This is a genomic window from Variovorax paradoxus (assembly GCF_030815975.1).
GTDB classification, from domain to species: Bacteria; Pseudomonadota; Gammaproteobacteria; order Burkholderiales; family Burkholderiaceae_C; genus Variovorax; species Variovorax paradoxus_N.
In genome coordinates this window covers 1,839,193-1,894,165 of record NZ_JAUSXL010000002.1, presented here as the reverse complement: position 1 = coordinate 1,894,165, position 54,973 = coordinate 1,839,193, and the positions used below count along the sequence as shown (strand labels likewise).

The window sequence follows — 54,973 nt, the reverse complement described above, 5'->3', positions numbered from 1 at the left end:
ACAGATTGGCGTGGCCCGAGCCTGGGGCCAGATCGAGGGTGCCGATGCCGTGCTGTTCCTGCACGACTTGACGCGCGCCGGCCTGCCCGAGTACGCCGCCGCCGACGCCGAGATCCTGCGCGGGCTGCGGCAGAAGCTGCCCGCGAGCGTGCCGGTGCTCGATGTCTGGAACAAGCAGGACGCCGCGCCGACCACGGGCGCGGCCGGTGCGGCCCGGGGGATCTCGCTGTCCGCCAAGACCGGCGCCGGCATCGAGGCGCTGCGCGAACAGCTGCTGGCCATGGCCGGCTGGCAGGCTGTGCCCGAGGGCGTCTACCTGGCGCGCACGCGCCATGTGCAGGCGCTGAGCCAGGTCGAGATCCATCTGGCGTTGGCCGCGGACCATCTGGCGGCGCAGGCCCAGTTGCTCGATCTGTTGGCCGAGGAGTTGCGCCTCGCGCAGAACGCACTGAATGCAATCACCGGCGAATTCGGCGCCGACGACTTGCTGGGGGTCATCTTTTCGCGCTTCTGTATCGGTAAATAGAGACAGCCCGCCCGAAAAACGTAAAGAGTTGTAGCCGAAAACAGCACCCTTCGCGGATACTCCGGCACAGATGCGGGGGTTGAGAAAAGCATGTCCATCCAGAACCTGAGCCGCGCAATCGCGGACAACAGCAGCAACGACGCCTTCGCGTTGACGCTCAACGTACAACAGTGGGAAACGCTGGCTGGCTACCTGCAGCCTATTGAAACCGGCGTTGGCGACGTACTCATCGAACAGGGCACGCACGATCGATCGGTGTACTTTCTCGAGAGCGGCGCAATCAGCGTGCACCGCGTGAGCAGCAAGGAGCAGATGAAGCTGGCCGTGCTCATGCCTGGCGCGGTGGTGGGCGAAGGCTCCTTCTTCTCGCGCCAGCCGCATTCCGCCAATGTGGTGGTTACCGGAGCCGGCCGCGTGTGGCGCCTCACGGCGATCCGCTTCGCGGAAATGTCGAATCGGCAGCCCAACCTGGCCCTCGAAATTGCCATGGGGCTCGGCGCGGTGATCGCCAAGCGCATGGCACACCGGTCCAAGCGCGTCGCGGTGACCTGAGCATCGGCCTGCCGGCTCGCTCCGCAGTTCGGCTCCGACGGCTCTTCGCCTCCTGTTTTCTCGAAATCGTTTCCCCCCTTAGAAGTCAGTCGTCATGGCCTTGATCTGTCCGGTGTGCAGCGCGGAGAACCGCGAGGGCGCCCATTTCTGCAGGAGCTGCGGCGGCAAGCTGGCGCCCGCGGCACCCGCGCCGATGGTGCCGGCTCCGGCCCCCGGCAGCAGATCGGAGCGCGAGTGGGCGGCCACGGCGCCCGCGCAACTGCGTGCGCCCACGATCCCGGGCGGGCTTTTCGAAGCCGGCGCCTACGCGGCCAGCGCAGCACCTTCCGCCAGCGCCAGGCTGCCGGACGACGACAAGACCGTCATCGTCCTGCCGGGGTCTTCCGACCGGCTCCCCTCCCGCCAGCGGGATGCCCGTGCGAAGAAGAAATCTTCTTCTTCCGGAGCCAGGCGGCGGTCCGCCGGTGCCGAGGCACAGAAGAAGGCATTGCGCTCGCGCGGCATGTGGCTGTGGGGCGCGCTGTTGGCCGTGGGATTGCTCATGATCGCGGCCGGCTGGTACGGCTACGGGACCAGCGGGCCATCCGAAGCGACTCCTCCGGCTGCGGTGCGTCCCGAGCCGGCCGCTGCACCCGCCTCGCTGCCCGGGCCGGCCGCAGCGCTGCCGGAACCTCCTGCCGCCGAGGCGCCAGCCGCGGAAACGGCGGCATCGGCCCCGGCGACCGACGCGCCGGCCGCGGCCAATCCCAAGCCGCCACCCGTCACGGCCAAGTCGCGCAAGCCGGCGCCAGCGGCACTCTCGCCATCCGGCGCGACCGAGCCCGCACCGGCCCCAGCCGTCGCGCCACCTTCGTCTCCGGCACCGGCGGCACCGGCCGATCCGCTGGCCCTCTGCGGCGATCGGAACTTCATCGCGAAGGCTCAGTGCATGGCTGCGCAGTGCGTCAAGCCTGAATACAGGGCGCACGCGCAGTGCGAAGCGGTGCGCCGGCAGCAGAGGATCGAGGAAGAAAAGCGCAATCCCACGCTGAGCAATTAACTCGCCCCCAAGCTGCGGCGCACTTCGTGTCGCCTTCGCCATCCCCCTACCGGGGGCGATACCAGCGGCCCGGCAAAGCCGGTTCCGCGGTATCCCTGGAAGGAGCCTTCTCCTCTCTGTCAGAGCGAAGGTCTAGCCTTTTTGCAGCCGCTCGATGGCCACGGCCAGGGCGGCGGGTTTGCCGCACAGGACGAGCGTGTCGCCGTCGGTCAGCACCGTGTCGCCGGTGAACACCTGGTTCTGGCCGTCGTGGCGGCGCAGGCTGGCGACGCGCACGCCCAGGGTTTCGAGCGCCATCCGTGCCAGGGTCTGGCCGACGGCGCGGGCGCCGGGGGTGAGCGTGAAGGTGTTGAGTCGCTCGTGGTCGAGCTCGTCGGCGTTGTCGTCATCCGCGCCGTGGAAGTAGCCGCGCAGCAGGTTGTAGCGCGCATCGCGCTGGTCCTGCACCACCCGGATCACGCGCCGCATCGGCACGCCGACCAGCGCCAGCGCATGGCTCGCGAGCATCAGCGAACCTTCGATGGCCTCGGGCACCACCTCGGTCGCGCCGGCCGCCTGCAGCTTCTCGAGATCGAGATCGTCCTGCGTGCGCACGATCACCGGCACCTGAGGCGCGTGGGCGCGGATGTTGGCCAGCACCTTCATGGCGCCCGGCACATCGAGGTAGGTCACGACCACGGCGCTGGCGCGGGCCAGGCCGGCCGCCATCAGCGCCTGCAGCCGCGCCGCGTCGCCGAACACCACCGAGTCACCCGCCGCGGCGGCCTGGCGCACGCGGTCGGGGTCGAGGTCCAGCGCCATGTAGGGAATGCCTTCGCGCTCCAGGATGCGCGCCAGGTTCTGGCCGCAGCGCCCGTAGCCGCAGATGATCACGTGTTTCGCGGTATTGATGGTCTTGCGCGCGATGCTGGTCATCTGCAGCGATTGCTGCAGCCAGTCGCTCGCCACCAGTTTGCGCACGATGGCGTTGGTGTACATCACGATGAATGGCGTGGCGAGCATCGACAGCACCATCGAGGCCAGCACCGGGTGGGCCAGCCACGGCGGCAGCAGGCTGCGTTCCTGCGCCAGCGCCAGCAGCACGAAGCCGAATTCGCCGGCCTGCGCCAGGTAGAGGCCGGTGCGCAGCGACACGCCCGAGGTGGCGCCCAGCACCCGCGCCAGCACCGTCACCAGACCCAGCTTGAACGCCAGCGGCAGCAGCAGCAGCACGGCCACCAGCGCCCATCGCTCCACCACGATGTGCCAGTCGAGCGACATGCCCACCGTGATGAAGAACAGGCCCAGCAGCACGTCGTGGAACGGCCGGATGTCGGTCTCGACCTGGTGCTTGTATTCGGTTTCCGACACCAGCATGCCGGCGATGAAGGCGCCCAGCGCCAGGCTCAGGCCGGCCAGTTCGGTGAGCCAGGCCAGGCCGAGCGTGACCAGCAGCACGTTCAGGATGAAGAGCTCCTCGCTGCGCCGCCGTGCGACGAGCGTGAGCCACCAGCGCATGATGCGCGGCCCACCGTAGAGCAGCAGCCCGACCAGCAGGATGGCTTTCACCAGCGCAAGGCCGATGGCCTTGGCCAGCGCTTCGGGCGGTGCGCCGAGCGCGGGAATCAGCACCAGCAGCGGCACCACCGCCAGATCCTGGAACAGCAGCACGCCCATCACGCGCTTGCCGTGTTCGCTCTCGAGCTCGAGCCGCTCGGCCATCAGCTTGACCACGATCGCGGTGCTGCTCATCGTGAGTGCGCCGGACAGCGCCAGCGCCGTCTGCCATCCGAGCCGCCAGACCGGCGGCAGCTGGGAGGCGATGAGCAACGCCCCCGCGGTGGCGATCGCCATGGTCAGCAGCACCTGCAGCAGGCCGAGCCCGAACACATGCTTGCGCATGGCGCGCAGCTTGGGCAGGCTGAATTCCAGCCCGATCACGAACATCAGGAACACCACGCCGAACTCGCCCAGGTGGCGGATGGCCTCGGAGTTCTGCGCCAATGCCAGCGCATGAGGCCCGATCAGCACGCCGGCCGACAGATAGCCCAGCATCGGCGGCAGTTTCAGCGAGCGGCAGACCACCACGCCGAGCACTGCGGCCAGCAAATACATCAGCGTGAGATCGAACGAGGACATGGACGGATGCTAGAGCAATGTCCATGCCCCGAGCGTGCTGCTTGTACCGGGCGGCGGGGCGCGCCGGCCGGCCCGTAAAATCCGCCGATGAGTTCAGCTCCCCTGCCCCCCGTGGTCGACGCCGACGCAATCCTGGCGCGGGCGCGCGCCACCTTCGACATCGAATCCGATGCCGTGCTCGGCCTCAAGTCGCGCGTGGGCCCGAGCTTCGTCGACGCCGTGCGCAAGATCCTCGACGTGCGCGGGCGCGTGGTCGTCATGGGCATGGGAAAAAGCGGCCATGTCGGCCGCAAGATCGCGGCGACCCTGGCCTCCACCGGCACGCCGGCCATGTTCGTCCATCCGGCCGAGGCCAGCCACGGCGATCTCGGCATGATCAAGCAGGTCGACCTGGTGCTGGCCATCTCCAACAGCGGCGAGGTCGACGAACTCACCGTGATCCTGCCGGTGGTCAAGCGCCAGGGCGTGCCCCTCATCGCCATGACCGGCCGCATCGATTCCACCCTCGCGCGCCACGCCGACATCGTGATCGACGCCGGCGTTGCCAAGGAGGCCTGCCCGCTCAACCTCGCCCCCACCGCGAGCACCACCGCCCAGATGGCGATGGGCGACGCGCTGGCGGTGGCGCTGCTCGACGCGCGCGGCTTCGGCTCCGAAGACTTTGCGCGTTCGCACCCCGGCGGCGCGCTGGGCCGCAAGCTGCTCACGCATGTGGCCGACGTGATGCGCTCGGGCGACGAAGTGCCGCGCGTGGCGCCGACCGCAACGCTCAGCGAGCTGATGCGCGAAATGAGTTCCAAGGGCCTGGGCGCCACCGCCGTGGTCGACGCCCGGGGCCGCGCCATCGGCATCTTCACCGACGGCGACTTGCGCCGGCAGGTCGAGACCGGCGGCGACCTGCGCGGCCTGACCGCGGCCGACGTCATGCACCCCGGCCCGCGCACCCTGCGCGCCGAGGCGCTGGCGGTCGAGGCGGCCGAGCTGATGGAAGAACACCGCATCACCAGCGTGCTCATCGTCGACCCCGAAGGTCTCCTGATCGGCGCGCTCAGCATCAACGACCTGATGCGCGCGAAGGTCATCTGATGCCGCTCGACTTCCAGGCCGAAACCTTGCTCGCCGCGCAGGACGTGCGCATCGCGTTCTTCGACATCGACGGCGTGCTGACCGACGGCGGCGTGTATTTCACCGAGCACGGCGAAACCCTCAAGCGCTTCAGCATCCTCGACGGCTACGGCCTCAAGCTGCTGCGCTTGGCGGGCATCACGCCCGCGGTGATCACCGGGCGCGATTCCAAGCCGCTGCGCGTGCGGCTCGAAGCGCTGGGCATCCAGCACGTGCGCTACGGCACGGAAGACAAGCTGCCCGCGGCCGAAGCCATGCTCCAGGAGCTCGGTTTTAGCTGGCTGCAGGCCGCGGCCATCGGCGACGACTGGCCCGACCTGCCCGTGCTGGCGCGCGTCGGCTTCGCGGCCGCGCCCGCCAATGCGCACGCCGAAGTGCGCGACGCGGTCAACTACGTCACCCGCGCACGCGGCGGAGAAGGCGCGGCGCGCGAGTTTTGCGACCTGCTGGTGACGGCCTGCGGCCAGTACCGGCGCCTGCTCGACGCCGCCCGAGGTCCCCGGCAATGAAGCACGCCTGGAGCCTGCTGCGCGACATTCTCGACCGCGCCACCATCTACCTGCCCATCATTCTCACGGCGGCCGTCGCGCTCGGCACCTACTGGCTGGTGCGCAACGCACCCAAGCTGCTCGAACCCACGGCCAAGGCCGCGCCCACGCACGAGGCCGACTATTTCATGCGCGGCTTCGTGATCAAGAATTTCCTGCCCAACGGCGACCTGCGCAGCGAACTCCACGGCAAGGAAGGCCGGCACTATCCGGACACCGACACCGTCGAGGTCGACGACGTGCGCATGCGCTCCATTTCGCCGCAGGGCTACACGACCCACGCCACGGCCAATCGCGGCGTCTCGAATTCCGACGGCAGCGAGATCCAGCTCTTCGGCAACGCCATCGTCATCCGCGACCCCGTCGTGGCAGCCAACGGCAAGGGCACGCCGCGCCTCGAGTTCCGCGGCGATTTCCTGCACGCCTTTCTCGACACCGAACGCGTGACCTCGAACAAGCCGGTCACGCTCATCCGCGGCAGCGATCAGTTCACCGCCGACAACCTCGACTACGACAACCTGAGCGGCGTCGCCAACCTGACCGGCCGGGTGCGCGGCGTGCTGATTCCCTCGGCGGCCGGCAAGCCGCGCTGAACCCGCGCATGAGCCCGTCCCCGCTCGTCTTCATCACCGGCGCGTCGAGCGGCATCGGCCAAGCCCTGGCCGCGAGCTTCTACGAGGCGGGCTACCGGCTGGCGCTGGTGGCGCGGCGCACCGCGGAAATCGAATCCTGGGCCGGCGAGCGGCAGCTGGACCCCGCCTGCTACCAGGTCTATGGCGCGGACGTGGCGCAAACGGACAGCATCGTGGCCGCCGGCGCCGCCTGCATCGAACGCCAGGGCCTGCCCGACGTGGTCATTGCCAACGCCGGCATCAGCGTGGGCGTCGACACGGCGGAGCGCGAGGACATCGAGGTCATGGCCCGCACCTTCGCCACCAACAACGTGGGCCTGATGGCCACCTTCCATCCTTTCGTGGCGGCGATGAGGCAGCGCGGCAGCGGCCGGCTGGTCGGCATCGCGAGCGTCGCGGCCATTCGCGGGCTGCCGGGGCATGGCGCCTATTGCGCCAGCAAGGCAGGCGTGGTCGCCTACTGCGAGAGCTTGCGCGGCGAGTTGCACGGCAGCGGCGTCAAGGTCGTCACGCTCTGCCCCGGCTACATCGACACGCCGCTGACCCAGGGCAACCGCTATGGCATGCCCTTTCTCATGAAGGCCGAAGATTTTGCGCACCAGGCGCTGCGCGCCATCGAGGCCGGCACCAGCTACCGCGTGATTCCCTGGCAGATGGGCGTGGTCGCCAAGCTGATGCGCATGCTGCCGAACGCGCTGCTCGACCGCGCCGTGCAGGGCCGCGCCCGCAAGAAGCGCAGCGGCGAAAGCTGAATTCCCCCGGGCGGAGGCTCCAATGAAAAAGGCTCCCTGAGGAGCCTTTTTTACCAGTGTGTGCCTGGATGCAGCGTTCAGTAGCCGCTGTTGCCGCCGCCACCGTAGCCGCCACCACCGCCGCCAGAGCGGCCACCGCCGCCACGGGGGCCGGCGCCGTAGGGGCTGCGGAAGCCGCCATCGCCACCACCACCGCCGCCGCCACTGCGACCACCACCACCGCCGCCGTAGCCGCCACCACCGCCGGAGCGGCCACCGCCGCCACCACCGTAGCCGCCACCACCACTACCACCGCCGCCGTAGCCACCGCCACCACTTCCGCCGCCATAACCACCACCGCCGCCGCCGTAGCCACCACCACCGCTGCGCGGGGGCCGTGCTTCCATGGGACGTGCTTCGTTGACGACGACGCTGCGGCCGCCGAGCGGCTGGCCGTTCATGCCGGTGATGGCCGCTTGCGCTTCCGCGTCACTGCCCATCTCGACGAAGCCGAAGCCCTTCGAGCGGCCCGTGTCACGTTCCATCATGACCTTGGCGCTGGTTACCGCGCCGAATTGTCCAAAAGCCTGTTCGAGATCACTGTCGCGCACCGAGTAAGGCAGGTTGCCGACATACAGTTTGTTGCCCATCGAGGGACTCCTATAAACACATAGCAAGAAAAGCGATGGAGTCCCGAAAGCATCACTCAAACGAGAGCCGTCGAGTCGCGCGAAACTGACCGATCACCGAACTCCCTCCCCCGGCAAAATGAAGAGGGAGGCTCGTGCATTATGGGTGAAATACGCGAAATGCAAGCGGTAATTTGCTGCTTGCTGTAGGGCCTCGAAAAAATGGAAGCTAGCGCACGCTCACAAAGAGGGCCCGCGGCTGCGGTGCAGCAGGCAGGTAGAATCCGCCCCGTCATTGGGGAGTAGCCGCCTTCCATCGCGAGAAGGGCCCGCGTCAACAGACTTGTCCTGCCCCACAGGACATGGCGCGTGCAGTGAGAACACCTGGCGAGACCTTTGACCGTGCAACTTCGGGAATATGGCCGAAGGTGTTGCACGGTCAATTGCGTCCTTCGGCCCAAGGAACCTCTCTCTTTCATGGAAGCTTTTCTCGTTGCAACCGGCGTGGTTGCGCTCGCCGAAATGGGCGACAAGACCCAGCTGCTGGCCCTTCTGCTCGCAGCGCGTTTCAGAAAACCCTGGCCGATCGTGCTCGGGATCTTCGCCGCCACCATCGTCAACCACGCACTGGCCGGCGCGGTCGGCAACTGGATCACTCATTGGCTTGGCCCCGACATGCTGCGTTGGATCCTCGGCGGCTCGTTCATCGCCATGGCGGCCTGGATGCTGATACCCGATAAGCTCGACGAAGACGACGCCCCCGCGGCCACCCACCACGGCGTCTTCGCCACCACGCTGATTGCGTTCTTCCTGGCCGAAATGGGCGACAAGACCCAGATCGCGACCGTCATGCTGGCGGCCCGCTTCACCCAGGACTACTTCTGGGTGGTCGTCGGCACGACGCTCGGGATGATGCTGGCCAACGCACCGGTGGTGTGGCTCGGCGAGAAGATCGTGCGGCGCGTGCCCATCAAGCTGGTGCACGGCGTCTCGGCCGCGATCTTCCTCGTGCTCGGCATAGTGATGATCGTCGGCTGGTAACGCGACAGGGCGATATACTGCCGCCTGCGCCGATTTGCTACAGCTTGCGGGCGCTTAATAAATTCAGCTAAAGACAGTCCGTTGGCGACAACCCGGCTCGTTTTTGGCGAGGCCGGGTTTTTTCATTGATGTCGTCACCTTCCTTGGTCGTCACTCCGCAGTCGATGCAGTTCGAGGGCCCGCTGGCCCTGCGCAGCGGCGCATCGCTGGGCAGCTACACGCTCGCCTACGAAACCTACGGCGCGCTGAACGCCGAGCGCAGCAACGCGGTGCTGGTGTGCCATGCGCTCAATGCCTCGCACCATGTCGCCGGCACCTACGAGGGCCAGGCGCGGTCCGAAGGCTGGTGGGACAACATGGTGGGCCCGGGCAAGCCGGTCGACACCGACCGCTTCTTCGTGATCGGCGTGAACAACCTCGGTTCCTGCTTCGGCTCCACCGGTCCGATGCACGTCAACCCCGAAACCGGCCGCGTCTACGGCGCGGACTTCCCGGTGGTCACGGTCGAAGATTGGGTCGATGCCCAGGCGGCACTGCTCGACGCGCTCGGCATCCGCACGCTCGCGGCCGTGATGGGCGGCAGCCTCGGCGGCATGCAGGCGCTGTCGTGGACGCTGCAGTACCCCGAGCGCGTGCGGCATGCCGTGGTGGTGGCCAGCGCGCCCAACCTCACGGCCGAGAACATCGCCTTCAACGAAGTGGCGCGCCGCGCCATCGTCACCGACCCCGACTTCCACGGCGGCCATTTCTACGAGCACGGCGTGATCCCCAAGCGGGGCCTGCGCATCGCGCGGATGATCGGCCACATCACCTACCTGAGCGACGATGTCATGAACGCGAAGTTCGGACGCATCCTGCGCAGCGCGGTCGAGGGCGAGGCGGCGGCGCTGGACTACCGCTATTCCACGCAGGACGTCGAGTTCCAGATCGAGAGCTACCTGCGCTACCAGGGCGACAAGTTCAGCGAGTACTTCGACGCCAACACCTACCTCTTGATCACGCGCGCGCTCGACTACTTCGACCCCGCGCGTTCCCATGGCGGCAACCTCAGCGTGGCTTTCGCCGGGGCCACGGCCAAGTTCCTGCTCGTGAGCTTCAAGACCGACTGGCGCTTCTCGCCCGCGCGCAGCCGCGAGCTGGTGAAGGCGCTGCTCGACAACCGCCGCAACGTGAGCTACGCCGAGATCGACGCGCCGCACGGGCACGACGCCTTCCTGCTCGACGATGTGCGCTACATGGGCGTGGTGCGGTCCTACTTCGAGCGCGTGGCGCACGAAGTGCTGGCCGAAGGGAGTGCATCGTGAGCCGCCGGGCCGCTCCCAAGGCGAACACCGCAGCGCGCAGCGCGGAGGTTACCCAATGAGCGATATCGAGACCCAGCGCCTTATCGCCAACCTCGTACCCGAGGGCGCGCGCGTGCTCGACCTCGGCTGCGGCGACGGCGCCCTGCTCGACCTGCTGCAGCGCGAGCGCGGCTGCAGCGGCTACGGCGTGGAAATTGCCGACGGCAACGTGCTGCAGTGCATCCGCCGCGGCGTCGACGTGATCCAGCTGAACCTCGACGAAGGCCTGGCAGTGTTCGACGACGCCTCGTTCGACGTGGTGCTGCAGATCGACACGCTGCAGCACCTGCGAAACGCCGAGGTCATGCTGCGCGAAACCGCGCGCGTGGGCCGCATCGGCATCGTGGCCTTTCCCAACTTCGCGCACTGGCCCAACCGCATCAGCATTGCGCGCGGCCGCATGCCGGTGACGCGCCGCCTGCCTTACCAGTGGTACGACACGCCCAACATCCGCGTCGGCACCTTCAAGGATTTCGAGGTGCTGGCGCAAAAGAACAGCCTGCGCGTGCTCGATGCCTTCGGCGTGCAGGACGGCCGCAGCGTGCGCTGGCTGCCCAACGCACGCGCGGGCACGGCGGTGTTCAAGTTCGAGCGCGGGCGCTGAGCGATTCCGTGCCCTGGCTGAAAGCAACGGCCGCTCCATGAGCTTCACGCTCTCGCAACCGGCGCACAGCGAGCTGCTGATCAAGAAAAGCCGCTTCATCGGCTGCGTGCAGCCGGTGGCCGACCGGGCCGCGGCGCTGGCGGTGGTGGCCTCGCTGCGCAGCGAGCATCCCGCTGCCGCGCATGTCTGCTGGGCGCTCATGGCGGGCGGCCAGTCGGCCGCCAACGACGACGGCGAACCGGGCGGCACGGCCGGGCGCCCCATGCTCGAGGTGTTGCGGCACCAGCAGCTCGAAGGCGTGCTCGCCACGGTGGTGCGGTACTTCGGCGGCATCAAGCTGGGCGCGGGTGGCCTCGTGCGGGCCTACACCGATGCGGTGGCGCAGGCCTGCCTCGGTGCGGTGCTGGTACCGCTGGTGCGCCAGCGGCTGCTTCAATGCACCGTGCCCTATGCGCTCGAAGGGCTGGTGCGGCGCGAAATCGCGGCCGTGGCCGGCGCCTCGCTGGTCGATGTACGGCACGGCGACGCGGTGGACTTCAGGTTCACGCTGCCCGAGCCCGATGCCGGCAGCTTCATCGCCCGCCTCGACGATGCTGCGCAAGGGCGCGCCGTCTGGCCGCAGGCGTGAGCCGCCGCGCGGGTGCGGCCACAGCCGAGGGCGGCGTCATCGCGAATACGCCCCGCCCTCCTGTCGCCACGGGTGCGGCCGTATCGTCGTCAGGGCCGCGCCGCGCCATCTCGGCGGTGACGATGCCTGTGGGCACGGCCAGCACGCCCCAACCCAGCAGCATCATCACCGAGGCGATGGCGCGGCCTAGATCCGTCTTGGGCACGAGATCGCCGAAGCCCACCGTGGCCATGGTCGAGATGGCCCAGTAGATCGCCACCGGAATGCTCGTGAAGCCGTGCGCCGGGCCTTCCACCACATACATCAGCGTGCCCATCACCAGCACCACCAGCATCACGAAGCCCACGAACACCGTGATTTTCCGGCGGCTCGCGGCCACCGCCGAGACCAGCGCGCGGTATTCCACCGAGTAGCGCGACAGCTTGAAGATGCGGAACACGCGCAAGAGCCGCAGCACGCGCACGTCGATCAGGTAGGCGAGCTCGGGCGCGAGCGCCACCAGGAAAGTCGGCAGCAGCGCGAGCAGGTCGATCACGCCGTAGAAGCTCAGCGCATAGCGCAGCGGCTTGTTCACGCAGGCGAGCCGTGCGATGTATTCGAGCGTGAACAGGATGGTGAACACCCATTCGAGCACGTTGAACACGGGCCGCCATTGCTCGCGGATCGGCTGCACGCTGTCGAGGATCACCACCAGCACGCTGGCCACGATCACCGCAATCAAGGCCAGGTCGAAGAGCAGGCCCGCGCGCGTGTCGGCCTCGAAGATCACCGTGAACAGCCGGCGCCGCCAGCCGCTCGCCGGCTTGTCGAAGCGCGAATCGATGGCTGAAGAAATGGCGAGGGTCCGGGCGGCAGCTGCGGTGGTCGATCGGGTCATCTTGCGGGGCTGGGTGGCACTGGAGAGCGCCATTGTCGGGCGCCCGCGGGATTTATTCGGTTACGTTTCTTGCGCAATGAAGTGCCGCAGGCTGCGAGCGGGTTCTTACGATAGTCGCTTTGTTGAGGAGCTCCCCATTGGCCACACAGTCCCCCTTTTTCGGCAAGCGTGATCGTGACACCGACTCGTTGACCTCTCGCCCCGCGCCGCTGGTGGGCTCGGGCACCAATCTCTCGGGTTCGCCCGTCAATCCTTCGTCGCTGACCGCGCAGCAAGGGGGCCTGTCCGCAGCGGCCGCACCCGCCGCCAAGGAAGGCGGCAGCAAGCTCACCGTCGGCCCCAACATCAAGCTCAAGGGCGTCGAGATCACCGACTGCGACACGCTCGTGGTCGAAGGCCTGGTCGAAGCCACCATGGACTCGCGCCTGATGCAGATCGCCGAACAGGGCGAGTTCAAGGGCTCGGCCGAGATCGACATCGCCGAGATCCGCGGCGTGTTCGACGGCAACCTCACGGTGCGCGAAAAGCTCGTGATCCATTCGACCGGCAAGGTCACCGGCAAGATCCGCTACGGCAAGATCGTGATCGAGGAAGGTGGCCAGCTGTCGGGCGAAATCAGCTTCGGCGCCAAGCCGTCGCTGCAAGCCGCAGCCTGATCGATCAGGCTTTTTCGGCTCAGGCCGCCTCTTCCGGCGGCTTCCAACCCAGGCGCTCCAGCAACGCACCGGCCGCGGCCGGTGCTTTTTCTTTGGCGCCATTGATGAAGTAGACGAACACGTCGCGCTTTTTCGGCGATTCGGCCCAGCCTTGCGCGCGTTCAGCCCAGGTGTCGAGCGCCTTCGGTGCGTAGCCCGTTTTCAGCTTGGCATCGGCCATCATGAGCCGCGCGTAGGCGAAGTCGCCTTCGGGCTCCTCGAACGACGGGAACTTGTCCGCATCGGTGAACACGGTCGATACCTTGTGCTTCTTCGCGAGCGCCTGGTAGGCGGTTGTGATGAAACTCGGATGCCGCACATCCATCACGTGGCGCAGCGCGCGGCTGCCTTCCTTCTTCGGCAGCAGTTGAAGAAACGCCTCGAAGTCTTCCGCATCGAAGGGCTTCGTGGGCATGAACTGCCACACGATCGGGCCGAGCTTGTCGCCGAGCTCGCTCACACCGCTGTCGATGAAGCGCTTGATCGAGTCTCCCGCGGTGGCAAGCACCTTGCGGTTGGTGGTGAAGCGCGAAGCCTTCATCGAGAACATGAAATCTTCCGGCACCTCGTCATGCCATTTGCGGAAGGTCTCGGGCTTGAAGGTGCTGTAGTAGGTGCCGTTGATCTCGATGGCGCTCACCTGGCGGCTCGCATAGCGCAGCTCCTTCGCCTGCGCGAGCCCCTTGGGATAGAAGTTGTCGCGCCAGGGCTCGTAGGTCCAGCCGCCGATGCCCACCTTGATCCGAGTCGATGTTGCCTTGCTCACATTGCGCTCCGGGTTGAGATCGCCCGCACTCTACGCGGGGTCGCTCCAAGGCGCAAAATGCGATTTTTTCCTTAGCCGCGGAGAACTCGATGAACGCCCCCCTGCACCGCGAAATGCCCGCCGGTACGCTCGATGCCGAGCGCGCCCTGTCCGATGTCACCGCCCAATGGGACGGCGACATTCTGAAGCAGCTCACCGACTACATCGCCATTCCCGCCAAGTCGCCGGGCTTCGACAAGGACTGGTCGGCCCACGGGTACCTGGAGACCGTGCTGCGCAATGCTGCGGCCTGGGTCGAGGCGCAGAAGGTCGAAGGCCTGAAGCTCGAGATCGTGCGCCTCGAAGGTCGCACGCCGGTGCTGTTCTTCGAAGTGGCCGCCAGCGGCACCGGCATGGACGAGACCGTGCTGATGTATGGCCACCTCGACAAGCAGCCCGAATTCACCGGCTGGCGCAACGACCTCGGCCCCTGGACCCCCAAGTACGAGAACGGCCTGCTCTACGGCCGCGGCGGCGCCGACGACGGCTATGCGGTGTACGCCAGCATCGCCGCGCTGCAGGCGCTCAAGAACCAGGGCGCGGCGCATCCGCGCATCGTCGGCCTGATCGAGACCTGCGAGGAAAGCGGCTCCTATGACCTGCTGCCGTATGTGGACGCGCTGCGCCCGCGGCTGGGCAACGTCGAGCTGGTGATCTGCCTCGACTCCGGCGCCGGCAACTACGACCAGCTGTGGCTCACCACCTCGCTGCGCGGCATGGCCAGCGGCACGCTCAAGGTCGAGGTGCTGACCGAAGGCATCCACTCGGGCGACGCCTCGGGCCCTGGTGCCCTCGAGCTTCCGCATCATGCGGCAGGTGCTCGACCGCCTCGAGGACAGCGCCACCGGCCGCCTGCTGCCCGCGAGCTTCCATTGCGAAGTGCCGGCCGACCGCCTGGCGCAGGCCAGGGCCACCGCGGCCATCCTCGGCGACGAGGTCTACAAGCGCTTTCCGTGGGCCCACTACGACTGCGGCGGCTCGACCATGTTCGCGCTGCCGACCACCACCGATCCGGTCGAAGCGCTGCTCAACCGCACCTGGAAGCCCACGCTGTCGGTCACGGGCGCCGAAGGCTTCCCGGCGTTGAAGGACGCGGGCAATGTGCTGCGCCCCTACACCGCCTTCAAGCTGTCGCTGCGCCTGCCGCCGCTGGTCGATGCGGCCGAGTCGGTGCAGCAGCTGAAGACGCTGCTCGAGGACAACGCGCCGTATCAAGCGCGCGTCACTTTCGAAAGCGGCGGCGGCGCCACCGGCTGGAATGCGCCGGCCATTACGCCGTGGTTCGAGGATGCGCTCAACAAGGCCTCGCAGGCGCACTTCGGCGCCTCCTGCGGCTACATCGGCCAGGGCGGCACGATCCCGCTGATGAACATGCTGAGCGCCGGTTTCCCGAAGGCGCAGATGATGGTCTGCGGTGTGCTGGGTCCGAAGAGCAATGCCCACGGCCCGAACGAATTCCTGCACGTGCCTTACGCCAAGAAGCTCACGGCCGCGGTGGCCGAGGTGATTGCGGCCCTGCCGGCCGCGCATCGCGTTGCTTCTGCGGAGCCGGCGGCCGCTTGAGCGCAGCGGGTTTCGCTGCCTATGCCGAGCCCGTGTTCGCCGCGCTGCAGCGCTGGCTCGACAAGCGCTTTCCGTCCAGCTGAAGAGGCGCTTCAGGCGCTCGCGGCAGCCTCGCGCCGGCGCGTCTGCGCGAGCCACAGCAGCGCCGCGCCCGTGAGCACCACCGGCACCAGCGAACCGTAGTTCAGCAGCTGCCAGCCCTGCGTCGTGACCAGCACGCCCGAGGCGAACGAGGTCAGCGCGAGCGTCGCGAACACGCAGAAATTGAGCGCGCCCTGCGCCCGGTCGCGCTCTTCCGCGGTGTAGGCCGTGAGCGAGAGCGTGGTGCTGCCCGTGAACAGGAAATTCCACCCCACGCCCAGCAGGCACAGCGCCACGAGGAAGTGCTGCAGCTCCACGCCCGACAGCGCGATGGCGATGCAGCCGAAGTTGAGCACCAGTCCCACGCCCATCACCGGCAGCGCGCCGAAGCGGCGAATGAGGTGGCCGGTGAAGAAGCCCGGCGCGAACATGCCGATCACATGCCATTCGAGCACCAGCGCGGCATCGGAAAAAGGCAGGCTGCAGATCTGCATCGCAATGGGCGTGGCGGCCATCAGCAGGTTCATCACGCCATAGCCCAGCGCGCCCGCCGCGGCTGCCACGATGAACACCGGCTGGCGCATGATCTCCGACAGCGGCCGTCCGCCCAGCGCCTGCTGGCGCGTGAGCGTGGCGGGAAACTCGATGAAGCGCATGATCGCCATCGACAGCAGCGCCACCGCCGCCAGTGCGATGTAGGCGCCCGCGAACGGCACGGCGAACACTTCGCGCGTGGCGGCCGCCAGGTTGGGCCCCGCCACCGCGCCGATCAAACCGCCGGCCATCACCAGCGACACCGCCTTTTCGCGCCAGGCCGGTGCCGCGAGCTCCGCGGCGGCAAAGCGATAGAGACCGGCGTTGGCGTTGTAGTAGCCCGCCACCACCGTGGCCAGGCACAAGAGCCAGAAATTCTTCGAGACGGCCGCGAACGCGCACAGCAAGGCCGCTCCCAGCGCCACCGCCAGTCCGATCTGGAACGACCCGCGCCGCCCGAAGCGCTGCTGCGTGCGCGCCACCAGCCCGGTGGTGAGCGCGCCGCCCACCACATAGCCCATGACCGGCAGCGTGGCCATCCAGCCGCGCGGCGCGATGCTCAGGCCCACCAGCCCGTTGATGGCAATGAAGGTGACGTTGTTGGTCAGGAACAGGCCCTGGCAGATGGCGAGCAGCCAGAGGTTGCGGTTCATGGTGAAAGAGGAGAAAGGGCGAAGGCGCGCTGCGGCATGGAAGGCTGCGGTTCTACCTGATAAAAAAAAAGCGCCCTCGCGGGCGCCGGAATCTTCGTCGAGCAAATGGTCAGGGCTGCCTGTTCTGGAGCAGGCCGCCGAGCATACCCAGCAGGTCGTTCGGGTTGTCCAGGCCTTGCTCCGGCACCTTGCCGTGCGGCGTGAGCTGGTCGATGAGCGCCGGCAGCATGGTGGCCAGCATCGGCAGCAGCGTTTGCGCATTGATGCCGAGCTTGGAGGCGATGCTGGCGATGGTGTCGCTGCCCAGCGCGTCCTGCAGCTGGCCGCCGGACACGGGCTGGTTTTCTCCCTTGCCGATCCAGGAGCCGATCACGTCGCCCAGGCCGGCCTGCTCGAATTTCGAGACCAGCCCTCCCAGGCCGCCCGCGCCGCCGTTGTTGGCCAGCAGACCGCCCAGCGCGCCAGCGAGGCCGCCCAGATCTCCCATCCCCCCGATGCCGCCGCCTTGCGGCTGCTGCTGCTGGGCAGCGCCCCCGAGAACCTGGCCGAGTACCGAATCGAGCATTCCCATGGACGTTTCCTTGGTGTGTGACAGAACCGCTGGCATTTTCCCAGCGCGAGGAGCCGCGAGCGAACAGGCTTGTTTACTTTTTCAACTCGCAGCGTGACAAATTACCTGGGACGCGGTGCGCGTTTGGGCAGCAATGCGGGGCTTACCCCTTGCACGCCGACCAAGCCCAGCACTGTCACCAGCGAATTCTGCGCGCCCTTCCATGCATCTGTCACGTCGATCGATTCGCTCAGGGCATGAAAGCCCGTCGACTTTCCGCCGCCGCCGATGATGATGGCCGGGATGCCGTACGACATCGGCACGTTGGCGTCGGTGCTGCCGCCGCGCAGCAGCGTCTTGTGGCCGAAGGCGGTGTTCGAGCGGACGGCCGCTTCCACGATCACCGAGTCGGACGGCGTGCGCCCGCCCGGCCGGTCGCCGATCAGCCTGGTGCTGGCGCTCAGTGTTGCCACGTTCCAGCGCTTGTTTTCCTCGGCCACCGCTTCGTCGATGGCGGCGAGGATTTTCTTCTCCGTCTCCAGCAGCGAGGCCATGTCGTCCGAGCGGATGTCGATGGCCATGCGGGCATCGGGCGCAATGGTGTTCACCGAGGTGCCGCCGCCCACGGTGCCGACGGTGAAAGTGGTCTTGGGGAAGCTGGGCGTGCGGACTTCCGCGATCTTGGCAATGGCGCGGCCCATGCCGTGGATGGCGCTGGGCACCTGGCCGAACGCGGCAAAGCTGTGGCCGCCCGGGCCCTTGAACGTGACCTCGTGGCGATGGCTCGCCGTGCCGAGAACCAGCACGTTGCCGTCGGGCGAAGGCTCCAGCCCCACCATGCCGTCGATGTCGAGGTGGTCGCGGAAGATGGCCTTCATGCCGCGCAGGTTGCCGAGTTCTTCCTCGCCCACATTGGCGACGAAGAGCAGGTCGCCCACGGTCTGGATCTTGTTGTCGTTGAGCACCTTGAGCCACGACAGCAGCACCGACAGGCCGCGCGTATCGTCCGCGATGCCGGGCGCATGAAGCTTGCCGTCGTGTTCCTTCACCTTCACGTCGGTGCCGGCGGGGAACACGGTGTCGAGGTGGGCGGAGACCAGCAGCTTCGGCCCGTTGCCCGTGCCCTTGCGCAGCCCGATCACGTTGCCCTCGGCATCGATCCTTGCGTCGGCGAGCCCGAGCGCCTTCATGCGCGCAAGAAAGGCTTCGGCGCGCTTGTGTTCCTTGAACGGGGGCGCTTCGATCTCGGTCAGCATCTTCAGGTCTTCGACCGAATGCTCATGGTCGGCCTTGACCGCGTCGAGCAGCTTCTGGACTGTGGGCGCCGCCATCAGCTGGGTGAAAGTCTTTTCCACCTCGGGAGCGACTTGCGCCGGCGTGGGGGCCACGGCGTTGTTCTGGGCCTGTGCGCCCTGTGCGGCGCAGAGCATGGCGAGCGCGAGAGGAGCGAGGGAGGCAAGCCGGAGGGCGTGTGGCGAACGAAGCATGTCGTGAGGATCCTTTTCTTGTGATGGGGATGGATGGATGGGGCCTTGCGGTAGGCACCGCTCAAGGGCCGGCGAGCAGTACCAGTGCGGCAAGCGCCGCCGTTTCGGCGCGCAGCACGCGCAGCCCGAGCGTGACCGGCGCAAAGCCGCACGCCAGCGCTTCCTGTTCTTCGGCGCTGCTCAAGCCGCCCTCGGGGCCGCTCAGCACCAGCACGCTGCGTTCGGACGGCGCCGGGGCGATGGCATCGGCAAGGCGCCGCGTGCCTTCGGCGAGGCTCAGCACAAGGCGCAGCGCGGCGGCGCCTGCACCCGCATCGATCCACGCCGAGGGGCTCGAGAACGATCGCACCGGATGGATCCGCGGCACGCGGTTGCGGCCGCATTGCTCGCAGGCGGCAATGGCAATCGCTTCCCAGTGCGCCCTCTTCTTCTCGGCGCGCTCGCCCGAAAGGCGCAGCACGCCGTGGGCCGTGGCCAGCGGCTGAATGCTCGCGACGCCCAATTCGGTGGCTTTTTCGACCAGCCAGTCCATGCGCTCGTTGGCCGGCATGCCGACGGCCAGATGCACCGCGCGCACCGCCTCGCGCTCTGCCGGCGCATGGGCGCCGATCGCGACCGACACATCGCTGCGCCCCATGCGCTCGACCGTGGCGGCATATTCGCCGCCCGAACCGTCGAACAGCGTGAGTGCGTCGCCGGGCTGCATGCGCAGCACCTGGACGTGGCGCGCTGCGCCCGGTGGCAGCGCCAGCGTGACGCCGGCGGCCAGCGGCACCGAACAATGGAAGCGCGGCATCTAGACCCTGCCGTAGGCGAAGCCGGTCAGTGCCGAAGTGCCTTCGATCTCGTCGATCACCCGCAGCAGCGGGGTCAGCTCCATGTAGCGGCTGGCCGTGGAGCGGATGTAGGCGATGAAGCGCGGCGTGTCCGCCAGGTAGCGGGGCTTGCCGTCGCGCAGCGTGAGGCGGGCAAAGATGCCGGCCACCTTGAGGTGGCGTTGCAGCCCCATCCATTCGACCGAACGGTAGAAGGCGCCGAAATCCGAATCGACCGGCAGCTTGGCCTTGCGGGCTGCTTCCCAGTAACGGATCGTGACGTCGAGCACGAATTCCTCATCCCAGCTCAGGAAGGCGTCGCGCATCAGGCTGGCGATGTCGTAGGTGATCGGCCCGTAGACCGCATCCTGGAAGTCGAGCACGCCGAGCTCGGCTTCATTGCGGACCATCAGGTTGCGCGGCATGAAATCGCGGTGCACGAACACGCTCGGCGAGGCCAGGTTGCTCTCGACGATGAGCCTGAAGCTGCGTTCGAGCCGCTCCTTGAGCTTGCCCTCGACGGCGACGCCGCGGTGGCGCCCGATGTACCACTCGGGGAAAAGCGCCAGTTCGCGCTCGAGCAATGCGCGGTCGTAGGGCGGCAGCACGCCCGGCCTGGACGCGAGCTGCCAGCGGATCAGCGCATCGATCGCATGGTCGTAGAGCGGGCGGCTGGCGTCGGGCCGGGCCGGATCGATCACGTCGAGCATGGTCTCGCGGCCCAGGTCGTCGAGCAGCAGGAAACCATGGACCCGGTCCCATTCGAGCACCTGCGGCGCGGTCACGCCGGCTTCGGCCATCAGGCGGGCGACCTGCACGAAGGGTTCGCTGTTCTCCTTGTCCGGCGGCGCGTCCATCACGATGCGGGTGCCGGCGCTCCCGGTGGCATCGAGCCGAAAGTAGCGGCGAAAGCTCGCATCGGCGGACGCAAGGCGCACCGTGTCGGGCAGCAGGCCGTGCGCGGCGGAGATGCCGGACAGCCAGTCCTGGAACGCCGCGGCGCGCTCCGGATCTGCCCAGAGAATGGCCGTGGCGGAGGGTGTGGGCGCGGAGGCCGGGGGCGGGGGTGCTGTCATGGATAATCGATTCTACAAATCCGCCTGGCGCGGCAACTCCTGCGGTCCTCCCTGGTCGAACCGAGTTGCCGCCGGCTCCTGCAACCTGCCGGCCTGCCGCGCCGTCCTCCCGACGATCCTTCGTTCCTGACCGATGCCTACGATCCAAAGTCCCCACGCTTGGCACCCTGTGCACTCGCAGCCCTCCTCGGGAAGACTGCGGACCTTCTCCGGAACGATGCGGCGGGAGGCCTGATGAGCCGGCGCGTTGCCTTGCGGCGTTCCGGCCCGCCCCTGCCATTGGCCTTGTTGTCGCTGGCGCTGCTGCATGCGCACGGCGCCTCCGCCCAGCCGGCAGGCGGCCTCGACGGCCCGCTCACGCTCAAGCGCACGCCGCAGCTGACCGAAACGCTGCCGCCCGCCGAACGCAGCCAACTGCCCAGCCTGATCACCGGCGACCGCCTGTCGGGCCGCCAGGACCTCGAAACCGTGGTCGAAGGCCATGCCACGCTGCGGCGCGGCGAAGTCGCCATCACCGCCGACCGGCTCGAGTACTACCAGCCCGACGACCGCGCCCGGGCGCGCGGCAACGTGCGCGTCAACCAGGCCGGCAACGTGTACGAAGGCCCCGAGCTCGAACTCAAGCTCGAGACCTTCGAGGGTTTCTTCAACAATGTGCGCTACTCCTTTCTTGCCAACGGCGCGCACGGCGAGGCGCAGCGCATCGATTTTGTCGACAGCAATGTGTCGGTGGCCCGCAGCGCCACCTACACCACCTGCCGGCGCGAAGACTATCCGGGCTGGATGCCGGCTTGGCTGCTGACCGCAGCCACCATGACCACCGACACCGAGGAAAACGTCGGCGTGGCCACCGATGCGCGGCTGAGCTTCATGGGCATCAGCACGCCGCCGATCCCGAGCGTGAGCTTTCCGCTGTCGAACGAGCGCAAGAGCGGCCTGCTGCCGCCGACGATCGGCGTCGACAACACCAACGGCATCGAGATCTCGCAGCCGTACTACTGGAACATCGCGCCCAACCGCGACGCCACGTTCACGCCCACGTTGATGAGCAAGCGCGGCCTCAACCTGGGTTCGGAATTCCGCTACCTCGAGAAGGACTACAGCGGCAGCATCCGCATGGACCTGATGGGCAGCGACCGCCTGGTGGGCCAGCGCTACAACGAAACGCGCGCCGCACAGCTGCAGCAGCTCGCCAACGGGGAAATCCAGGCCTCGGCCCTGGGCTTCGGGGCGCCGCCCAGCACCAAGCGCTGGGGCATCTGGGCCAACCACCACCAGGATTTCAATGCCAAGGCGCTGGGGCTCGATTCGCTCGCGGCCACCATCAACATCAACCGGGTCAGCGACAACGACTACTGGCGCGACTTCACGCGCACGCCCACGCTGGCACAGCGCCAGCTGTCGAACGACGCGTCGCTCAACTGGAGCAAGGGCGACTGGAACGGCGGGATCCGTGCGCTGCGCTACCAGACACTGCAATACAGCCTGTCGCCGATCGTGCCGTCCTATGACCGCATGCCGCAGATCACGGCCAACTACAACAAGTACGACTGGCACGGCTTCGACGTTTCGCTGAACCTCGACTACACGCGCTTTCGCGTCAACACCATCCTGGCCGGCCAGCCCGGCTTCGACATCAACCAGCAGTCGCAGCCCGACGGCGACCGCGCGCTGGCCATTGCCAGCATCAGCCGGCCGTTCATCACGCCGAGTTCCTTCGTCATCCCGAAGCTGCAGCTGAACACGGCTTCGTACAACTACTACCTGCCGCAGTCGGATGTTCCCAGGCTCACCGTGAACGGGATCCAGTACGTCAACGGCGTGCCCTACAACCCGAACTCGCTGTACTTCTTCCCGACCTCCAGCAACCGGACGGTGCCGACCTTCAGCCTCGACAGCGGCCTGATCTTCGAGCGCGACGCCAACTACTTCGGCCGCGCCTTCCGCCAGACGCTGGAGCCGCGTGCCTACTACGTCTATACGCCGTTCCGCAACCAGAGCATGCTGCCGAACTACGATTCGGCGGCCAACGACTTCAGCTTTGCAACCATCTATACCGAGAACGCCTTCTCGGGCAACGACCGCATTTCCGACACCAACACGCTCACGCTCGGCGTCACCTCGCGCCTGATCGACCCCGCGACCGGCGTCGAGGCGGCGCGCTTCGGCATTGCGCAGCGGCTGCGCTTCAGCGACCAGAGGGTCACGCTGCCGGGCGGCACGCCGGTGACCGACCGTGCGAGCGACCTGTTGCTGGGCGCGCAGATCAACTGGACGCCCAAGTGGAGCCTGGACACGGTCGTGCAGTACAACCCCGACACGCGCAGGTCGGAACGCTCGGCCATCAGCGCGCGCTACAACCCCGAGCCTTACCACAACCTGAGCGCGGCCTTCCGCTACCAGGCACCCACGACGCCCACCGCCACCGACGGCAACAAGTCCTTCGACGTGGGCTGGCAATGGCCGATCAACGACCTCTGGGGCGACAAGGGCAAGGACCTCGGCCCGGGCAAGGGCCAGGGCGGCGGCCGGTGGTATGCGGTCGGGCGGCTCAACTACAGCCTGCAGGACAAGAAACTCACCGACGGCGTGCTCGGCTTCGAATACGACGGCTGCTGCTGGATCGGGCGCGTGGTGCTGCAGCGCATCACGACCGGCACGCTCACCGCCAACACGCGCATCATGTTCCAGCTCGAATTCGTCGGGTTCTCGAGCATCGGGTCGAGCCCCATGCAGACCTTGCGGTCAAACATCCAGCGCTACCAGCCCCTTCGCCAGCCCACCGAAGGGCCGAGCCGCTTCACCAATTACGACTGAGACGATTGAGCAACGCCATGAAACACATCCGTTCCATCCTGACCCTGGGCTGCCTCGCGGCACTGGCCGCAACGGCGGGCGCGCAGGGCCTGCGTCCCGGCGGCGGCAGCGGCATCACCGACATCATGCGCGCCGGTCCCCGCCTTGCGCCGCCGGCTCCGCGCACCGCGCCTTCCACCGCCGCGCCGGTGCAGCGCGCGGCCGAGTACATCGTCGCGCTGGTCAATTCCGAGCCCATCACCAACACCGAAGTGCAGTCGCGCGTCACGCGCCTGATCCGGGAGAACGCCGAGGCCGAGCGCGTGCCGCGCGCCGAGCTCACGCGCCTCGTGCTCGAGCGCCTGATCTCGGAGCGCGCACAGCTGCAGCTGGCCAAGGAGAACGGCATCAAGGTGGACGACGTCGCCATCGACCAGGCCGAGCAGACCGTGGCGCGCCAGAACCAGATCAGCGTCGAAGAACTGCGCCGCCGTGTGGTGGCCGAGGGCATTTCGCAGCGCGAATTCCGCAACGACCTGCGCGACCAGCTGCTGCTCACGCGCCTGCGCGACCGCGAGGTCGAGTCGAAGGTCAAGATCAGCGACGCCGAAGCCGACGAATACCTGCGCGACCAGCGCAACGCCCCCACCAAGGATGCGGCGCTTCAGAACATCAACCTTGCGCACCTGCTGGTCGCCGTGCCCGAGAACGCCACCGACGCGCAGGTCGCCACCTTGCAGCAGCGGGCCCAGGCTCTTGCGCAGCGTGCCCGCTCCGGCGAAGACTTTGCCAAGCTGGTGCAGGAAAACTCCGATTCGCCGGACCGCGCCAATGGTGGCGCGGTCGGCATGCGCACCGCCGACCGCTACCCGGCACTGTTCGTCGAAGCCACCCAGTCGACGCCGGTCAACGGCATTGCCGGGCCCATCCGCTCGGGTGCGGGCTTCCATGTGCTCAAGGTCCTGGCCAAGGCCCAGCTCGGCGCCACCGATGCCACCGTGACCCAGACGCAGGTGCGCCACATCCTGCTGCTCAACGACCCGAAGCGCACCACCGCCCAGGCCGTGGCGCAGCTCGCCGAATTCAAGCGCCGGCTGCAGGCCAGAACGGCCGACTTTGCCGGCCTGGCGCGCGACAACTCGCAGGACGCCAGCGCCAAGGAAGGCGGCGATCTGGGCTGGTCGCGCCCGGGCCAGTTCGTGCCCGAGTTCGAGGAAGCCATGGACCGCCTGGCGCCGGGCCAGATCAGCGACCCCGTGGTGTCGCGCTTCGGCGTCCACCTGATCCAGGTGGTCGGCCGGCGCGAATCCAAGCTCACCCAGGTCGAGCAGCGCGAAGCCGCACGGGCCGTGCTGCGCGAGCAGCGGGTCGAGGAAGCCTTCAGCACCTGGGTGCAGGAAGTGCGCGCGCGCGCCTACGTCGAATACCGCGAGGCGCCCCAGTCCTGATGGCACACATCGCCAGGAAGCGGTTCGGGCAGCACTTCCTGTCCGACGGGGGCATCATCGATGCCATCGTGCAGGAGATCGCACCGCAGGCTGGCGATGCCATGGTCGAGATCGGCCCGGGGCTGGCGGCGCTCACCCAGCCGCTGGTCGAGCGGCTCGGGCGCCTGACGGTCATCGAGCTCGACCGCGACCTGGCCAGGCGGCTGCGCGAGCATCCGCAGCTCGACGTGATCGAGTCCGATGTGCTCAAGGTCGATTTCGCCGAGTTGGCCGCCAGGTTTGCGGCGCCGCTGCGGGTGGTCGGCAACCTGCCCTACAACATCTCGACGCCCATCCTGTTCCGCCTGCTGGGCTTCGCGCACCTGATCGCCGACCAGCACTTCATGCTGCAGAAGGAAGTGATCGACCGCATGGTCGCGCGGCCCGCCACCTCCGACTACAGCCGCCTGAGCGTGATGCTGCAGTGGCGCTACAAGATGGAAAACGTGCTGTTCGTGCCGCCCGAGAGCTTCGATCCGCCGCCGCGCGTCGACAGCGCGGTGGTGCGGATGGTGCCGCTGGCCGAGCCGCCGGCCGTCGATGCCGCCCGCCTGGGCGAAATCGTGCAGGTCGCCTTCAGCCAGCGCCGCAAGATCATGCGCCACACCCTGGGCAAATGGCTCGACGCGCACGGCTTCGCGGGCGAATTCGACGCCCAGCGCCGCGCCGAGGAAGTGCCCGTGGCCGAATACGTCGCCCTGGCCCAGGCCGTTCCGCCCGAGCCCCAATAGAAAAAGCCCGCCTTGGCAAAGGCGGGCTTTGGCTTTCATTCGTGAACACCGCGGAACCGGCTTCGCCGGGCCGCAGGTGTTGCCCCCTCGAGGGGGATGCGGCTACACGGAGTGAGCCGCTTCGGGGGTGGGCTTGTTCAGGCTGCGGCGAGCCAGTAGCCCGCGTTGAAGGGGCTGCTCATGCGCAATGCGAGCGGCGAAACGTCGACCAGTTTATCGGTCGGCATCTTCTCGCCTTCGGGTTCCGTGCCGGCTGCCGCATTGGCGGTGCTGCCGTTGATTTCGATGCCATCGAGTGCTGCGCCGTTCGGCTGAGCCTCGTTCGCCCGTTCTGCTTGGCTGGTGTGTGCAGAACGGGCTACAGAAAAGAATAGAAGCAGCGGAACGGGACTTTTCGGTCGCCCCAGTAGTCGGAGGCGTCGCGGAAGATGTCGAGCAGCTGCTCGCGCGCTTCCTTGTCGAACTTGGCGTTGGCCGGGATCTGTTCGAGCACGATCACGAAGCCGGGCTGCGGGCCCGATTTATGCAACGGGTCGGTCATGCAGTCGTACAGCGCGTCGAAATTCTTGCCGAAATGCGCCGGAAAGGTGAACTGCTGTGCAATCAGGTCCAGAACGTCCTGCTTGGTCTGGGCATTCCCCAGATTGGCGTACAGGAAATGCTGGCCCGCGGCGTTCGCGGCTTCCTGCAGATCGTTCACGCGGAACGCACGAATCGATTGCACGATGTTCGGGCGTACGGCACGAAGGGATAGAGTCATCTCCGCTGGTCTTTCCATAGTCATCATCATTTCTTCGGGGCGCTTCGGGGCGCCGCTCAGGTCGTTGTCATCGCTCATGGTGCAATCCGTCTGAAACTCGCGTAGTGGTCTGCCGTGTACCAGCAGGCCTCGGGTGTTGTTCGCTGTTCACCGCCGCAGACAATGCGCCGTGCGCCGCGGTCGCGCGAGCCGGGCGTTGCCACCGTGTACTCGCGGTAGTGACCGCGCCGCGCGGGCGGCAAAAGACGCTCGCGGTTGCCAAATACCGTGCCGTCCTTTTCGTATCGGAAGGGGCCGCCACTCAGAATGGCTTCGTAGGTTCGCTGGCCCTGAACCGGCAGTTCGGACAGTGCGATCGATTCCTGGGCGGGCTTTCCGGTGCTGAACCATTCGCGGGCCTCGGCCCCCGTCGCCAACGCCGCCAGCATCAAGCCGGTGAGCGCAAACTTAGTGACAGAGGACGTGATCGAGGCGTAAGCCGCCATGGGGCACCACAAGAAAAGAGCGGGGGTTCCGAATTGGCAGCCAACCCTGGGGTTAACCCGCAAATTCAAGCCCGCGAGTGTGCACCACGCTGGCGAAAATAGCAAGCGACTGCCCAAAGTTTGAGCAGTCGGCGGGGGCGGCGCGTGGCTGCCTAAGTGGGCAGCCACTCTCGCCAGACGGCCTATCGCTCTGCGTTTGCGTCGGCGACGGTCAAGGCTGTCATGTTCACGATGCGCCGAACGGTTGCGCTGGCCGTGAGAATATGCACAGGTTTGGCGGCGCCGAGCAGCACCGGGCCGATCGCGATATTTCCGCCTGCCGCAGTCTTGAGCAGGTTGTAGGAAATATTGGCCGCGTCGATGTTCGGGAACACCAGCAGGTTGGCGTCGCCCGCGAGCGCGCTGTGCGGCATGACGACCGCGCGCTGCTTGCTGTCGAGCGCCACGTCGCCGTGCATTTCGCCGTCCACCTCGAGCCAGGGCGCCTGCACGCGCAGCAGGTCGAGCGTCTTGCGCATCTTGATGGCGCTGGGCTCGTTGCTGGTGCCGAAGTTGGAGTGCGACAACAGCGCGGCCTTGGGCTTGAGGCCGAAACGCATCATTTCCTCGGCCGCCATGGTCGTGATTTCGGCCAGTTCCTCGGGCGAGGGGTCGTAGTTGACGTGGGTGTCGACCAGGAACACCTGGCGGTCGGGCAGGAGCAGGCCGTTCATGCAGGCGTACACCGGCACGTCCTGCGGCGTGCTTTCGCAGCCGCCGGGGCGCTTGCCGATCACCTGGTCGATGTAGTGCAGGTGGATCAGCGTGGTGCCCCAGGTGCCGCAGATCATGCCGTCGACCTCGTCCTTGTGCAGCAGCATGGCGCCGATCAGCGTCAGGCGGCGGCGCATCTCGATCTTGGCGGTCTGCACCGTCTGGCCCTTGCGCTCGGTCATGCGGTGGTAGGTCTGCCAGAAGTCGCGGTAGCGGTGGTCCTGCTCGACGTTGACGATGTCGTAGTCGAGTTCTTCCTTCAGCCGCAGGCCGAACTTCTCGATGCGCTGCGCGATGATGGCCGGGCGGCCGATCAGCGTGGGGCGTGCAATGCCTTCGTCGACCACGATCTGCGCGGCGCGCAGCACGCGCTCTTCCTCGCCTTCGCAGTAGGCCACGCGCTTCTTCTGCGCCCGCTTGGCGGCGTCGAAGATCGGCTTCATCGTGGTGCCCGAGGCATAGACGAAGCTCTGCAGGCGGTCGCGGTAGGCGTCCATGTCCTTGATCGGGCGCGAGGCCACGCCGCTTTCCTCGGCGGCCTTGGCCACCGCGGGCGCGATCTTCATCATGAGACGCGGGTCGAAAGGCTTCGGGATCAGGTATTCAGGGCCGAAAGACAGCTTTTCGCCGACGTAGGCGGCAGCCACGCGCTCGCTCTGCTCGGCCTGGGCGAGGTCGGCAATGGCACGCACCGCGGCAATTTCCATCTCGTCGGTGATGGTGGTGGCGCCCGAATCGAGCGCGCCGCGGAAGATGTACGGGAAGCACAGGACGTTGTTGACCTGGTTCGGGTAGTCGGTGCGGCCGGTGGCCATGATCACGTCGGGGCGCACCGCATGCGCGTCTTCCGGCGAGATTTCGGGGTTCGGATTGGCCAGCGCAAAGATCACCGGGCGCGGCGCCATCTTGGCCACCATGGCGGGCTTGAGCACGCCGCCGGCCGACAGGCCCAGGAACACGTCGGCGCCCTCGATCACCTCGGCCAGCGTGCGGGCCGTGGTTTTCTGCATGTACTGGCGCTTGTCGTCGTCCATGAGCTCTTCGCGGCCTTCGTAGACCACGCCGGCCAGGTCGGTCACGAACACGTTTTCGCGCTTCAGGCCCACCTTGAGCAGCAGGTTCAGGCAGGCCAGCGCCGCGGCGCCCGCGCCCGAGGTCACCAGCTTGACCTCGCTGATGTCCTTGCCCGCCACCTTGAGGCCGTTGAGCATGGCCGCCGCCACCGTGATGGCCGTGCCGTGCTGGTCGTCGTGGAACACCGGGATCTTCATGCGCTTGCGCAGCTCGCGCTCGACGTAGAAGCAGTCGGGGGCCTTGATGTCTTCCAGGTTGATGGCGCCGAAGGTGGGCTCCAGCGAGGCGATGATCTCGACCAGCTTGGCCGGGTCCTTCTCGTCGATCTCGATGTCGAACACGTCGACGCCGGCAAACTTCTTGAAGAGAACGCCCTTGCCTTCCATCACCGGCTTGGAGGCCAGCGCGCCGATGTCGCCCAGCCCGAGCACGGCGGTGCCGTTGGTGATCACCGCCACCAGGTTGCCGCGTGCCGTGTACTTGAAGGCGTTGGCCGGGTCCTTGACGATTTCCTCGCAGGGCGCGGCCACGCCGGGCGAATAGGCCAGCGACAGGTCGCGCTGGTTGACCATCTGCTTGGTGGCGGCGATGGCAATCTTGCCCGGCACCGGAAGCTCGTGGTACTCGAGGGCGGCGCGCCGCAATTCGGCGCGCTTGTCTTCGGGCGTGGGGGTCGATGAGGTCGTCGAATCGGGCATGGGCCGTTGCTCCTGGTGGCGCTTCTTCTGGGGGCGCCGATTGTAGACCTCGGCCCAAGACGCCATAGGCCGCATGGCGCAGATGCCGGCATGCCAAAAGCACGAGGGCCCGTCAAGACGATGTGGCAATATGCGCAGTCCGGAAAAAAACTCGACGAGGAGCGGCCATGGCCCTGATGGATTTCATCAAGAAGCAGTTCATCGACATCATCCAGTGGACCGAGACCGGCGACGGCACGCTGGCCTGGCGCTTTCCGATGGCGGAGATGGAAATCCAGAACGGCGCCTCGCTCACCGTGCGCGAGTCGCAGGTGGCGGTGTTCGTCAACGAAGGCCAGGTGGCCGACGTGTTCGGCCCCGGCATGTACAAGCTCACGACGCAGACGCTGCCCGTGCTGACGTACCTGAAGAACTGGGACAAGCTGTTCGAGTCCCCGTTCAAGAGCGACGTCTACTTTTTCAGCACGCGCCAGCAGGTCGACCAGAAGTGGGGCACGCCGCAGCCCATCACCATCCGCGACAAGGACTTCGGCGCCGTGCGCCTGCGCGCCTTCGGCAACTACAGCTTCCGCATCGGCGATGCCAAGCTGTTCCACACCGAAATTTCGGGCACGCGCGACATCTACGGCGTGGCCGACCTCGACGGCCAGCTGCGCGGCCTGGTGCTGCAGAACATCAGCAACGCCATCGCTTCCAGCGGCGTGCCGTTTCTGGACCTTGCCGCCAACCAGATCCAGTTTGCCCAGGCGCTGGCCGCGCAATTGGTGCCCGAATTCGAGAAGATCGGCATCAAGCTCGAGAACATCACGGTCCAGAACGTCTCGCTGCCTGAAGAACTGCAGAAGATTCTCGACCAGAAGATCGGCATGGGCATGGTCGGCAACGACATGGGCAAGTTCATGCAGTACCAGACCGCGCAGGCCATTCCCAAGTTCGCCGAAGGCGCGGGCGGCGGCAGCGGCATCGCGGGCGATGCCATGGGCCTGGGCGCCGGCGTGGCGCTGGGCCAGGTGCTGGCGCAGAACCTCGCACAGGGCCTGAGCCCGGGCGCAGCGGCCCAGGCCGCGGCGACCCAGCAGCAGCCGGCCGTGGCCGTGGTGAGCCCGGCCGACGTGATGACCACGCTCGAGAAACTCGGCGAGCTCAAGACCAAGGGCATCCTCACGCAGGAAGAGTTCGACGCCAAGAAGGCAGAGCTGCTCAAGAAGCTGGTCTAAGCACCGGCAATGGCTGAGCAAGAAGGCGCGCAGCGCGCCTACCGTGCGCCCTGCCCCGGCTGCGGCGCACCGGTCGAATTCAGGTCCGCGCAATCGGCCTTCGCCGTTTGCCCGTACTGCCAGAGCACCGTCGTGCGCCAGGGCGAGACGCTCGCGCGCATCGGCAAGATGGCGGAGCTGTTCGACGACTTCAGCCCGCTGCAGCTGTTTGCCGCGGGCCGCATCCAGAACCAGCCGTTCACCATCGTCGGGCGGCTGCAATACAGCAACCCGGGCGGGCGCTGGACCGAGTGGATCGCCGCGCTCGACGGCGACCGCACCGGCATCCTGAGCGAGGACAACGGCGCCTACGTCTTCGCGCTGCCCTTCGAGCTGCAGCGCGCCGCGCCACCGCCCGCGGATCTGCGCGTGGGGGCGACCAGCGCATTCAACGGCCAGAGCTACACCGTATCGTCGAACGAACAGGTGGCGCTGCTGTCCGCGCAGGGCGAACTGCCGCACCTGCCCGAGCTGGGCCGCGCGTTCCCCATGGTCGAGCTGCGCAACGACAAGGGGCTGGTGCTCAGCATCGACTACGGCACCGAGCCGCCCGGCGCCTACCTGGGCCGCTCGGTGCAGCTCGAGGACCTGCAGCTCACCGGCCTGCGCGACGAATCCGCCAAGGACGAAAAAGGCCGGGCCTTCAACTGCCCCAACTGCGGCGCGCCCGTCACGGTCAACCTGGCCGACAGCAAGAGCATCACCTGCGGTTCGTGCAACAGCATCATCGACCTGTCGCAGGGCATCGGCGGCGAGCTGAAGCACGCGGCGCAGAACGAACCCGTTCGCCCGCTCATCGCCATCGGCAGCATGGGCCAGCTGCAGGGCGCGCAATGGCAGGTGGTGGGCTTCCAGCACCGCATGGGCGTGGAGCCCGGCGACGACGAGCACTTCGGCTGGAACGAATACCTGCTGTACAACAAGAAGCGCGGCTTCAGCTTCCTGGTCGATGCCGAGGACGGCTGGAGCATGGTCAAGCCGACCACCGGCGCACCGGTGATGGCCGAGAACGGCAGCAGCGCCAGCTACCTGGGCAAGCGCTACACGCAGCAATACGCCTACAACGCCGAGACCACCTATGTGGCGGGCGAGTTCTACTGGCAGGTCGAGCGCGGCCAGAAAACCTTCAACCGCGATTTCGCCAGCGGCAATGCACGGCTCTCGATGGAGCGCTCGGCCAACGAGCTGACCTGGTCCTCGGGCAGCAAGCTCGACAGCGGCCTGGTGTCCGCCGCGTTCAAGCTCGACGACAAGAAGGACATGTTCGTGCGCGGCGATGCGCTGCCGGTCAGTGCCGCATCGGGCCTGGGCTGCGGCACCATCATCCTCATCGTGATCGTCATCATCGTGCTGCTGGTCATCCTGAGCACCTGCAGCGGAGGATCGTCCGGTGGCTCGCGCAGCTACGGCGGCTCGTACGGCGGCTATTCGAGCGGCGGCGGCCATAAATGAAGAACGAACAGGGCAGGTTCGCGTCGATGTCACTTACCACCACTACTGCTACTACGACTGGAGGTCCCCATGGGATTTGAATGGCTGAAACCGGGCGTGGTCCTCGGATCGCTCGTGTATGCGCTGCTTGGCGTACTGATCTTCTGGCTCTGCTTTTTGATCATCGACAAGGTCACGCCCTATGACCTGTGGGGCGAGATCGTCGAGAAGCAGAACGTGGCGCTGGGCCTGGTCGTGGCCGCCATGAGCCTGGGCATCTGCGTCATCGTCGCAGCCGCGATCCATTGAGCGGGGAGGCGGCCGTGTCCGCGCATGCCGCCGATGCGCGCGGGCCGCAGCCCGTCGAGATCGCGCTGCTCGCCAGCGTGTTCGTTGTGGCCGCCTGCGGGCTGGTCTACGAGCTGACCGCGGCCGCGCTGAGCTCCTACCTGCTCGGCGATTCGGTGCTGCAATTCAGCACCATCATCGGCACCTACCTGTTCGCGATGGGCGTGGGTTCGTGGCTCTCTCGCTTTTTCGACCGCCAGCTGCCAGCGCACTTTCTGCGCATCGAGCTGCTCGTGGCGCTGGTCGGCGGCGCGCTGCCGGCCATTCTTTTCCTCGCGAACGCCTATGTGCCCGGTGCGTTCCGCCCGCTGCTCTATGGGCTCGTGGTGGTGGTCGGCACGCTGGTGGGGCTCGAGATCCCGCTGGTGATGCGCATCCTCAAGCGCAACATCCAGCTCAAGAACCTGGTGTCGCAGGTGCTCACCTTCGACTACCTCGGCGCGCTGGCGGTGTCGGTGGCTTTTCCGCTGGTGCTGGTGCCGCAGCTCGGCATGATCCGCACCGGCCTGCTGTTCGGCCTCATGAATGCCGCCGTGGCCGTGTGGGCGCTGTGGCTGTTCCGCCATGAGCTGCGCCGCATCGGTGCGCATGCGCTGGCCTGCTTTCTGGCGCTGGCCGCGCTGGCCGGCGCCTTCGCGTGGGCCGACCGCATCACCTCGCTGGCCGAAGACAAGTTCTACCAGGACCGCATCGTGTTCAGCGCCACCTCGCCCTACCAGCGCATCGTGGTCACACGCGGACAGCTCGGGCACCGGCTGTTCCTGAACGGCAACCTGCAGTTCGCCGAGCGCGACGAGTACCGCTACCACGAGGCGCTCGTCCATCCGGTGATGGCCGCGCAGGGCGCACCGAAGAAAGTCGCGGTGCTCGGCGGCGGCGATGGCATGGCGGTGCGCGAGATCCTGAAATATCCCTCGGTCGAATCGGTCACGCTGGTGGAGCTCGATCCGAACATGACCCAGCTCTTCACCGCGCATGAGACGCTGGCCGCGCTCAACGGGCATTCGCTCTCGTCGCCGAAGGTGAAGATCGTCAATACCGATGCCTTTCAGTGGCTGCAGCAGTCCGGAGACTTTTTCGACGTGATCGTGGTCGACTTTCCCGATCCGACCAACTTCGCGATCGGCAAGCTCTACACCAACAGCTTCTATGCGCTGCTCGAAAAGCGCCTTTCGGCGAGCGGCTACGCGGTGATCCAGACCACCTCGCCGCTGGTCGCGCGCAAGAGCTACTGGACCGTGGCGGCGACCATCGAGTCGGTCGGCCTGCGCGCCACGCCCTACCACGCGCATGTGCCGAGCTTCGGCGAATGGGGCTTCATCATCGCGAGCCGGCGGCCGTATCGGATGCCCGATGCGCTGCCTTCGGGGCTGCGTTTTCTCTCGCCTTCCACCTTGCCGCTGATGTTCGACTTTCCGCTCGACATGGCGCGCGTGCCGGCCGAAGTGAACCGGCTGTCGAACCAGACCCTTGTCACCACCTACGAGCAGGAGTGGGGCAAGGTAATGACGACTCACTAGACCTGGACATGCAGCGGCGCGATTTCCTCGGCGTGGCGGCGGGTGCCCTTGCGCTCGCCGGCTGCGAGGCCCCGCCGCCGCCCATCGAAGGCGGCTTCACCGGCATCGACGTGGCGCGCGGCCATGCCATGCGCGACGGCACGCTCACGAGCCAGGTGCCGGCGACCGTGAAGCGCACGCGCGTGGTGATCGCGGGTGGCGGCGTTGCCGGCCTCGCGGCCGCGCGCGCGCTGCGGCTTGCGGGCATTGAGGACTTCGCCCTGCTCGAACTCGAGGACGTCGCCGGCGGCAATGCGCGTGGCGGCATGGTCAACGGCATTGCCTGTCCGCTCGGCGCGCACTACCTGCCGGTGCCCGGCGACGATGCGCGCGAAGTGCAGGACCTGCTCGAGGAACTCGGCCTGCGCCGGCGCGTGGCGGGCCGCTGGGAATACGACGAACGCCACCTCTGCCACAGCCCGCAGGAGCGGCTGTTCTTCCAGGGCGAGTGGCAGGAGGGCCTGCTGCCCGTGCACGGCGTGGGCATGGCCACGCATGCGCAGTACCGCAAGTTCGCGCAGCGCATCGACGCGCTGCAGCACGCCGCGCATTTCGTCATTCCCACGCAGAGGGCCGCGGTCACGCCCGAGCTGCTGGCGCTCGACGCGGTCAGCTTTGCGAGCTGGCTCGACGGCGAGGGTTTCGGCGATGCGCAGCTGCGCTGGTATCTCGACTACTGCTGCCGCGACGACTACGGCGCGGGCATCGAACAGGTCTCGGCCTGGGCCGGCATCCATTACTTCGCGAGCCGCCACGGCTTTCATGCGCCCGGCGATACGAAAGGCGGCGGCGGCGCCGAATCGACGCCGGAGCGCGACGGCGTGCTCACCTGGCCCGAAGGCAACGGCTGGCTCACCAGGCAGCTGGCCGCGCCGCTCGGCGACCGGCTGCGCACGGGCCAGGCCGTCACACGCATCGCCGAGCTGCGCGGCGGCATCGAGGTCGACGCGTGGGATGCCGCGGCCAAATCGCTGGTGCGCTGGCAGGCCGAGCGCTGCATCGTCGCGCTGCCGGTGTTCGTTGCCGCGCGCGTGGTCGAGAACGCGCCGGAGGTCTTGAAGAACGCCGCCGCGCACCTGCGCTATGCCCCCTGGCTCGTGGCCAACGTGCACCTGCGCGGACCGCTCGCCGACCGCCCCGGCGCCGCGCCGAGCTGGGACAACGTGATCTACGGCACGCGCGGCCTCGGTTATGTCGATGCGCGCCATCAGACGCTCGATCCCACGCCGCGCGGCACCGTGCTGAGCTGGTACCGCCCGCTCGGCCCGAGCCGCCACGACGGCGCCGATGGCCGCCGCCTGCTGCTCGACCGCCCCTGGACCGGCTGGCGCGACGATCTGCTCGCCGAACTCTCGGTGCCGCACCCCGACCTGCCTTCGCTCGCGACGCGTGTCGAGGTCACGCGCTATGGCCATGCGATGGCGATCCCGCGGCCGGGGCTGCTCGCGCAGATCGGCGCGCATCGCACGTCGCCCGACGCGGCGCATCGCGGCCGCGTTATTGCGGGCCGGCTTTCGTTCGCGCATGCAGACTGGTCGGGCTACTCGATCTTCGAGGAGGCGTTCACGCGCGGGCACGTGGCGGGTGCGGCGCCGGGCTGAAGCCGCGGGTGCTTCCAGGCCATGTCATGGCCGCGTCACGCATGGCCGGCATGGTCTCGCGTTTCGACACGGAACCTCTCTTCTCCATGACGCGCCCTGCTTCTTTCTTCTGTTCTTCCTTCATCGCGCTGGCCGCCGCGCTCGCCTGCGGCCATGCCGCTGCACAGACTGCCTTTCCCGCCACGCTGGCCGGCCACGCCGTGCTGCCCGCCCAGAGCTTTGTCGCCGCTCCGAAGGACGCGCCTGCCGACCTGCAGGCCAGCGGCAAGTTCACCTCCGGCAAGCGCGTGGAGGCGCTGGGCACCGTCGAAGGCCTGTCGGGCGGCCGCGGCACCGGTGTCTCGGTGCCCTTCAAGGGCCAGCCGCTGCAGGGCCACTCGGGCATCAGGAAGATGGATGACGGTTCGTTCTGGATCCTCACCGACAACGGTGCCGGCGCCAAGGCCAACTCGCCCGACTTCATGCTCTACCTGAACCACTACAAGGTGGACTTCAAGAGCGGCAAGTTCAACCGCCTCAACACCATCTTCCTGCACGACCCGGACAAGAAGGTGCCGTTCCGCATCGTCCATGAAGGCACGAAGCAGCGCTACCTGACCGGCTCCGACTTCGACCCCGAGAGCTTCCAGTTTGCCGGCGGCGCACTGTGGATCGGCGAGGAGTTCGGCCCCTTCCTGATCAAGGCCGACCTGAAGGGCAAGGTGCTCGCGGTGTTCGACACGCAGGTCGACGGCAAGGCCGTGCGCTCGCCCGACCATCCGGCGGTCACCACGCCGGGCGCGCCGGGCGGTGCGGTCGATTTCCAGATCAAGCGCTCCAAGGGCTTCGAAGGCATGGCTTCGTCGAAGGACGGCAGCAAGCTCTACGCGCTGCTCGAAGGCCCGGTGTGGAACGCCGAGGCCAAGGACTACGAAAAGCTGGACGGCAAGGAAGCGCTGCGCGTGCTGGAGTTCGACGTGGCGTCTGAAAAATGGACCGGCCGCCACTGGAAATATCCGCTCGAAGCCAACGGCCACGCCATCGGCGACTTCAACATGATCGATGCCACCACCGGCCTCGTCATCGAGCGCGACAACGGCGAAGGCACGAGCGACAAGGCCTGCCCCGAAGGCCAGAAGCGCAGCGACTGCTTCCATGACATCGCGAAGTTCAAGCGCGTCTACAAGGTCGAGCTGAACGATGCCAACGTGGGCGGCGCGGTGCGCAAGATCGGCTACATCGACCTGCTGAACATCGCCGACCCCGACAAGCTGGCGCGCAAGCCGCGGAGCGACGGCGTGCTCAAGTTCCCGTTCTTCACGATCGAGAACGTGGACGTGGTCGATGCCACCCACATCGTGGTCGGCAACGACAACAACCTGCCGTTCTCCAGCAGCCGCGAGCCGAACAAGGCCGACGACAACGAGCTGGTGCTGCTGGAGGCGGGGGCGCTGCTGCAGGCCAGGTAGCACCAGCGCGAGTCGCCGACTGAAGCGCGTCTTCATAATTCGCGCATGTCGCCCGAACTGCTCCCCGCCATTGCCGCCTTCGCACGCGTTGCGCACCACGCCAGCTTCACGCGGGCCGCGCAAGAACTGGGCGTGTCGCCCTCGGCCCTGTCGCAGACCGTGCGCACGCTCGAGGGGCGGCTCGGCGTACGCCTGCTCGACCGCACCACGCGGCGCGTCGGCGTGACCGAGCTGGGCCAGCAATTGCTCAAGGGCGCGCAGCCGGCACTGGCCGCACTCGCGCAGGCGGTCGAGGGCCTCGACGAGGCGCGCGACAAGCCGGCCGGGCTGCTGCGCCTCAACGTGGCGCGCGTGTCGGCCGAATTGCTGCTGAACCCGCACTTCGCGGACTTTGCGGAGGCCTATCCCGACATCACGCTGGAGCTGGTCTGCGACAACCGCATGATCGACCTGGTCGAAGGCGGCTTCGACGCCGGCATCCGGCTCGGCGAAAGCTTGGCGCAGGACGTGGTAGCCCTGCCGGTGGGAGGGCCGCAGCGCATGGTGACCCTCGCATCGCCGCGCTATCTGGCGAGACGCAGGCTGCCGAAGACGCCCGAGGATCTGCGCGAGCACCAATGCCTGAACTACCGCCTGACCACGGGCGTCCTCTATCGCTGGGAGTACGCGCAGGACGGCCGCGTGCTCGACGTCGAAGTGGCCGGTCCGCTGATCAGCAACGACGGCGATGTGCTGCTGGCTGCTGCGCGCGACGGCGCGGGCATCATGGTGGCCTTCGAAGGCGCGGTGCGCGGCGATCTGGAAAGCGGCCGCCTCGTGCCGCTGCTCGAGCCCTGGTGGCCCACGTTTCCGGGCTTCTACCTGTACCACCCGAGCCGCGCGCAGGTGCCGCGCAAGCTGCGGGTATTCATCGACTTCCTGCAGGCGCGGCATGCGCCGCCGCCGGTGTCGCAGCGCGCCGTCAAGCTCGCATCAGTGCCTCGATCTCGTCAGCCTTCACCGGCACGCCGCGCGAGATGAGTTCGCAGCCGGTGGCGGTGACGATCGCGTCGTCCTCGATGCGGATGCCGATGTTGTGGAACCGCTCGGGCACGCCGTCGGCGGGCCGCACGTAGATGCCGGGCTCCAGCGTCAGCACCATGCCCGGATGCAGGATGCGGCTCGGCCGGTTCTTGATGACTTCGTTCGACAGCGGGTCCCTGCGCTCGCTCACCTCGCCCGCCTGCGTGGGCTCGACGTAGCTGCCGCAGTCGTGCACGTCCATGCCGAGCCAGTGGCCGGTGCGGTGCATGTAGAACTGGAAGTAGGCGCGCGAGTCGATCACGTCGTCGACGCTGCCGACCTTGTTGGCGTCGAGCAGGCCGAGGTCGAGCATGCCCTGCGACAGCACCTTGACCGCCGCATCGTGCGGGTCCGTGAAGCGGTTGCCGGCCTTGGTCACTGCGGCCGAGGCGTCCTGGCTCGCCAGCACCAGGTCGTACAGCGCGCGCTGCGGGCCGCTGAACTTGCCATTGGCCGGGAAGGTGCGCGTGATGTCGCTCGCGTAGCCGTCGAGCTCGCAGCCGGCGTCGATCAGCACCAGCTCGCCATTGCGCACCGGTGCCGCGTCGGCGCGGTAGTGCAGCACGCAGGCATTGGCGCCCGCCGCCACGATGGAGCCGTAGGCCGGGTACTGCGAGCCGCCGAGGCGGAACTCGTGCAGCAGCTCGGCGTCCAGGTGGTACTCGCGCACGTCCTTGCCTTCGCGCAGCATGCGCGCCGACAGCTGCATCGCGCGGATGTGGGCGCGCGCGCTGATCTGCGCCGCGCGCCGCATGGTGTCCTGCTCGTGCGCGTCCTTCACCAGGCGCATTTCGTCGAGCGGGCCGCACAGGTCGCGCTGCTCCTCGGGGCACAGTGCGCCGTAGCGCACGCGCGCGCGCACCGACTGCAGCCAGCCGTCGATGCGGGTTTCGAGCCCCTTGTGGATCGCGAACGGAAACCACACGGTCGACCTGTTCTCGAGCAGCTTCGGCAGCCTGGCGTCGAGCTCGTCGATCGAGAAGGCCTCGTTCACGCCAAGCGCCGCCGGGGCCGCATCGGGACCCAGGCGATAGCCGTCCCAGATCTCGCGCTCCAGGTCCTTGGGCGCGCAGAACAGCGTCGCGCGGCCGTCGCCCGCGAGCACCAGCCAGGCGTTGGGCTCGGTGAAGCCGGTCAAGTAGTAGAAGTAGCTGTCGTGCCGGAACAGGAAGTCGCTGTCGCGGTTGCGCTGGCGCTCGGGCGCGGTCGGGACGATGGCGATGCCGTCCTTGCCCAGTTGCGAGGCGAGGCGCGCGCGGCGCTCGGCGTAGATCCGGTTGTCTTCTGAGGTCATCTTGGCGTGTTCAGTTGAAGAAGCCGTTCGGGTGTCCCCACGTCGGTCCAGGGCCCGGTGTAGAGCTCGGCGCTCACGTGTTCATTGTCCATCGCGGCACGCAGGATCGGTGCCAGCGGGGCTTTGGCACCCTTCGGGTTGCCGGCCGGAATGCCGCAATAGGGCGGCGCAAAGAGCGCGGCCCGGTAGAGGCCGATGGTCGAGAAGGTGTATTTGCCGGCCGCCGAGTTGAGCGCAAGGCCTTCCGCGGAAAGGCCGAAATCGCCCTTCGGGTTGTGCGCCGGGTTCGGCACCAGCCACAGGTGCGCCAGCCTGCCGCTGGCCGCAAAGCGGTCGACCGAGGCCTGCGTGAAGGCGAAATCCGGCGCGAACACATCGCCGGCCGCCACCCAGAAAATCTCGCCCAGCCGGGGCAGCGCGCGCACGATGCCGCCGGCCGTCTCCAGCGCTTCGCCGAAGTCGCGGCCTTCGTCGGAGTATGAAATCGATAGCGCGCAGTGCCCATTCAGCACGGGATTGGAGCCGAAGTGGCCGGAGATCTTCGCGCCAAGCCAGGCCGTGTTGACCACCAGCTCGGTGAAGCCGCCGGCGGCCAGCGCCTCCATCGGCCACTGCATCAGCGGCTTGCCGCGCACTTCGAGCAGCGGCTTGGGCAGGCTGTCGGTCAGCGGCCGCATGCGCTCGCCGCGGCCGGCGGCAAGGATCATGGCCCGCACCGCAGAAAAAGAAGACGACGGCGGCTTCAAGCCGCCACCTTGCCGCGCAGCAGTTCGTTGCGTTCGCTGTGCCGGGGCTGGAACAGCGCCACCAGGCATTCCATCAGCGCATGCGCCTTGGCCGAATGGTCGCCGCCGAAGTTGCACACATACACGTCGAGCGTGGCGCCGCGCTGTTCGGGCCAGGTGTGGATGCACAGGTGCGATTCGGCCAGCAGCACGGTGGCCGTCACGCCGCCCGGCCCTTGCGGCGTGGCCGGAAAACCATGGACCAGCTTGCCCACCGGCTGCAGCCCGGCGGCCGTTGCCGCCTTGATGCAGACGGCGCCGAGCGCCTCCTTGTCGGTCAGCCATTGCATCGCGCATTGGCAGTCGTGGAGATCGGCGGTGAGGTGCAGCCCATGCATGGGTGGCAACTCTAGCAGCGCGGGTGTCGCCAAAGAACATCAGTCGGGTGTTCGGCCCGCATCGGAGGGGGTTGGAGCGAGCCCGGTAAAATCGCGGGTTCCCCCCAATCCACATTCCCCGAAAGTCCACCGCCCATGGCAAACCCAGCCCTGATGGCCAACGCGATTCGCGCGCTGGCCATGGATGCCGTCCAACAAGCAAACTCCGGCCATCCGGGCGCACCGATGGGCATGGCCGACATGGCCGTCGCACTCTGGGGCGAACACCTGCGCTACAACCCCGCCAACCCGCACTGGTTCGACCGCGACCGCTTCGTGCTCTCGAACGGCCACGCCTCGATGCTGCTGTATTCGGTGCTGCACCTCACCGGCTACGACCTGCCGCTCGGCGAGCTCAAGAACTTCCGCCAGCTGCACAGCAAGACCGCGGGCCACCCCGAAGTCGACGTGACCCCCGGCGTGGAAACCACCACCGGCCCGCTGGGCCAGGGCATTACCAATGCCGTGGGCTTTGCACTGGCCGAGAAGCTGCTCGCGGCCGAGTTCAACCGCAAGGACCACGCCATCGTCGACCACCACACCTACACCTTCCTGGGCGACGGCTGCATGATGGAAGGCATCAGCCATGAAGCCTGCGCGCTGGCCGGCGCCTGGCACCTGAACAAGCTGATCGCGCTGTACGACGACAACGGCATCAGCATCGACGGCCAGGTCAAGCCCTGGTTCATCGACAACACCGGAGAGCGCTTCAAGGCCTACGGCTGGAACGTGATCGGCCCGATCGACGGCAACGACGCCAAGGACGTGTCCAAGGCCATCGCCAAGGCCAAGAAGGAAGATTCGAAGCCGACCCTCATCATCTGCAAGACGCAGATCGGCAAGGGCAGCCCGAACCGCGCCAACACCGCCAAGGCCCACGGCGAGCCGCTGGGCGCCGAAGAAATCACGCTCACCCGCGCCGCGCTGAACTGGCCGTATGCGGCCTTCGACGTGCCGCAGGAGGCGTATGCCGACTGGAACCACAAGGAAGAAGGCGCCCGGGCCGAAGCGGCCTGGAACGACAGGTTCGATGCCTACGCCAAGGTTTACCCCGGCCTCGCCGCCGAGTTCACCCGCCGCATGAAGGGCGAGCTGCCGAAGAACTTCCACCAGGTGGCGTTCGACACCGTGGTGGCCGCCCACACCAAGGGCGAAACCGTGGCCAGCCGCAAGGCCAGCCAGCTCGCGCTCGAGGCCTTCACCGCCGCGCTGCCCGAGATGCTCGGCGGCAGCGCCGACCTCACGGGCTCCAACCTGACCAACACCAAGAGCACGGCCGCACTGCGCTTCGACGCCAAGACCGGCGCCGTGGTGCTGAACGCGCCCGCCGCGCCGCAGCCTCCGCAAGGCGCCGAAGACGAAGCCGCGCAGGGCGAGGCCGTCGAGCCGCCGCACGGCGCGATCGGCCGCCACATCAACTACGGTGTGCGCGAGTTCGGCATGGCGGCCATCATGAACGGCGTGGCGCTGCATGGCGGCTTCATTCCCTACGGCGGCACCTTCCTGACCTTCAGCGACTACAGCCGCAACGCCATCCGCATGGCCGCGCTCATGAAGCGCCGCGTGGTGCACGTGTTCACGCACGATTCCATCGGCCTCGGCGAAGACGGCCCGACGCACCAGTCGATCGAGCATGCCGCGTCGCTGCGCCTGATTCCGAACCTGGACGTCTGGCGTCCGGGCGACACCGCCGAAACTGCCGTGGCCTGGGCCGTGGCGCTGCAGAACCAGTCGCGCCCGACCGCGCTGCTCTTGAGCCGCCAGAACATCGCCTATGCGCCCAAGGGCGAGCTCGGCGACATCAGCCGCGGCGCCTATGTGCTGTCGGAGCCCGAAACGGTCGGCCTCAAGAGCAAGAAGACCGCCGCGGTCATCATCGCCACCGGTTCCGAAGTGCAGCTCGCACTGGCCGCGCAGAAGCTGCTGGCCGAAAAGAAGATCGCCGTGCGCGTGGTGTCGATGCCCTCGACCACCACCTTCGACCGCCAGGACGTGGCCTACAAGAAGGCCGTGCTGCCGAAGAAGCTGCCGCGCATCGCGGTCGAAATGGGCTGCACCGGCGGCTGGTGGAAATACGGCTGCGCGGCCGTCGTGGGCATCGACAGCTACGGCGAGTCGGCACCGGCGCCGGCGCTGTTCAAGCATTTCGGTTTCACGGCCGAGAACGTTGCCGCCACGGTCGAAGCCGCCCTGCGCGACTGAGCCCGGCCAAGCGTTTTTCTTTCTGTTCGATCAAAAAGTTTTTCAACCTTAGGAGCAAATCAGATGGCTATCAAACTCGGTATCAACGGCTTCGGTCGCATCGGTCGCAACGTGCTGCGCGCAGCGGTGCAGAACTTCAAGAACGACATCGAGATCGTTGCCATCAACGACCTGCTCGAGCCCGACTACCTGGCCTACATGCTCCAGTACGACTCGGTGCACGGCCGCTTCAAGGGCGAAGTCACGGTGGAAGGCAACACACTGATCGTCAACGGCAAGAAGATCCGCCTCACGCAGGAGCGCGACCCGGCGCAGCTCAAGTGGAACGAAGTCGGCGCCGACATCGTGCTGGAGTCGACCGGCCTGTTCCTCACCAAGGAAACCGCGCAGAAGCACATCGACGCGGGCGCCAAGAAGGTCATTCTCTCGGCCCCGTCGAAGGACGACACCCCCATGTTCGTCTACGGCGTGAACGACAAGAAGTACGCCGGCGAAGCCATCATCAGCAACGCCAGCTGCACCACCAACTGCCTGGCGCCGCTGGCCAAGGTGCTGAACGACAAGTGGGGCATCAAGCGCGGCCTGATGACCACCGTGCACGCGGCCACCGCCACGCAGAAGACCGTCGACGGCCCGAGCAACAAGGACTGGCGCGGCGGCCGCGGCATCCTGGAAAACATCATTCCCTCGAGCACCGGCGCGGCCAAGGCCGTGGGCGTGGTGATCCCCGAGCTCAACAAGAAGCTCACGGGCATGAGCTTCCGCGTGCCGACTTCCGACGTGTCGGTGGTCGACCTGACGGTGGAGCTCGTCAAGGAAGCCACCTACAAGGAAATCTGCGCCGAGATGAAGGCGCAGAGCGAAGGCGCGCTCAAGGGCGTGCTCGGCTACACCGAAGACAAGGTGGTGGCCACCGACTTCCGCGGCGACCCGCGCACCTCGATCTTCGACGCCGAAGCCGGCATTGCGCTCGACAGCACTTTCGTGAAGCTCGTGAGCTGGTATGACAACGAATGGGGCTACTCGAACAAGTGCCTGGAAATGGTGAAGGTTGTTTCGAAGTAAGACTTTGAAGCCCCAACGAAAGAACGCGCCTCCGGGCGCGTTTTTTTCATGGGCGCGCCGGTTGGGGCACCCGCTTCAGCGCAGCTTCTCGTTCCTGCGGATCTCGCTGCTGAGCTGCGAGGTCAGGCGCGTTGCCGCGCGCCGGGCCGCCAGCCCATAGTCGCCGTTGAACTCCCCGAATTCCGCCGTGCCGTTGCCGACTGCGCGCACGCGCGTGAGCTCGGCGCCCGCGGCATCGCTCACCACGCAGCTCACTTCGGCGGTGAACGATGTGGGCGGCCAGGTGATCCAGGAGGACGAACTCGAATCGGTCTTGACCTGCGGCGTGAACACCAGCGACACGCCCGCCGCCTCGTTGGCCTTTGCATCGCCGGCGGTGCGCAGCACGACCACGTCGCGGTAGACCGCACGCAGCGCGTCGCGGATCGACTTTTCGAGATCGCGGTACGGGTAGTAGCTCACGCGGTCGCCGCTGCCGCCGGCGGTGGTCACCTGCTGGTCGCGCTGGGCGTCGGTCATCACGTAGGCCACCTTCTTCGGGAGGAGGCGGGCCTGCGACCGCGGCGGCGCGGTTTCCGTGATCATCGTGATCGGATGGGCGCAGCCTGCCAGCAAGGCCGCCAGAACGGCGGCGGCAAACAGGCGGGCGGCCGAAGAAAAAGGAAACGGCATGGTGCGGCTTTCTCCGGTGCTAGGGCGCGGGCGAGGGCGCTATGGCCGCGATGAACTGCGGATCGGCATACACCTGCCGCAGCAGCGCGCGCACCAGCCTCGGGTAGGCGGCCTGTCCGGCGGGCACGGCCACGATGTTGGCGTAGCTCGAATCGAAGGCGAGTTCGCCGCGGTAGGTCTTGCGCAGCCGCTGCGCGGAGGCGCGCGTCACGACCACTTCCACCTCCATGCGGCCGCTGCCGTTGATCACGCCAAGGTCGAGTTCGTTGGCCAGGATCCGCGCCGCGATGCGGGTCGGTGCCTTGGGGTCGTAGGCCGATATTTCTCCGAGGTCGCGCATCAGCGCGTCTTCGAGGTATTGCGCGAAGGTGCCGCTGGGCGAAAGCAGTTTCGCGCGGCGCAGGCTCAGCGTGTTGATGCTGTCGTTCGGATCGGTCGGCTGCACCTTCGCCACGGCCACCATGCCGGGGCGCGTGGCTTCGAGCCGGTCGAGCGCCTCGTAGTCGGCCGCGTAGGGCGGTGCGGCGAGCTGCGCGCAGCCGGACGCCAGCACCGCCGCGGCCAGCGCACCGAGCGCTCCAACCAAAGCGCGCAAGCGCCAACCCCGCGGTCTGAAGAAGATCGTCATGCCTTGAGTCCCTCCTCGGGATGCCTGATCCCGGCGCGAGGGTAGCAGGCATTGCGCCGCGCGCGAAGGCCGATTTTCAGACCGGCTCGAGCACGTGGATCAGCTTGCTCTCGACGAACTCCTTGGTCTTCGCCCCGTGGGCCGCCATGTGCGGCGCCACGGCATGCGCCTGCAGGTGCGCCAGCGTTTCCCATTTTTCGATCACCACGAAGGTGTCCGGCCCGAAGCTGGCTTTCGATGTCGGGACGCCTTGCGCGTCGACCGTGGCGCCGTACTCGATGCAGCCTTCCTCGGCCAGCACGGCCGCGCGGTTGGCGGCAAAGGCTTCGAGCAGCTGGGCGCGCAGGCCCGGCTTGGCGGTGATGACGGCGACGACGTGGATCATGGAAAAGGGCTCCATTGCATGTTTGTGGGATGGGACCGTCGAATCTAAAAGACTGGCCGCTCGGCCAGCGGTCCCGCGCGCGACCCTATCATCGCCCGCATGTTCTTTCCCCTGCCCCGCACGGCCACCGCGCCGTTCTGCCCTTCGGAAGTCAAGGGCAGCGTGGCGGTCCCGCAGGACCTGCCCTTCGGCAAGAAGCTGCTGCGCTACGCGGGCCCTGGCCTGCTGGTCTCGGTGGGCTACATGGACCCGGGCAACTGGGCGACCGACATCGAGGCCGGCTCGCGCTTCGGCTATGGCCTGCTCTTCGTGGTGCTGCTCGCGAGCCTGGCGGCGATGCTGCTGCAGACGCTGTGCGTGCGGCTCGGGCTGGTGGCGCAGAAAGACCTCGCGCGCGCCTGCCGCGAGCACTATTCGCCGCGCGCGAGCCGCTTCCTGTGGCTGGGCGCGGAGCTGGCCATCGTGGCCTGCGACCTGGCCGAGGTGCTGGGCAGCGCGCTCGCATTGCACCTGCTGTTCGGCGTCTCGATTCCGGTCGGCATTGCGATCACGGCATTCGACACGCTGCTCGTGCTGGGGCTCCAAGGCGCGGGCTTCCGGCGCGTCGAGGCCATCGTGCTCGGGCTGGTGGGCACCATCGCGGGCTGCTTCGTGGTGGAGCTCGCGATGTCGCAGCCCAACTGGTTCGGCGTGGCGATGGGCTTTGCGCCCAGCTTCGAGCGGCTGCAGCAGCCTGGCGCGCTCTACCTTGCGATCGGCGTGGTCGGCGCCACCGTGATGCCGCACAACCTGTACCTGCATTCGTCCATCGTGCAGACCCGGCTGGTGGCCGACAGCGATGCGGCGCGGCGCGAGGCGGTGCGCTTCTGCACCTTCGACGCGGTGTTCTCGCTGTCGCTCGCGCTCCTGGTCAACGCGGCCATCATGGTGCTGGCGGCCAGCGCCTTCCACAGCACGGGCCATGTGGAAGTGACCGAGATCGACGACGCCTACCGGCTCATCGAGCCTATCGTGGGCAGCGCGTTCGCCGCCACGCTGTTCGGCATTGCGCTCCTGGCCTCGGGCCAGAGTTCGACCTTCACCGGCACCATCGCGGGCCAGATCATCATGGAAGGGTTCCTCGACCTGAAGATCCCGTGCTGGCAGCGCCGCCTGATCACGCGGGGGCTGGCGCTCGGGCCGGCATTCTTCGGTGTCTGGTGGTTCGGCGATGGCGGCGTGGGCAGGATGCTGGTGCTGAGCCAGGTGGTGCTGAGTTTTCAGCTGCCGTTCGCGATGTGGCCGCTGATCCGCTTCACGAGCAGCCGCGCGCTGATGGGCGGCTTTGCCAACGGCACCGTGGTCAAGCTGCTGGCATGGGGGCTGTTCGGCGTGATCAGCTCGGCCAACGTGTGGCTGGTGGCGTCGACGGTTTTCGGCGGCCTTTGATTCGAAGAAGCCGCACCGCGCCTGCCTCAGCGCTCGGCCGCGTCTTTCCAGAGGTGCACCAGCGCCTCGGGCGCCTCGTTCTCGGGCACCTCGAAGCTGACCGAAGAGCCCGAACGGGTGGTGGCACTTTCCACCACCACCTCCACGCGGTAGAAGCGCTGGTCGCCGCCCGGCGAGCCGGGGCCGCTGCGCTGCCCGGCGTGCGGTGCGGCGCTTTGCAATGCCTCGCCGATCCGCTGGCGCAGTTCTTCGCTGCAGTTGCCCAGCTGGTAGCTGCGCGGGCGCGAAAGGCCCGGCACGTAGGCCACGCCGCCCTCGCGCGTCACGCGCACGACGGAAGCCTGGTCCAGGGGCGGAAGCTGAATCATGATGCTGAGACTCCCACGGTGTTCCATGCGGCGCCCACGGCCTTGTGTGCCGCGCTGTCGGCGCCGAAGCGCTTGGCCGCATTCTCCGCGCTCAGCTGGGCGAAGGCCAGGAAGTCGGCATCCTGGCGCAGCCGCCGGTCGCACACCGTGTCGTACCAGACGCGGCCGGCCGTCTCCCATGCCGGGCCGGGGATGGCCGTGGCAGCGAGATGGAAGGCGCGGTTCGGAATGCCGGAATTGATGTGCACGCCGCCATTGTCCTGCCGTGTGACCACAAAGTCTTTCATGTGGGCAGGCTGCGGATCCTTGCCGAGCACCGGGTCGTCGTAGGCCGTGCCGGGCTCGGCCATCGAGCGCAGCGCGCGGGCCTTCACCTTGTCGGTGAAGAGCCCCGCGCCCACCAGCCAGTCGGCCTGCTGCGCCGTCTGCTTGAGCAGGTGCTGCTTGACCAGGGCGCCGAACACGTCGCAGATCGACTCGTTGAGCGCGCCCGGCTGGCCCTCGTACACCAGGCCCGACTCATGGTCGATCACGCCGTGCGTGAGCTCGTGGCCGATGATGTCCACCGCGATGGTGAAGCGGTTCATGACCTCGCCGTCGCCGTCGCCGAACACCATCTGCCGGCCGTTCCAGAAGGCGTTGTCGTAGTCGTTGCCGTAGTGCACGCTGCCGGTGAGCGGCAGGCCCGCGCCGTCGATGGAATCGCGCTCGTAGATGTCGTGGTACAGGCGGTAGGTTGCGCCCAGGTAGTCGTAGGCTTCGTCGGCGGCGATGTCGCCGGTGGCGGCCTGCGCTTCGGCGCGCACCAGCCTGCCGGGCAGCGTCATGGTGTGCTCCGCGTCGTGGATGGCGCGCGTGGGCGAGCCGCGCCGCACATAGCGCGGCGCGGGGCCGGACGACACGCCCCGCACCGCCGCCGCCTCGCGCAGGCCGCGGTGCTGGCGGTCGATCATCAGCGTCTGCGCCGCCCTTGCGCTGGCATGCGCACTGGCGCGTTCCGCCAGCCGGTCCAGCAGGTACGGCGGTACGAAGCTGGGCGGCAAAAGACGTGGCGAGCGAAGCGGCATGAGCAACTCTCCTTTGCGGTTGAAGGCAACGAAAAAGACGGTAGCAGAAAGCCGTAAAACCTGGATCACTCCGTTACTTCTGGTCATGGAATGCCCGGGTTCCAGGCCATAGGATCGGGGCTTCCCGATTCACCTGCCGCTTCGCTCATGTTCATCGTCACTCTCACCTACATCCGTCCGCTTGAAGAGCTCGATGTGCTGATGGACGGACACATGGCGTGGCTACGAAAGCACTACCAGAGCGGACTGTTCCTGGCCTCGGGCCGGCAGGTGCCGCGCAAGGGCGGCGTGATCTTTGCGCGCTCGGGCGACCGGGCAGAGCTAGAGGCGGTGCTGGCACGCGATCCGTTCGTGCAGAGCGGCGCGGCAAGCACGCACGTGATCGAGTTCGTGCCCAGCATGACGGCGCCCGCGACCGAGATCCTCAAGGTGCTTTGAAGCCTGGAGGCCGCGTGTCTCAGGCCTCCGGAATTTCCTCTCGCCCGCCGGGGTGCCGCGCAAAGCGCGCGGCATCGCGGCGGTGCACCGGCGCCGGATCGCCAAAGGGCCAGCCGCCGAACTGCGTGCGGCGGTAGTCGGCCAGCGCCTGGCTGATCTCGGCCTGCGTGTTCATCACGAACGGACCGTATTGCGCCACCGGCTCGGCAATGGGGCGTCCCTGCAGCAGCAGGAATTCGCTCGGCTCTTCATCGCCATTGCGCAGTTCGACGGCCGTGTCGGCGCGCAGCTCGATGGCGGCCGGGCCTTCCACGCGCCGGCCCGCAACGAAGGCAGTGGCGCCCTTGAAGAAATACAGCATGCGCCGCGTGCCATCGCCCGCGGCGGCAGGCAGCGTCCATTGCGCGCCGGGCGTCATCTTGAGGGTCCAGATCGCCACGTCGGCATCGGCCTGCGCGGCCCATGAATCAGGCGGCGGCGACAGCGGGTGGATCGGCGCCGGTCCGCCGTCCGCGGCAGTGCCGCCGAACCGGCCCGCGATCACCGCAACCTCGGTGCGGCCGCCAGCCGCATCGTCGGAGGCGAAGCGCGGAATGGCCTCCGACCAGAACATCGTGAAGTGCGGCTCGGCCATCTTGCTTCCGGCCGGCAGGTTGAGCCAGATCTGGAACAGCTCCAGCGGATTCGGCGCGTTGGTATCGAGCAGCGGAAACATCTCCGAATGCACGATGCCCTTGCCGGCCGTGAGCCACTGCACGTCACCGCCGCCGAAGCGCGCGGTGGCACCCAGCGAATCGGAATGGTCGACCAGCCCCTTGCGCACGATGGTCACCGTCTCGAAACCGCGATGCGGATGCGAGGGAAAGCCCGGCACCGTGTCGCCGTGGTACATGCTCCAGCCGTCCTTGCGGCTGAAGTCCTGGCCGAGCTGGCGGCCCGCCAGCGAGGCCTCGGGCCCCATCTGCGCGTTGGCCTTCGGATAGGCGTCGTCGTGATAGACGCAGAACAGGAACGGGTCGATCGTCTGCCACGGGAAGCCGAGCGGGCTCACCTGCAGCACGGGGCTGCGGCCTTCCTCGATGCTGCTGTTGTTGTCGATGCTGTTGCTGGACACCTCGGTATTCCTTTCGGTTGGGCGCGCCGCGGCCGAATTTGCGGCGGCGCTGTTCCCAGGAATATCGGGGCGAACTCGCTTCAAGGAAGGTGCCTTCCGCGCAACAGTGAGGAACGCATATGGAACGATGGGCATCGTTCTTGTGCTTCAGCGGCGCGGCATCACGCGTTCTGATGGGTCACTTCGACGTTCGGGTCCATGTGCATCAGCTCCCACAGGTGGCCGTCGATGTCCTGGAAGCCGTGGCCGTACATGAAGCCGTAGTCCTGCGGCTCGCGCGGCACCGTGCCGCCCGCGGCCACCGCCTTGGCCACCATTTCGTCGACCTCGGCGCGGCTTTCGCACGAGAGGCACAGCAGCACCTCGGTGCTCTTGCTGGTGTCGGCAAGGCTCTTGCTCGTGAAGGTCTTGAAGAAGTCTTCGGCCAGCAGCATGGCGTGGATGCTGCCTTCCTGGATCACCATGCAGGCGGCGTTGGCGTCGGTGAACTTCTCGTTGAAGGTGTAGCCCAGCGCGGCAAAGAACGCCTTGGACTTGTCGAGGTTCTTGACGGCGAGGTTCACGAAGATCTGCTTGTTGGCCATGGTTGTCTTCCTGTTTCGGTGAAGGGTGGATGGAGGTTGATACCAAAGAAAATGGACGGCGTCCACATTATTCTTTCAGGCCGCATTTGCCTTACGGGGAATTAAGTCGTGGCGTCCTCAAGCCAGGGGGTGTGGTTCCCTGACCCAGCGCAACGGAAGCGGCCCTCAACCTAGCCAGCAATCCGATTCGCCCCGCCCAGATCCTTCATGAAGGCGAGCAGGAGGCTGCTAAGCCGACCCGGCTGCTCCTGTTGTATCCAATGTCCGGCGCCTTCGATCAACTCGATGTCACCCATTCTCGTTGTCGCCTTTGACTTCATCAGCTCGAGCGAGCCCGGCGCCGAATAGGTGGCCCAATCTTTCGTTCCGCCTATGAAGAGCGATGGGACATCGATGGTCCTGCCCGAAAACAGGCGGAGTTCAGCGTTCAGATCAGGATCGGAATAGACCCGATAGGTTTGCAGGGCGCCTTGGAACCCGGTGCGGCCATACTCGTCCGTATATACCGCAAGTTCCGGCTCGGTGAGCCATTTGCCAGCCAAGATTTCTGCGGCAGAGGGTTGGAAAGGAGCGACCGTCTGCGGCATCGTTTTGCCAAGTTCCATGACGTAGTACGTTGGCATTTGCGCAAATTCTGTGGCGGTTCGCGCTTTCAGCCGATGCGGCTTATTTCCTGGCCAGTCACCGCTCTTGACGTAGAAAAATGCACGAAGAAAGGCATGTAGTCCTTCCGGGGGGTGCCACATGTCGTTGTTCGCGGCACGAGAACTCAGGTACTGTAAATAGGACACTCGCGGCGGATCAAGGGCCGCCAGTGCTGCTGCAAGCTTGAGACTTTCGTTTGTCGGTTGAACTGGTGCTGGTTGACTGTCAGCTGTATTGAACGGAAACGCTGGAGCACCCGGGAAAGGTGCGCTCATCAGCACCACCGAGCTGAAGACGTCCGGTCGAGCCAGTGCGCAAAATGCTGCCACAGGCGAGCCAAAGTCGTGCCCAACGAGCATCGCCGTTTGCCGATAACCCAGTGCGGAAACAAGCCCGAGCGCATCGCGCGTCATATTCAAAAGGCTGAACGGTGCAAGTGGGGTGTCAAAGCCGTTCACCCAGCCAGTGGTACGGCCAAAGCCGCGCAGGTCGGGAGCCACCACATGGTATCCGGCGTCGGCCAGCATCGGGATCAGATGTCGCCAGCCGTAAGCCAGGTCTGGAAAGCCGTGCAAAAGCAGCGCGAGGGGTCGGCCTGGGCTTTCATATCCGCCTTCGAGGATATGGACGTCGAGGCCGTTGACTCCGTGGATCATGCGCGAGCGGACGCCGCCGGGAAGTGTTCCCCCGCCATAGGTTGATGCTGTCGATTGCATCCCGTCCAAGTTGCCGGCTCGGGCAGTGGGTAGCGAAGCCGCAACCAAACCGGCAGCGCCCATCGCCAGGACGGCTCTTCGAGACGTCGGCAACTGGAAGTTTTGTGGGTGACCCATGATGAACATACCTTCGTAGCTTAGGTTTTGTGAACAGCGATGCCAGACCTGTTGTATGGCGATCGCCATAGTATGGCGTTTGCCATAGTCCCGTCAAGCGATGCGTGATATGTTCATCAGATGCCACGTACATCCGACGCCCGTGATCGGGCGATTGCCACGGCCGAACGGCTTTTTCGGATCCAGGGCTTCACAGCGACCGGTTTAATTCAGATCCTTAAAGAAAGCGGAGCACCTAAAGGGTCGTTCTACTTTCACTTTCCGCGAGGCAAGACGCAGCTTGCAGAAGAAGCGATCGACCGTTACGTTGCGAGAAGAATTGACGTATTGCGCAAGATTTCCGCGAATACAGCGGGCGATGCGTTGAAGTTTGTGCAACAGCTTTTCAGCACGTTTGCGGCTGAAATGGTCGCCACAGATTTCCAATATGGGTGTCTGATGCAAAATTTGGCGAATGAGCTGCCCTCGCTCGACGCTGATCTGACCCAACGGGTGGCGCGCGGGTTTGTTGATTCAACGGCGATAGTTGCGGAGCATTTCAAGGCATGCGGATTCACACCTGAGCGTGCATCTTCTACAGCCGCTGGGTTGGTTGCTGCTCTCGAAGGCGCGCGAACAATTGCTCGTTTGGAACGTACGCCGGACGTATTCAAGGCGCTGGCGGAGGTCTGTGCCAACAGATGGGCCGCCTCCGAGGGGTAGTGCGGGCTCGATGTCCCGCACTTGCGTAGTTGCCGCTTCTGGCAGTCGCAGCGGATCAACGACTTAGGTGTCTTCTGCTCCACCAGTTTGTTCCCCGGGGGCAGCATTCCTTGCCAGCAGCCCGGCCAGGGCGAGGGTGCTGCGGTCCTCGAAATACGGACCGACGATCTGTACGCCCAGCGGCAATCCGTCGGCTGTGAAGCCTGCGGGGGCGACCGTGGCGGGCAGTCCGCCGAGGCTCGCAAGGCTGGACCAGGCAGCCAGTGCATCATAGGGCGTGGGCTTTCCGTCGATGGTGAGTACACGCTTCTTCCAATCAGGCTCGCTCATGTGCTCGAAGGCCGCGCAACCGGCCGCCGGGCACAGCACGGCGTCGAACTGCATGAACAGCGTGCGCAGCTGCGCACGGATGCGCGTGCGCGTGGCCAGCAGGTCGAACCAGGTGCGTAGCTGCATCGGCGAACGGCCGTCGGGCTCGGCATGCGCGAGCACGGTCTGCACGATCCGTCCGTAGGTGTCGCCGACCTCGGCCAGATCGGGCAGCAGGTCCGAGGCACGGGCCACCGAGGCCCCGGCCTTCGCCAGCCGCTGCCCGGCGCCTTCGACGGCGGCGCGCACGTCGGCCGCCACCGCGGCCTGCGGATGCGAGCTGACCACCAGCACGCGCCAGTCCTTCGCCGCCGCATGGCGCGCCGCCGGCAGCATGAGGCGGCCTTGCGCCACGTGGGCCGCATCGGGCCCGGCCAGCACATCGAGCGCCAGCGAAAGGTCGTCCGCGCAATGGCCGATCGGCCCGATCACCGAGGGCAGCGCCGCCAGCGCCTCCTCGGTGCCCGGAAACGCAAAGCCGCGCGTCGGCAGCAGGCCATGGCTCGGCTTGTGCGCGTACACGCCGCAAAAGCTCGCGGGAACGCGCAGCGAGCCCGTCAGGTCGCTGCCCAGTTCCAGCGCCACCATGCCGGTGGCCACCGCCACCGCGCCGCCGCCCGACGAGCCGCCCGGCGTGCGCCTGGCGTCGAGCGGGTGCACCGTGCGGCCGTACACCGGATTGGCGCACTGCCAGTCGGCCAGCGCCGACGGCACGTTGGTCTTGCCGAGAATCACCGCGCCTGCCGCCTTGAGGCGCGCCACGGCCACGGCGTCCTGCCGCGGCACGAAATCGCGGAACGGCGGCAGGCCCCAGCTGGTCGGCAGGCCGGCGACGTTGAAGGCTTCCTTCACCGTCATCGGCACGCCCAGCAGCGGCCGGCGCTCGCCGCGCGCGAAGGCCGCATCGGCTTCGGCGGCCTGGCGGCGCGCGCGATCGAAGTCGCGCACCACCACCGCGTTGAGCCTGCCATCGAGCGCCACGATGCGGGCGATGGCGGCTTCGCACAATTCAACCGCGCTCACCTGTTTGGCGGCCAGTGCCTTGGCCGACTGTGCGGCTCCGGCGGCCAGGAGGGTGGTGGGGTCGAGGGGCGTGGCCATGGCGAGCCTTTCTTTCTTGATGCCGCAGCGGCAGGCGAAGCGCCGGCTGCGCGATGAAAAAGACCGGGCATCATGGCCGCCATGGAAATCGAGTTCAAGTTTCATGTTCCCGCGCAGCGGCTGAAAGCCGTCGAGGCCGCCCTGCGGCGCGGCAGCGTGGTGCGCACCCGCCTGCAGGCGCGCTACTTCGACACCGCCGACCAGGCGCTGGCCGCCCAGGGCATCGTGCTGCGCCTGCGCAAGGAGGGGCGGCGCTGGGTGCAGACCGTCAAGGCCACCGGCGACAACGCACTGCACCGGCTGGAACACAACGTCGACCTTGGCGCAGCGGCGGGTAGCGCGGCCCCGGCCATCGACCCGCAGCGCCACCAGGGCACGCCAGTGGGCGAGCGGCTTGCGCAGGTGCTGGCCGCGAGCGGCGCGCCGCTGGTCGAACGCCAGTCCACCGACATCGTGCGGCTCACGCGCGACGTGCGCACCACGGGCGTCGGTGCGGCCGTGGTGGAGCTGGCGCTCGATGTCGGCAAGGTCATCGCCCATGCGGGCACGCCGGACGAGCGTGAATCGCCGGTGTGCGAGCTGGAGCTCGAACTCAAGCGCGGCGAGGTGCAGGGCCTCGTCACGCTGGCGCGCCGCTGGTCGCAGCAGCACGGCCTGTGGTTCAGCACCGTGTCCAAGGCCGAGCGCGGCGCGCGCCTGCTGGCGAAGCTGGACACGGTGCCGGCCGTCAGGGCCGCGGCGCCGCGCTTTGCCGAAAGGAAAGACCGACTCGACG

Annotated in this window: 52 protein-coding genes, 1 pseudogene and 1 riboswitch (2 of these 54 running past the window's edge); of the genes and pseudogenes, 29 read left to right on the top strand and 24 right to left on the bottom strand. The window is 67.2% G+C overall.

All coding sequences use genetic code 11. The annotated features are described in order from the left end of the window. The 3 genes from mnmE to QFZ47_RS12690 form a co-directional block, all read left to right on the top strand. Positions 1-526 carry the 3' end of a tRNA uridine-5-carboxymethylaminomethyl(34) synthesis GTPase MnmE gene (gene mnmE / locus QFZ47_RS12700; protein ID WP_307655962.1) on the top strand. It extends 893 nt beyond the left edge of the window, so only the last 526 of its 1,419 coding nucleotides appear in the window; its start codon lies off the left edge, out of view; it ends in the stop codon at positions 524-526. Between the two features lie 90 nt (positions 527-616). Beyond that, positions 617-1,078 (top strand): Crp/Fnr family transcriptional regulator, encoded by a 462-nt coding sequence (locus QFZ47_RS12695; RefSeq protein WP_307655961.1) that lies wholly within the window; start codon positions 617-619, stop codon positions 1,076-1,078. 94 nt (positions 1,079-1,172) lie between these two features. Next, positions 1,173-2,117, top strand: coding sequence for a zinc ribbon domain-containing protein (locus QFZ47_RS12690; protein ID WP_307655960.1), 945 nt, complete (start codon positions 1,173-1,175; stop codon positions 2,115-2,117). A 132-nt stretch (positions 2,118-2,249) separates the two neighbouring features. Here the strand turns inward: QFZ47_RS12690 and QFZ47_RS12685 are convergent, their stop codons facing one another. Further along, on the bottom strand, positions 2,250-4,235 hold the full coding sequence (locus QFZ47_RS12685; RefSeq protein WP_307655959.1) for a monovalent cation:proton antiporter family protein: 1,986 nt from the start codon (positions 4,233-4,235) through the stop codon (positions 2,250-2,252). A gap of 87 nt (positions 4,236-4,322) precedes the next feature. Between QFZ47_RS12685 and QFZ47_RS12680 the strand changes: the two genes are divergently transcribed. From QFZ47_RS12680 to QFZ47_RS12665, 4 genes are read left to right on the top strand one after another with little or no spacing between them, the layout of a single operon-like run. After that, on the top strand, positions 4,323-5,321 hold the full coding sequence (locus QFZ47_RS12680; RefSeq protein WP_307655958.1) for a KpsF/GutQ family sugar-phosphate isomerase: 999 nt from the start codon (positions 4,323-4,325) through the stop codon (positions 5,319-5,321). Continuing rightward, complete coding sequence (locus QFZ47_RS12675; RefSeq protein WP_307655957.1) at positions 5,321-5,869, top strand: KdsC family phosphatase; 549 nt, start codon at positions 5,321-5,323, stop codon at positions 5,867-5,869. Before QFZ47_RS12680 ends, QFZ47_RS12675 begins: the two co-directional genes overlap by 1 nt. Beyond that, complete coding sequence (gene lptC / locus QFZ47_RS12670; RefSeq protein ID WP_307655956.1) at positions 5,866-6,501, top strand: LPS export ABC transporter periplasmic protein LptC; 636 nt, start codon at positions 5,866-5,868, stop codon at positions 6,499-6,501. Before QFZ47_RS12675 ends, lptC begins: the two co-directional genes overlap by 4 nt. 8 nt (positions 6,502-6,509) lie before the next feature. After that, positions 6,510-7,292 carry an SDR family oxidoreductase gene (locus QFZ47_RS12665; protein WP_307655955.1) on the top strand — a complete coding sequence of 261 codons (783 nt, stop codon included), beginning with the start codon at positions 6,510-6,512 and terminating at the stop codon, positions 7,290-7,292. Between the two features lie 77 nt (positions 7,293-7,369). On the opposite strand, the gene rbp is transcribed toward QFZ47_RS12665, so the two are convergent. Beyond that, the gene (gene rbp / locus QFZ47_RS12660; RefSeq protein ID WP_307655954.1) at positions 7,370-7,921 is read right to left on the bottom strand and encodes an RNA-binding regulator; all 552 of its coding nucleotides are present in this window, start codon (positions 7,919-7,921) and stop codon (positions 7,370-7,372) included. Between the two features lie 264 nt (positions 7,922-8,185). Continuing rightward, positions 8,186-8,360: riboswitch (yybP-ykoY riboswitch) on the top strand. Between the two features lie 17 nt (positions 8,361-8,377). Between rbp and QFZ47_RS12655 the strand changes: the two genes are divergently transcribed. The 4 genes from QFZ47_RS12655 (at position 8,378) to QFZ47_RS12640 (ending at position 11,516) form a co-directional block, all read left to right on the top strand. Next, positions 8,378-8,941, top strand: coding sequence for a TMEM165/GDT1 family protein (locus QFZ47_RS12655; protein WP_307655953.1), 564 nt, complete (start codon positions 8,378-8,380; stop codon positions 8,939-8,941). Between the two features lie 128 nt (positions 8,942-9,069). Then, positions 9,070-10,245 (top strand): homoserine O-succinyltransferase MetX, encoded by a 1,176-nt coding sequence (gene metX / locus QFZ47_RS12650; protein ID WP_307655952.1) that lies wholly within the window; start codon positions 9,070-9,072, stop codon positions 10,243-10,245. Positions 10,246-10,300: 55 nt separating this feature from the next. Further along, positions 10,301-10,888, top strand: a complete 588-nt coding sequence (gene metW / locus QFZ47_RS12645) for a methionine biosynthesis protein MetW (protein ID WP_307655951.1) — start codon at positions 10,301-10,303, stop codon at positions 10,886-10,888. A 37-nt stretch (positions 10,889-10,925) separates the two neighbouring features. Next, on the top strand, positions 10,926-11,516 hold the full coding sequence (locus QFZ47_RS12640) for an IMPACT family protein (protein WP_307655950.1): 591 nt from the start codon (positions 10,926-10,928) through the stop codon (positions 11,514-11,516). Here the strand turns inward: QFZ47_RS12640 and QFZ47_RS12635 are convergent. After that, a complete protein-coding gene (locus QFZ47_RS12635) occupies positions 11,461-12,393 on the bottom strand; it encodes an ion transporter (protein ID WP_307658934.1) in 933 nt (310 codons plus the stop codon). The two genes, QFZ47_RS12640 and QFZ47_RS12635, sit on opposite strands and share 56 nt — an antisense overlap. A gap of 137 nt (positions 12,394-12,530) precedes the next feature. Here QFZ47_RS12635 and QFZ47_RS12630 point away from each other — a divergent pair, with 137 nt between their 5' ends. Next, positions 12,531-13,049 (top strand): bactofilin family protein, encoded by a 519-nt coding sequence (locus tag QFZ47_RS12630; protein ID WP_021013166.1) that lies wholly within the window; start codon positions 12,531-12,533, stop codon positions 13,047-13,049. 19 nt (positions 13,050-13,068) lie between these two features. Here QFZ47_RS12630 and QFZ47_RS12625 read toward each other — a convergent pair whose 3' ends face one another. Continuing rightward, positions 13,069-13,854: a DUF72 domain-containing protein gene (locus QFZ47_RS12625; RefSeq protein ID WP_307655949.1), complete on the bottom strand. Its 786-nt coding sequence runs from the start codon at positions 13,852-13,854 to the stop codon at positions 13,069-13,071. An 89-nt stretch (positions 13,855-13,943) separates the two neighbouring features. Between QFZ47_RS12625 and QFZ47_RS12620 the strand changes: the two are divergent. After that, positions 13,944-15,456: pseudogene (locus QFZ47_RS12620) on the top strand (M20 family metallopeptidase). 92 nt (positions 15,457-15,548) lie between these two features. On the opposite strand, the gene QFZ47_RS12615 reads toward QFZ47_RS12620, so the two are convergent. The 5 genes from QFZ47_RS12615 to QFZ47_RS12595 all read right to left on the bottom strand — a co-directional run bounded on the left by QFZ47_RS12615 (position 15,549) and on the right by QFZ47_RS12595 (position 20,652). Beyond that, entirely contained in the window at positions 15,549-16,724 is a 1,176-nt protein-coding gene (locus QFZ47_RS12615) for an MFS transporter (protein WP_307655948.1), read from the bottom strand. Positions 16,725-16,833: 109 nt separating this feature from the next. After that, positions 16,834-17,295, bottom strand: a complete 462-nt coding sequence (locus tag QFZ47_RS12610) for a YidB family protein (RefSeq protein ID WP_307655947.1) — start codon at positions 17,293-17,295, stop codon at positions 16,834-16,836. 101 nt (positions 17,296-17,396) lie between these two features. Beyond that, entirely contained in the window at positions 17,397-18,761 is a 1,365-nt protein-coding gene (locus QFZ47_RS12605) for a M20/M25/M40 family metallo-hydrolase (RefSeq protein ID WP_307655946.1), read from the bottom strand. A gap of 61 nt (positions 18,762-18,822) precedes the next feature. Beyond that, positions 18,823-19,557 (bottom strand): 16S rRNA (uracil(1498)-N(3))-methyltransferase, encoded by a 735-nt coding sequence (locus QFZ47_RS12600; protein WP_307655945.1) that lies wholly within the window; start codon positions 19,555-19,557, stop codon positions 18,823-18,825. After that, entirely contained in the window at positions 19,558-20,652 is a 1,095-nt protein-coding gene (locus QFZ47_RS12595) for an aminoglycoside phosphotransferase family protein (RefSeq protein ID WP_307655944.1), read from the bottom strand. A 234-nt stretch (positions 20,653-20,886) separates the two neighbouring features. On the opposite strand from QFZ47_RS12595, the gene QFZ47_RS12590 reads away from it, so the two are divergent. The 3 genes from QFZ47_RS12590 to rsmA are packed head-to-tail and all read left to right on the top strand — an operon-like array spanning position 20,887 to position 25,666. After that, positions 20,887-23,469: an LPS-assembly protein LptD gene (locus QFZ47_RS12590; protein ID WP_307655943.1), complete on the top strand. Its 2,583-nt coding sequence runs from the start codon at positions 20,887-20,889 to the stop codon at positions 23,467-23,469. A 17-nt stretch (positions 23,470-23,486) separates the two neighbouring features. After that, positions 23,487-24,896 carry a peptidylprolyl isomerase gene (locus tag QFZ47_RS12585; RefSeq protein ID WP_307655942.1) on the top strand — a complete coding sequence of 470 codons (1,410 nt, stop codon included), beginning with the start codon at positions 23,487-23,489 and terminating at the stop codon, positions 24,894-24,896. Next, positions 24,896-25,666, top strand: a complete 771-nt coding sequence (rsmA, locus tag QFZ47_RS12580) for a 16S rRNA (adenine(1518)-N(6)/adenine(1519)-N(6))-dimethyltransferase RsmA (protein WP_307655941.1) — start codon at positions 24,896-24,898, stop codon at positions 25,664-25,666. Before QFZ47_RS12585 ends, rsmA begins: the two co-directional genes overlap by 1 nt. A gap of 358 nt (positions 25,667-26,024) precedes the next feature. Here rsmA and QFZ47_RS12575 read toward each other — a convergent pair whose 3' ends face one another. The 3 genes from QFZ47_RS12575 to QFZ47_RS12565 form a co-directional block, all read right to left on the bottom strand. Further along, a complete protein-coding gene (locus tag QFZ47_RS12575; protein WP_086012221.1) occupies positions 26,025-26,450 on the bottom strand; it encodes a barstar family protein in 426 nt (141 codons plus the stop codon). Between the two features lie 50 nt (positions 26,451-26,500). Beyond that, complete coding sequence (locus QFZ47_RS12570; protein ID WP_307655940.1) at positions 26,501-26,911, bottom strand: guanyl-specific ribonuclease; 411 nt, start codon at positions 26,909-26,911, stop codon at positions 26,501-26,503. A gap of 182 nt (positions 26,912-27,093) precedes the next feature. Continuing rightward, positions 27,094-29,436: an NADP-dependent malic enzyme gene (locus QFZ47_RS12565; protein ID WP_307655939.1), complete on the bottom strand. Its 2,343-nt coding sequence runs from the start codon at positions 29,434-29,436 to the stop codon at positions 27,094-27,096. A 167-nt stretch (positions 29,437-29,603) separates the two neighbouring features. Here QFZ47_RS12565 and QFZ47_RS12560 point away from each other — a divergent pair, with 167 nt between their 5' ends. The 7 genes from QFZ47_RS12560 (at position 29,604) to QFZ47_RS12530 (ending at position 38,099) form a co-directional block, all read left to right on the top strand. Beyond that, positions 29,604-30,653 carry an SPFH domain-containing protein gene (locus QFZ47_RS12560; RefSeq protein WP_015868008.1) on the top strand — a complete coding sequence of 350 codons (1,050 nt, stop codon included), beginning with the start codon at positions 29,604-29,606 and terminating at the stop codon, positions 30,651-30,653. A 9-nt stretch (positions 30,654-30,662) separates the two neighbouring features. Continuing rightward, positions 30,663-32,144, top strand: a complete 1,482-nt coding sequence (locus QFZ47_RS12555; RefSeq protein ID WP_307655938.1) for a DUF4178 domain-containing protein — start codon at positions 30,663-30,665, stop codon at positions 32,142-32,144. Between the two features lie 69 nt (positions 32,145-32,213). Beyond that, on the top strand, positions 32,214-32,432 hold the full coding sequence (locus QFZ47_RS12550; RefSeq protein ID WP_124959215.1) for a DUF350 domain-containing protein: 219 nt from the start codon (positions 32,214-32,216) through the stop codon (positions 32,430-32,432). A gap of 14 nt (positions 32,433-32,446) precedes the next feature. After that, a complete protein-coding gene (locus QFZ47_RS12545; protein WP_307655937.1) occupies positions 32,447-33,991 on the top strand; it encodes a polyamine aminopropyltransferase in 1,545 nt (514 codons plus the stop codon). Positions 33,992-33,999: 8 nt separating this feature from the next. Beyond that, on the top strand, positions 34,000-35,631 hold the full coding sequence (locus QFZ47_RS12540; RefSeq protein ID WP_307655936.1) for an FAD-dependent oxidoreductase: 1,632 nt from the start codon (positions 34,000-34,002) through the stop codon (positions 35,629-35,631). 86 nt (positions 35,632-35,717) lie between these two features. Then, the gene (locus QFZ47_RS12535) at positions 35,718-37,079 is read left to right on the top strand and encodes an esterase-like activity of phytase family protein (protein WP_307655935.1); all 1,362 of its coding nucleotides are present in this window, start codon (positions 35,718-35,720) and stop codon (positions 37,077-37,079) included. Positions 37,080-37,124: 45 nt separating this feature from the next. Continuing rightward, positions 37,125-38,099 (top strand): LysR family transcriptional regulator, encoded by a 975-nt coding sequence (locus QFZ47_RS12530; protein ID WP_307655934.1) that lies wholly within the window; start codon positions 37,125-37,127, stop codon positions 38,097-38,099. On the opposite strand, the gene QFZ47_RS12525 is transcribed toward QFZ47_RS12530, so the two are convergent. From QFZ47_RS12525 to speD, 3 genes are read right to left on the bottom strand one after another with little or no spacing between them, the layout of a single operon-like run. After that, positions 38,041-39,435, bottom strand: a complete 1,395-nt coding sequence (locus QFZ47_RS12525; protein WP_307655933.1) for an aminopeptidase P N-terminal domain-containing protein — start codon at positions 39,433-39,435, stop codon at positions 38,041-38,043. The two genes, QFZ47_RS12530 and QFZ47_RS12525, sit on opposite strands and share 59 nt — an antisense overlap. After that, a complete protein-coding gene (locus QFZ47_RS12520; protein WP_307655932.1) occupies positions 39,432-40,142 on the bottom strand; it encodes a nucleotidyltransferase family protein in 711 nt (236 codons plus the stop codon). The genes QFZ47_RS12525 and QFZ47_RS12520 overlap by 4 nt, the downstream gene beginning before the upstream one ends. Positions 40,143-40,177: 35 nt before the next feature. Then, positions 40,178-40,558: an adenosylmethionine decarboxylase gene (gene speD / locus QFZ47_RS12515; protein ID WP_307655931.1), complete on the bottom strand. Its 381-nt coding sequence runs from the start codon at positions 40,556-40,558 to the stop codon at positions 40,178-40,180. A 135-nt stretch (positions 40,559-40,693) separates the two neighbouring features. Between speD and QFZ47_RS12510 the strand changes: the two genes are divergently transcribed. Beyond that, positions 40,694-42,799: a transketolase family protein gene (locus QFZ47_RS12510; RefSeq protein WP_307655930.1), complete on the top strand. Its 2,106-nt coding sequence runs from the start codon at positions 40,694-40,696 to the stop codon at positions 42,797-42,799. 63 nt (positions 42,800-42,862) lie between these two features. Continuing rightward, positions 42,863-43,864 carry a type I glyceraldehyde-3-phosphate dehydrogenase gene (gene gap, locus QFZ47_RS12505; protein WP_215248267.1) on the top strand — a complete coding sequence of 334 codons (1,002 nt, stop codon included), beginning with the start codon at positions 42,863-42,865 and terminating at the stop codon, positions 43,862-43,864. A gap of 75 nt (positions 43,865-43,939) precedes the next feature. Here the strand turns inward: gap and QFZ47_RS12500 are convergent, their stop codons facing one another. From QFZ47_RS12500 to QFZ47_RS12490, 3 genes are all read right to left on the bottom strand, one after another. Further along, positions 43,940-44,536 carry a hypothetical protein gene (locus tag QFZ47_RS12500; RefSeq protein WP_307655929.1) on the bottom strand — a complete coding sequence of 199 codons (597 nt, stop codon included), beginning with the start codon at positions 44,534-44,536 and terminating at the stop codon, positions 43,940-43,942. Positions 44,537-44,555: 19 nt separating this feature from the next. Then, positions 44,556-45,164 carry a hypothetical protein gene (locus tag QFZ47_RS12495; RefSeq protein ID WP_307655928.1) on the bottom strand — a complete coding sequence of 203 codons (609 nt, stop codon included), beginning with the start codon at positions 45,162-45,164 and terminating at the stop codon, positions 44,556-44,558. 76 nt (positions 45,165-45,240) lie between these two features. Continuing rightward, positions 45,241-45,549 carry a putative quinol monooxygenase gene (locus QFZ47_RS12490; protein ID WP_307655927.1) on the bottom strand — a complete coding sequence of 103 codons (309 nt, stop codon included), beginning with the start codon at positions 45,547-45,549 and terminating at the stop codon, positions 45,241-45,243. A gap of 99 nt (positions 45,550-45,648) precedes the next feature. On the opposite strand from QFZ47_RS12490, the gene QFZ47_RS12485 reads away from it, so the two are divergent. Next, positions 45,649-46,977 (top strand): Nramp family divalent metal transporter, encoded by a 1,329-nt coding sequence (locus QFZ47_RS12485; RefSeq protein WP_307655926.1) that lies wholly within the window; start codon positions 45,649-45,651, stop codon positions 46,975-46,977. A gap of 26 nt (positions 46,978-47,003) precedes the next feature. Here QFZ47_RS12485 and QFZ47_RS12480 read toward each other — a convergent pair whose 3' ends face one another. Beyond that, entirely contained in the window at positions 47,004-47,345 is a 342-nt protein-coding gene (locus tag QFZ47_RS12480; RefSeq protein ID WP_307655925.1) for a protealysin inhibitor emfourin, read from the bottom strand. Next, positions 47,342-48,412, bottom strand: coding sequence for a M4 family metallopeptidase (locus tag QFZ47_RS12475; protein ID WP_307655924.1), 1,071 nt, complete (start codon positions 48,410-48,412; stop codon positions 47,342-47,344). Before QFZ47_RS12475 ends, QFZ47_RS12480 begins: the two co-directional genes overlap by 4 nt. Before the next feature lie 147 nt (positions 48,413-48,559). On the opposite strand from QFZ47_RS12475, the gene QFZ47_RS12470 reads away from it, so the two are divergent. Then, positions 48,560-48,850, top strand: coding sequence for a YciI family protein (locus QFZ47_RS12470; protein ID WP_307655923.1), 291 nt, complete (start codon positions 48,560-48,562; stop codon positions 48,848-48,850). 19 nt (positions 48,851-48,869) lie between these two features. On the opposite strand, the gene QFZ47_RS12465 is transcribed toward QFZ47_RS12470, so the two are convergent. The 3 genes from QFZ47_RS12465 to QFZ47_RS12455 form a co-directional block, all read right to left on the bottom strand. After that, entirely contained in the window at positions 48,870-50,048 is a 1,179-nt protein-coding gene (locus QFZ47_RS12465; protein ID WP_307655922.1) for a pirin family protein, read from the bottom strand. A gap of 77 nt (positions 50,049-50,125) precedes the next feature. Then, positions 50,126-50,548, bottom strand: coding sequence for a VOC family protein (locus QFZ47_RS12460; RefSeq protein WP_307655921.1), 423 nt, complete (start codon positions 50,546-50,548; stop codon positions 50,126-50,128). Positions 50,549-50,718: 170 nt separating this feature from the next. Beyond that, the gene (locus QFZ47_RS12455; RefSeq protein WP_307658933.1) at positions 50,719-51,849 is read right to left on the bottom strand and encodes an alpha/beta fold hydrolase; all 1,131 of its coding nucleotides are present in this window, start codon (positions 51,847-51,849) and stop codon (positions 50,719-50,721) included. Positions 51,850-52,146: 297 nt separating this feature from the next. Here QFZ47_RS12455 and QFZ47_RS12450 point away from each other — a divergent pair, with 297 nt between their 5' ends. Further along, positions 52,147-52,728, top strand: coding sequence for a TetR/AcrR family transcriptional regulator (locus QFZ47_RS12450; RefSeq protein ID WP_307655920.1), 582 nt, complete (start codon positions 52,147-52,149; stop codon positions 52,726-52,728). Between the two features lie 63 nt (positions 52,729-52,791). Here the strand turns inward: QFZ47_RS12450 and QFZ47_RS12445 are convergent, their stop codons facing one another. Beyond that, positions 52,792-54,198: an amidase family protein gene (locus QFZ47_RS12445; protein WP_307655919.1), complete on the bottom strand. Its 1,407-nt coding sequence runs from the start codon at positions 54,196-54,198 to the stop codon at positions 52,792-52,794. Between the two features lie 72 nt (positions 54,199-54,270). On the opposite strand from QFZ47_RS12445, the gene QFZ47_RS12440 reads away from it, so the two are divergent. Then, positions 54,271-54,973, top strand: the start of a protein-coding gene (locus QFZ47_RS12440; protein WP_307655918.1) for a CYTH and CHAD domain-containing protein. 884 nt of this gene lie beyond the right edge of the window; the window shows 703 of its 1,587 coding nt (coding positions 1-703); the start codon lies at positions 54,271-54,273; its stop codon lies off the right edge, out of view.

Excerpts from the sequence above, each read along its gene's own strand:
- QFZ47_RS12695 (WP_307655961.1), top strand. The coding sequence starts at position 617 with ATGTCCATCCAGAACCTGAGCCGCGCAATCGCGGACAACAGCAGCAAC.
- QFZ47_RS12690 (WP_307655960.1), top strand. The coding sequence starts at position 1,173 with ATGGCCTTGATCTGTCCGGTGTGCAGCGCGGAGAACCGCGAGGGCGCC.
- QFZ47_RS12685 (WP_307655959.1), bottom strand. The coding sequence starts at position 4,235 with ATGTCCTCGTTCGATCTCACGCTGATGTATTTGCTGGCCGCAGTGCTC.
- QFZ47_RS12680 (WP_307655958.1), top strand. The coding sequence starts at position 4,323 with ATGAGTTCAGCTCCCCTGCCCCCCGTGGTCGACGCCGACGCAATCCTG.
- QFZ47_RS12675 (WP_307655957.1), top strand. The coding sequence starts at position 5,321 with ATGCCGCTCGACTTCCAGGCCGAAACCTTGCTCGCCGCGCAGGACGTG.
- lptC (WP_307655956.1), top strand. The coding sequence starts at position 5,866 with ATGAAGCACGCCTGGAGCCTGCTGCGCGACATTCTCGACCGCGCCACC.
- QFZ47_RS12665 (WP_307655955.1), top strand. The coding sequence starts at position 6,510 with ATGAGCCCGTCCCCGCTCGTCTTCATCACCGGCGCGTCGAGCGGCATC.
- rbp (WP_307655954.1), bottom strand. The coding sequence starts at position 7,921 with ATGGGCAACAAACTGTATGTCGGCAACCTGCCTTACTCGGTGCGCGAC.
- QFZ47_RS12655 (WP_307655953.1), top strand. The coding sequence starts at position 8,378 with ATGGAAGCTTTTCTCGTTGCAACCGGCGTGGTTGCGCTCGCCGAAATG.
- metX (WP_307655952.1), top strand. The coding sequence starts at position 9,070 with ATGTCGTCACCTTCCTTGGTCGTCACTCCGCAGTCGATGCAGTTCGAG.
- metW (WP_307655951.1), top strand. The coding sequence starts at position 10,301 with ATGAGCGATATCGAGACCCAGCGCCTTATCGCCAACCTCGTACCCGAG.
- QFZ47_RS12640 (WP_307655950.1), top strand. The coding sequence starts at position 10,926 with ATGAGCTTCACGCTCTCGCAACCGGCGCACAGCGAGCTGCTGATCAAG.
- QFZ47_RS12635 (WP_307658934.1), bottom strand. The coding sequence starts at position 12,393 with ATGACCCGATCGACCACCGCAGCTGCCGCCCGGACCCTCGCCATTTCT.
- QFZ47_RS12615 (WP_307655948.1), bottom strand. The coding sequence starts at position 16,724 with ATGAACCGCAACCTCTGGCTGCTCGCCATCTGCCAGGGCCTGTTCCTG.
- QFZ47_RS12610 (WP_307655947.1), bottom strand. The coding sequence starts at position 17,295 with ATGGGAATGCTCGATTCGGTACTCGGCCAGGTTCTCGGGGGCGCTGCC.
- QFZ47_RS12605 (WP_307655946.1), bottom strand. The coding sequence starts at position 18,761 with ATGCTTCGTTCGCCACACGCCCTCCGGCTTGCCTCCCTCGCTCCTCTC.
- QFZ47_RS12600 (WP_307655945.1), bottom strand. The coding sequence starts at position 19,557 with ATGCCGCGCTTCCATTGTTCGGTGCCGCTGGCCGCCGGCGTCACGCTG.
- QFZ47_RS12595 (WP_307655944.1), bottom strand. The coding sequence starts at position 20,652 with ATGACAGCACCCCCGCCCCCGGCCTCCGCGCCCACACCCTCCGCCACG.
- QFZ47_RS12590 (WP_307655943.1), top strand. The coding sequence starts at position 20,887 with ATGAGCCGGCGCGTTGCCTTGCGGCGTTCCGGCCCGCCCCTGCCATTG.
- QFZ47_RS12585 (WP_307655942.1), top strand. The coding sequence starts at position 23,487 with ATGAAACACATCCGTTCCATCCTGACCCTGGGCTGCCTCGCGGCACTG.
- rsmA (WP_307655941.1), top strand. The coding sequence starts at position 24,896 with ATGGCACACATCGCCAGGAAGCGGTTCGGGCAGCACTTCCTGTCCGAC.
- QFZ47_RS12575 (WP_086012221.1), bottom strand. The coding sequence starts at position 26,450 with ATGACTATGGAAAGACCAGCGGAGATGACTCTATCCCTTCGTGCCGTA.
- QFZ47_RS12570 (WP_307655940.1), bottom strand. The coding sequence starts at position 26,911 with ATGGCGGCTTACGCCTCGATCACGTCCTCTGTCACTAAGTTTGCGCTC.
- QFZ47_RS12565 (WP_307655939.1), bottom strand. The coding sequence starts at position 29,436 with ATGCCCGATTCGACGACCTCATCGACCCCCACGCCCGAAGACAAGCGC.
- QFZ47_RS12560 (WP_015868008.1), top strand. The coding sequence starts at position 29,604 with ATGGCCCTGATGGATTTCATCAAGAAGCAGTTCATCGACATCATCCAG.
- QFZ47_RS12555 (WP_307655938.1), top strand. The coding sequence starts at position 30,663 with ATGGCTGAGCAAGAAGGCGCGCAGCGCGCCTACCGTGCGCCCTGCCCC.
- QFZ47_RS12550 (WP_124959215.1), top strand. The coding sequence starts at position 32,214 with ATGGGATTTGAATGGCTGAAACCGGGCGTGGTCCTCGGATCGCTCGTG.
- QFZ47_RS12540 (WP_307655936.1), top strand. The coding sequence starts at position 34,000 with ATGCAGCGGCGCGATTTCCTCGGCGTGGCGGCGGGTGCCCTTGCGCTC.
- QFZ47_RS12535 (WP_307655935.1), top strand. The coding sequence starts at position 35,718 with ATGACGCGCCCTGCTTCTTTCTTCTGTTCTTCCTTCATCGCGCTGGCC.
- QFZ47_RS12530 (WP_307655934.1), top strand. The coding sequence starts at position 37,125 with ATGTCGCCCGAACTGCTCCCCGCCATTGCCGCCTTCGCACGCGTTGCG.
- QFZ47_RS12525 (WP_307655933.1), bottom strand. The coding sequence starts at position 39,435 with ATGACCTCAGAAGACAACCGGATCTACGCCGAGCGCCGCGCGCGCCTC.
- QFZ47_RS12520 (WP_307655932.1), bottom strand. The coding sequence starts at position 40,142 with ATGATCCTTGCCGCCGGCCGCGGCGAGCGCATGCGGCCGCTGACCGAC.
- speD (WP_307655931.1), bottom strand. The coding sequence starts at position 40,558 with ATGCATGGGCTGCACCTCACCGCCGATCTCCACGACTGCCAATGCGCG.
- QFZ47_RS12510 (WP_307655930.1), top strand. The coding sequence starts at position 40,694 with ATGGCAAACCCAGCCCTGATGGCCAACGCGATTCGCGCGCTGGCCATG.
- gap (WP_215248267.1), top strand. The coding sequence starts at position 42,863 with ATGGCTATCAAACTCGGTATCAACGGCTTCGGTCGCATCGGTCGCAAC.
- QFZ47_RS12500 (WP_307655929.1), bottom strand. The coding sequence starts at position 44,536 with ATGCCGTTTCCTTTTTCTTCGGCCGCCCGCCTGTTTGCCGCCGCCGTT.
- QFZ47_RS12495 (WP_307655928.1), bottom strand. The coding sequence starts at position 45,164 with ATGACGATCTTCTTCAGACCGCGGGGTTGGCGCTTGCGCGCTTTGGTT.
- QFZ47_RS12490 (WP_307655927.1), bottom strand. The coding sequence starts at position 45,549 with ATGATCCACGTCGTCGCCGTCATCACCGCCAAGCCGGGCCTGCGCGCC.
- QFZ47_RS12485 (WP_307655926.1), top strand. The coding sequence starts at position 45,649 with ATGTTCTTTCCCCTGCCCCGCACGGCCACCGCGCCGTTCTGCCCTTCG.
- QFZ47_RS12480 (WP_307655925.1), bottom strand. The coding sequence starts at position 47,345 with ATGATTCAGCTTCCGCCCCTGGACCAGGCTTCCGTCGTGCGCGTGACG.
- QFZ47_RS12475 (WP_307655924.1), bottom strand. The coding sequence starts at position 48,412 with ATGCCGCTTCGCTCGCCACGTCTTTTGCCGCCCAGCTTCGTACCGCCG.
- QFZ47_RS12470 (WP_307655923.1), top strand. The coding sequence starts at position 48,560 with ATGTTCATCGTCACTCTCACCTACATCCGTCCGCTTGAAGAGCTCGAT.
- QFZ47_RS12460 (WP_307655921.1), bottom strand. The coding sequence starts at position 50,548 with ATGGCCAACAAGCAGATCTTCGTGAACCTCGCCGTCAAGAACCTCGAC.
- QFZ47_RS12455 (WP_307658933.1), bottom strand. The coding sequence starts at position 51,849 with ATGATCCACGGAGTCAACGGCCTCGACGTCCATATCCTCGAAGGCGGA.
- QFZ47_RS12450 (WP_307655920.1), top strand. The coding sequence starts at position 52,147 with ATGCCACGTACATCCGACGCCCGTGATCGGGCGATTGCCACGGCCGAA.
- QFZ47_RS12445 (WP_307655919.1), bottom strand. The coding sequence starts at position 54,198 with ATGGCCACGCCCCTCGACCCCACCACCCTCCTGGCCGCCGGAGCCGCA.